The organism is Catellatospora sp. NPDC049609 (assembly GCF_040675365.1).
GTDB lineage: Bacteria > Actinomycetota > Actinomycetes > Mycobacteriales > Micromonosporaceae > Catellatospora.
On sequence record NZ_JBFAOU010000018.1, the window covers coordinates 1 to 53,152 of the forward strand.

Annotated in this window: 59 protein-coding genes and 4 pseudogenes (1 of these 63 cut by a window edge); 38 read left to right on the top strand and 25 right to left on the bottom strand. The window is 72.9% G+C overall.

The genetic code is table 11. The annotated features are described in order from the left end of the window. A partial coding sequence (locus AB0J67_RS07855) for a VCBS repeat-containing protein (protein WP_363477727.1) occupies nt 1-955 on the top strand: 955 nt, incomplete at its 5' end. Here AB0J67_RS07855 and AB0J67_RS07860 read toward each other — a convergent pair. Further along, nucleotides 956-1,318, bottom strand: a complete 363-nt coding sequence (locus AB0J67_RS07860) for a helix-turn-helix domain-containing protein (RefSeq protein ID WP_363477729.1) — start codon at nt 1,316-1,318, stop codon at nt 956-958. It lies immediately after the preceding gene. A gap of 95 nt (nt 1,319-1,413) precedes the next feature. Between AB0J67_RS07860 and AB0J67_RS07865 the strand changes: the two genes are divergently transcribed. From AB0J67_RS07865 to AB0J67_RS07875, 3 genes are all read left to right on the top strand, one after another. After that, nucleotides 1,414-2,094, top strand: coding sequence for an NAD(P)H-binding protein (locus tag AB0J67_RS07865; RefSeq protein WP_363477732.1), 681 nt, complete (start codon nt 1,414-1,416; stop codon nt 2,092-2,094). 204 nt (nt 2,095-2,298) lie between these two features. Beyond that, on the top strand, nt 2,299-2,640 hold the full coding sequence (locus AB0J67_RS07870) for a DUF952 domain-containing protein (RefSeq protein ID WP_363477735.1): 342 nt from the start codon (nt 2,299-2,301) through the stop codon (nt 2,638-2,640). Nucleotides 2,641-2,930: 290 nt separating this feature from the next. Next, nucleotides 2,931-3,377, top strand: coding sequence for a general stress protein (locus tag AB0J67_RS07875; protein WP_363477956.1), 447 nt, complete (start codon nt 2,931-2,933; stop codon nt 3,375-3,377). Between the two features lie 123 nt (nt 3,378-3,500). Here AB0J67_RS07875 and AB0J67_RS07880 read toward each other — a convergent pair whose 3' ends face one another. Next, nucleotides 3,501-4,787, bottom strand: a complete 1,287-nt coding sequence (locus AB0J67_RS07880) for a VWA domain-containing protein (RefSeq protein ID WP_363477738.1) — start codon at nt 4,785-4,787, stop codon at nt 3,501-3,503. 135 nt (nt 4,788-4,922) lie between these two features. Between AB0J67_RS07880 and AB0J67_RS07885 the strand changes: the two genes are divergently transcribed. From AB0J67_RS07885 to AB0J67_RS07900, 4 genes and pseudogenes are all read left to right on the top strand, one after another. Next, a complete protein-coding gene (locus AB0J67_RS07885) occupies nt 4,923-6,113 on the top strand; it encodes an MFS transporter (protein WP_363477741.1) in 1,191 nt (396 codons plus the stop codon). Between the two features lie 59 nt (nt 6,114-6,172). Next, nucleotides 6,173-6,388, top strand: coding sequence for a DUF2945 domain-containing protein (locus tag AB0J67_RS07890; RefSeq protein WP_363477743.1), 216 nt, complete (start codon nt 6,173-6,175; stop codon nt 6,386-6,388). Next, nucleotides 6,378-6,707, top strand: a pseudogene (locus AB0J67_RS07895) (DUF3140 domain-containing protein); the annotation flags it as partial. The gene AB0J67_RS07890 and the pseudogene AB0J67_RS07895, both read left to right, overlap by 11 nt. A 30-nt stretch (nt 6,708-6,737) precedes the next feature. Next, nucleotides 6,738-7,412, top strand: a complete 675-nt coding sequence (locus tag AB0J67_RS07900; protein WP_363477746.1) for a DUF998 domain-containing protein — start codon at nt 6,738-6,740, stop codon at nt 7,410-7,412. 20 nt (nt 7,413-7,432) lie between these two features. Here AB0J67_RS07900 and AB0J67_RS07905 read toward each other — a convergent pair whose 3' ends face one another. Both AB0J67_RS07905 and AB0J67_RS07910 read right to left on the bottom strand, forming a co-directional pair. Then, nucleotides 7,433-8,587, bottom strand: a complete 1,155-nt coding sequence (locus AB0J67_RS07905) for a lysylphosphatidylglycerol synthase transmembrane domain-containing protein (RefSeq protein ID WP_363477749.1) — start codon at nt 8,585-8,587, stop codon at nt 7,433-7,435. Between the two features lie 73 nt (nt 8,588-8,660). Beyond that, a complete protein-coding gene (locus AB0J67_RS07910; RefSeq protein WP_363477752.1) occupies nt 8,661-9,254 on the bottom strand; it encodes a TetR family transcriptional regulator in 594 nt (197 codons plus the stop codon). An 85-nt stretch (nt 9,255-9,339) separates the two neighbouring features. On the opposite strand from AB0J67_RS07910, the pseudogene AB0J67_RS07915 reads away from it, so the two are divergent. The 4 genes and pseudogenes from AB0J67_RS07915 to AB0J67_RS07930 form a co-directional block, all read left to right on the top strand. Next, nucleotides 9,340-10,872, top strand: a pseudogene (locus AB0J67_RS07915) (MDR family MFS transporter); the annotation flags it as partial. Between the two features lie 531 nt (nt 10,873-11,403). Then, the gene (locus AB0J67_RS07920; protein ID WP_363477755.1) at nt 11,404-11,904 is read left to right on the top strand and encodes a universal stress protein; all 501 of its coding nucleotides are present in this window, start codon (nt 11,404-11,406) and stop codon (nt 11,902-11,904) included. Nucleotides 11,905-11,982: 78 nt separating this feature from the next. Then, nucleotides 11,983-13,182 (top strand): cytochrome P450, encoded by a 1,200-nt coding sequence (locus tag AB0J67_RS07925; RefSeq protein WP_363477758.1) that lies wholly within the window; start codon nt 11,983-11,985, stop codon nt 13,180-13,182. Beyond that, a complete protein-coding gene (locus tag AB0J67_RS07930) occupies nt 13,179-13,394 on the top strand; it encodes a ferredoxin (protein WP_363477761.1) in 216 nt (71 codons plus the stop codon). The genes AB0J67_RS07925 and AB0J67_RS07930 overlap by 4 nt, the downstream gene beginning before the upstream one ends. Before the next feature lie 15 nt (nt 13,395-13,409). Here the strand turns inward: AB0J67_RS07930 and map are convergent, their stop codons facing one another. Then, entirely contained in the window at nt 13,410-14,228 is an 819-nt protein-coding gene (gene map / locus AB0J67_RS07935; protein ID WP_363477764.1) for a type I methionyl aminopeptidase, read from the bottom strand. A gap of 75 nt (nt 14,229-14,303) precedes the next feature. Between map and AB0J67_RS07940 the strand changes: the two genes are divergently transcribed. Together AB0J67_RS07940 and AB0J67_RS07945 are read left to right on the top strand one after the other, a co-directional pair. Further along, on the top strand, nt 14,304-14,594 hold the full coding sequence (locus tag AB0J67_RS07940) for a helix-turn-helix transcriptional regulator (protein ID WP_363477767.1): 291 nt from the start codon (nt 14,304-14,306) through the stop codon (nt 14,592-14,594). Nucleotides 14,595-14,610: 16 nt separating this feature from the next. Continuing rightward, nucleotides 14,611-14,710: pseudogene (locus AB0J67_RS07945) on the top strand (type I methionyl aminopeptidase); the annotation flags it as partial. A gap of 34 nt (nt 14,711-14,744) precedes the next feature. Here AB0J67_RS07945 and AB0J67_RS07950 read toward each other — a convergent pair. Then, entirely contained in the window at nt 14,745-15,512 is a 768-nt protein-coding gene (locus AB0J67_RS07950) for a hypothetical protein (RefSeq protein ID WP_363477770.1), read from the bottom strand. 115 nt (nt 15,513-15,627) lie between these two features. Here AB0J67_RS07950 and AB0J67_RS07955 point away from each other — a divergent pair, with 115 nt between their 5' ends. Further along, the gene (locus AB0J67_RS07955) at nt 15,628-15,768 is read left to right on the top strand and encodes a hypothetical protein (RefSeq protein WP_363477773.1); all 141 of its coding nucleotides are present in this window, start codon (nt 15,628-15,630) and stop codon (nt 15,766-15,768) included. Here the strand turns inward: AB0J67_RS07955 and AB0J67_RS07960 are convergent. Beyond that, on the bottom strand, nt 15,749-16,090 hold the full coding sequence (locus AB0J67_RS07960) for a hypothetical protein (protein WP_363477776.1): 342 nt from the start codon (nt 16,088-16,090) through the stop codon (nt 15,749-15,751). The two genes, AB0J67_RS07955 and AB0J67_RS07960, sit on opposite strands and share 20 nt — an antisense overlap. Nucleotides 16,091-16,093: 3 nt before the next feature. Here AB0J67_RS07960 and AB0J67_RS07965 point away from each other — a divergent pair, with 3 nt between their 5' ends. Together AB0J67_RS07965 and AB0J67_RS07970 are read left to right on the top strand one after the other, a co-directional pair. After that, a complete protein-coding gene (locus AB0J67_RS07965; RefSeq protein WP_363477779.1) occupies nt 16,094-17,050 on the top strand; it encodes a hypothetical protein in 957 nt (318 codons plus the stop codon). A gap of 14 nt (nt 17,051-17,064) precedes the next feature. Next, nucleotides 17,065-17,550: an SRPBCC family protein gene (locus tag AB0J67_RS07970; RefSeq protein ID WP_363477782.1), complete on the top strand. Its 486-nt coding sequence runs from the start codon at nt 17,065-17,067 to the stop codon at nt 17,548-17,550. Between the two features lie 106 nt (nt 17,551-17,656). On the opposite strand, the gene AB0J67_RS07975 is transcribed toward AB0J67_RS07970, so the two are convergent. The 3 genes from AB0J67_RS07975 to AB0J67_RS07985 all read right to left on the bottom strand — a co-directional run bounded on the left by AB0J67_RS07975 (nt 17,657) and on the right by AB0J67_RS07985 (nt 20,967). Continuing rightward, the gene (locus tag AB0J67_RS07975; RefSeq protein WP_363477785.1) at nt 17,657-19,669 is read right to left on the bottom strand and encodes a PQQ-dependent sugar dehydrogenase; all 2,013 of its coding nucleotides are present in this window, start codon (nt 19,667-19,669) and stop codon (nt 17,657-17,659) included. A 300-nt stretch (nt 19,670-19,969) separates the two neighbouring features. Next, complete coding sequence (locus tag AB0J67_RS07980) at nt 19,970-20,563, bottom strand: histidine phosphatase family protein (RefSeq protein ID WP_363477788.1); 594 nt, start codon at nt 20,561-20,563, stop codon at nt 19,970-19,972. Between the two features lie 2 nt (nt 20,564-20,565). Continuing rightward, nucleotides 20,566-20,967: an NUDIX domain-containing protein gene (locus AB0J67_RS07985; protein ID WP_363477959.1), complete on the bottom strand. Its 402-nt coding sequence runs from the start codon at nt 20,965-20,967 to the stop codon at nt 20,566-20,568. A 114-nt stretch (nt 20,968-21,081) separates the two neighbouring features. Between AB0J67_RS07985 and AB0J67_RS07990 the strand changes: the two genes are divergently transcribed. Further along, complete coding sequence (locus tag AB0J67_RS07990; protein ID WP_363477791.1) at nt 21,082-21,606, top strand: hypothetical protein; 525 nt, start codon at nt 21,082-21,084, stop codon at nt 21,604-21,606. Nucleotides 21,607-21,609: 3 nt separating this feature from the next. Further along, nucleotides 21,610-23,034: a glutathionylspermidine synthase family protein gene (locus AB0J67_RS07995; protein ID WP_363477794.1), complete on the top strand. Its 1,425-nt coding sequence runs from the start codon at nt 21,610-21,612 to the stop codon at nt 23,032-23,034. Between the two features lie 4 nt (nt 23,035-23,038). Here AB0J67_RS07995 and AB0J67_RS08000 read toward each other — a convergent pair whose 3' ends face one another. The 3 genes from AB0J67_RS08000 to AB0J67_RS08010 all read right to left on the bottom strand — a co-directional run bounded on the left by AB0J67_RS08000 (nt 23,039) and on the right by AB0J67_RS08010 (nt 24,521). Then, on the bottom strand, nt 23,039-23,383 hold the full coding sequence (locus AB0J67_RS08000; RefSeq protein WP_363477797.1) for a hypothetical protein: 345 nt from the start codon (nt 23,381-23,383) through the stop codon (nt 23,039-23,041). Between the two features lie 15 nt (nt 23,384-23,398). After that, on the bottom strand, nt 23,399-23,878 hold the full coding sequence (locus tag AB0J67_RS08005; protein WP_363477800.1) for a nucleoside deaminase: 480 nt from the start codon (nt 23,876-23,878) through the stop codon (nt 23,399-23,401). 106 nt (nt 23,879-23,984) lie between these two features. Continuing rightward, the gene (locus AB0J67_RS08010; protein WP_363477803.1) at nt 23,985-24,521 is read right to left on the bottom strand and encodes an AAA family ATPase; all 537 of its coding nucleotides are present in this window, start codon (nt 24,519-24,521) and stop codon (nt 23,985-23,987) included. Between the two features lie 213 nt (nt 24,522-24,734). On the opposite strand from AB0J67_RS08010, the gene AB0J67_RS08015 reads away from it, so the two are divergent. The 3 genes from AB0J67_RS08015 to AB0J67_RS08025 all read left to right on the top strand — a co-directional run bounded on the left by AB0J67_RS08015 (nt 24,735) and on the right by AB0J67_RS08025 (nt 27,279). Further along, on the top strand, nt 24,735-25,994 hold the full coding sequence (locus tag AB0J67_RS08015) for a sensor domain-containing protein (protein ID WP_363477806.1): 1,260 nt from the start codon (nt 24,735-24,737) through the stop codon (nt 25,992-25,994). A gap of 5 nt (nt 25,995-25,999) precedes the next feature. Continuing rightward, nucleotides 26,000-26,641 carry a response regulator transcription factor gene (locus tag AB0J67_RS08020; RefSeq protein WP_363477962.1) on the top strand — a complete coding sequence of 214 codons (642 nt, stop codon included), beginning with the start codon at nt 26,000-26,002 and terminating at the stop codon, nt 26,639-26,641. Between the two features lie 65 nt (nt 26,642-26,706). After that, nucleotides 26,707-27,279 carry a hypothetical protein gene (locus tag AB0J67_RS08025; protein ID WP_363477809.1) on the top strand — a complete coding sequence of 191 codons (573 nt, stop codon included), beginning with the start codon at nt 26,707-26,709 and terminating at the stop codon, nt 27,277-27,279. Nucleotides 27,280-27,324: 45 nt separating this feature from the next. Here AB0J67_RS08025 and AB0J67_RS08030 read toward each other — a convergent pair whose 3' ends face one another. Next, a complete protein-coding gene (locus AB0J67_RS08030; protein ID WP_363477812.1) occupies nt 27,325-27,876 on the bottom strand; it encodes a DUF4262 domain-containing protein in 552 nt (183 codons plus the stop codon). A 32-nt stretch (nt 27,877-27,908) separates the two neighbouring features. Further along, a complete protein-coding gene (locus AB0J67_RS08035) occupies nt 27,909-28,211 on the bottom strand; it encodes an antibiotic biosynthesis monooxygenase (protein ID WP_363477815.1) in 303 nt (100 codons plus the stop codon). Nucleotides 28,212-28,472: 261 nt separating this feature from the next. Here AB0J67_RS08035 and AB0J67_RS08040 point away from each other — a divergent pair, with 261 nt between their 5' ends. Beyond that, nucleotides 28,473-29,960, top strand: coding sequence for an SDR family oxidoreductase (locus AB0J67_RS08040; protein ID WP_363477818.1), 1,488 nt, complete (start codon nt 28,473-28,475; stop codon nt 29,958-29,960). Between the two features lie 3 nt (nt 29,961-29,963). On the opposite strand, the gene AB0J67_RS08045 is transcribed toward AB0J67_RS08040, so the two are convergent. Together AB0J67_RS08045 and AB0J67_RS08050 are read right to left on the bottom strand one after the other, a co-directional pair. Then, a complete protein-coding gene (locus AB0J67_RS08045; protein ID WP_363477821.1) occupies nt 29,964-30,854 on the bottom strand; it encodes an arginase family protein in 891 nt (296 codons plus the stop codon). 127 nt (nt 30,855-30,981) lie between these two features. Continuing rightward, the gene (locus AB0J67_RS08050) at nt 30,982-31,665 is read right to left on the bottom strand and encodes a YoaK family protein (RefSeq protein ID WP_363477824.1); all 684 of its coding nucleotides are present in this window, start codon (nt 31,663-31,665) and stop codon (nt 30,982-30,984) included. Nucleotides 31,666-31,869: 204 nt separating this feature from the next. Between AB0J67_RS08050 and AB0J67_RS08055 the strand changes: the two are divergent. Together AB0J67_RS08055 and AB0J67_RS08060 are read left to right on the top strand one after the other, a co-directional pair. Next, nucleotides 31,870-32,130, top strand: a pseudogene (locus tag AB0J67_RS08055) (TMEM175 family protein); the annotation flags it as partial. Between the two features lie 103 nt (nt 32,131-32,233). Next, nucleotides 32,234-32,464 (top strand): hypothetical protein, encoded by a 231-nt coding sequence (locus AB0J67_RS08060; RefSeq protein WP_363477968.1) that lies wholly within the window; start codon nt 32,234-32,236, stop codon nt 32,462-32,464. 7 nt (nt 32,465-32,471) lie between these two features. On the opposite strand, the gene AB0J67_RS08065 is transcribed toward AB0J67_RS08060, so the two are convergent. Next, nucleotides 32,472-32,810: a DUF3817 domain-containing protein gene (locus tag AB0J67_RS08065; protein WP_363477827.1), complete on the bottom strand. Its 339-nt coding sequence runs from the start codon at nt 32,808-32,810 to the stop codon at nt 32,472-32,474. A 330-nt stretch (nt 32,811-33,140) separates the two neighbouring features. Between AB0J67_RS08065 and AB0J67_RS08070 the strand changes: the two genes are divergently transcribed. The 3 genes from AB0J67_RS08070 to AB0J67_RS08080 are packed head-to-tail and all read left to right on the top strand — an operon-like array spanning nt 33,141 to nt 36,033. Continuing rightward, on the top strand, nt 33,141-34,631 hold the full coding sequence (locus AB0J67_RS08070; RefSeq protein ID WP_363477830.1) for an NAD(P)/FAD-dependent oxidoreductase: 1,491 nt from the start codon (nt 33,141-33,143) through the stop codon (nt 34,629-34,631). Beyond that, nucleotides 34,628-35,431: a fatty acid desaturase gene (locus tag AB0J67_RS08075; RefSeq protein ID WP_363477833.1), complete on the top strand. Its 804-nt coding sequence runs from the start codon at nt 34,628-34,630 to the stop codon at nt 35,429-35,431. Before AB0J67_RS08070 ends, AB0J67_RS08075 begins: the two co-directional genes overlap by 4 nt. Beyond that, nucleotides 35,431-36,033, top strand: coding sequence for a helix-turn-helix domain-containing protein (locus AB0J67_RS08080; RefSeq protein ID WP_363477837.1), 603 nt, complete (start codon nt 35,431-35,433; stop codon nt 36,031-36,033). Before AB0J67_RS08075 ends, AB0J67_RS08080 begins: the two co-directional genes overlap by 1 nt. 57 nt (nt 36,034-36,090) lie before the next feature. On the opposite strand, the gene AB0J67_RS08085 is transcribed toward AB0J67_RS08080, so the two are convergent. Next, nucleotides 36,091-36,597 (bottom strand): alpha/beta hydrolase, encoded by a 507-nt coding sequence (locus AB0J67_RS08085; RefSeq protein WP_363477840.1) that lies wholly within the window; start codon nt 36,595-36,597, stop codon nt 36,091-36,093. A 159-nt stretch (nt 36,598-36,756) separates the two neighbouring features. On the opposite strand from AB0J67_RS08085, the gene AB0J67_RS08090 reads away from it, so the two are divergent. The 4 genes from AB0J67_RS08090 to AB0J67_RS08105 all read left to right on the top strand — a co-directional run bounded on the left by AB0J67_RS08090 (nt 36,757) and on the right by AB0J67_RS08105 (nt 39,954). Beyond that, the gene (locus AB0J67_RS08090) at nt 36,757-37,971 is read left to right on the top strand and encodes an MFS transporter (protein WP_363477843.1); all 1,215 of its coding nucleotides are present in this window, start codon (nt 36,757-36,759) and stop codon (nt 37,969-37,971) included. A gap of 33 nt (nt 37,972-38,004) precedes the next feature. Then, nucleotides 38,005-38,196, top strand: coding sequence for a hypothetical protein (locus AB0J67_RS08095; RefSeq protein WP_363477846.1), 192 nt, complete (start codon nt 38,005-38,007; stop codon nt 38,194-38,196). 36 nt (nt 38,197-38,232) lie between these two features. Beyond that, the gene (locus AB0J67_RS08100) at nt 38,233-38,835 is read left to right on the top strand and encodes a hypothetical protein (protein WP_363477849.1); all 603 of its coding nucleotides are present in this window, start codon (nt 38,233-38,235) and stop codon (nt 38,833-38,835) included. 111 nt (nt 38,836-38,946) lie between these two features. After that, a complete protein-coding gene (locus AB0J67_RS08105; protein ID WP_363477852.1) occupies nt 38,947-39,954 on the top strand; it encodes a hypothetical protein in 1,008 nt (335 codons plus the stop codon). Between the two features lie 21 nt (nt 39,955-39,975). Here AB0J67_RS08105 and AB0J67_RS08110 read toward each other — a convergent pair whose 3' ends face one another. After that, nucleotides 39,976-40,779, bottom strand: coding sequence for a TetR/AcrR family transcriptional regulator (locus tag AB0J67_RS08110; RefSeq protein ID WP_363477855.1), 804 nt, complete (start codon nt 40,777-40,779; stop codon nt 39,976-39,978). Between the two features lie 40 nt (nt 40,780-40,819). Between AB0J67_RS08110 and AB0J67_RS08115 the strand changes: the two genes are divergently transcribed. After that, the gene (locus AB0J67_RS08115) at nt 40,820-41,833 is read left to right on the top strand and encodes an FAD-dependent monooxygenase (protein WP_363477858.1); all 1,014 of its coding nucleotides are present in this window, start codon (nt 40,820-40,822) and stop codon (nt 41,831-41,833) included. A gap of 111 nt (nt 41,834-41,944) precedes the next feature. Here the strand turns inward: AB0J67_RS08115 and AB0J67_RS08120 are convergent, their stop codons facing one another. From AB0J67_RS08120 to AB0J67_RS08140, 5 genes are all read right to left on the bottom strand, one after another. After that, nucleotides 41,945-42,175, bottom strand: coding sequence for a hypothetical protein (locus AB0J67_RS08120; protein WP_363477860.1), 231 nt, complete (start codon nt 42,173-42,175; stop codon nt 41,945-41,947). Between the two features lie 104 nt (nt 42,176-42,279). Further along, nucleotides 42,280-42,873: an antibiotic biosynthesis monooxygenase gene (locus AB0J67_RS08125; protein ID WP_363477863.1), complete on the bottom strand. Its 594-nt coding sequence runs from the start codon at nt 42,871-42,873 to the stop codon at nt 42,280-42,282. A gap of 13 nt (nt 42,874-42,886) precedes the next feature. Then, complete coding sequence (locus tag AB0J67_RS08130; RefSeq protein WP_363477867.1) at nt 42,887-45,121, bottom strand: xanthine dehydrogenase family protein molybdopterin-binding subunit; 2,235 nt, start codon at nt 45,119-45,121, stop codon at nt 42,887-42,889. Continuing rightward, nucleotides 45,118-46,113: a xanthine dehydrogenase family protein subunit M gene (locus AB0J67_RS08135; protein WP_363477870.1), complete on the bottom strand. Its 996-nt coding sequence runs from the start codon at nt 46,111-46,113 to the stop codon at nt 45,118-45,120. Before AB0J67_RS08135 ends, AB0J67_RS08130 begins: the two co-directional genes overlap by 4 nt. Beyond that, nucleotides 46,100-46,627, bottom strand: coding sequence for a (2Fe-2S)-binding protein (locus tag AB0J67_RS08140; protein WP_363477873.1), 528 nt, complete (start codon nt 46,625-46,627; stop codon nt 46,100-46,102). Before AB0J67_RS08140 ends, AB0J67_RS08135 begins: the two co-directional genes overlap by 14 nt. Before the next feature lie 161 nt (nt 46,628-46,788). On the opposite strand from AB0J67_RS08140, the gene AB0J67_RS08145 reads away from it, so the two are divergent. The 5 genes from AB0J67_RS08145 to AB0J67_RS08165 all read left to right on the top strand — a co-directional run. Further along, on the top strand, nt 46,789-49,188 hold the full coding sequence (locus AB0J67_RS08145; RefSeq protein ID WP_363477876.1) for a phosphoketolase family protein: 2,400 nt from the start codon (nt 46,789-46,791) through the stop codon (nt 49,186-49,188). Between the two features lie 29 nt (nt 49,189-49,217). Continuing rightward, the gene (locus AB0J67_RS08150; RefSeq protein ID WP_363477965.1) at nt 49,218-50,099 is read left to right on the top strand and encodes a universal stress protein; all 882 of its coding nucleotides are present in this window, start codon (nt 49,218-49,220) and stop codon (nt 50,097-50,099) included. A gap of 427 nt (nt 50,100-50,526) precedes the next feature. Further along, nucleotides 50,527-52,218, top strand: a complete 1,692-nt coding sequence (sulP, locus tag AB0J67_RS08155) for a sulfate permease (RefSeq protein ID WP_363477879.1) — start codon at nt 50,527-50,529, stop codon at nt 52,216-52,218. Nucleotides 52,219-52,281: 63 nt separating this feature from the next. Then, nucleotides 52,282-52,938 carry a phosphoribosyltransferase family protein gene (locus AB0J67_RS08160; protein ID WP_363477882.1) on the top strand — a complete coding sequence of 219 codons (657 nt, stop codon included), beginning with the start codon at nt 52,282-52,284 and terminating at the stop codon, nt 52,936-52,938. After that, on the top strand, nt 52,935-53,152 hold the 5' portion of the coding sequence (locus AB0J67_RS08165; RefSeq protein WP_363477885.1) for a DUF1876 domain-containing protein. It continues 55 nt past the right edge of the window; the window shows 218 of its 273 coding nt (coding positions 1-218); it begins with the start codon at nt 52,935-52,937; the stop codon falls past the right edge of the window. Before AB0J67_RS08160 ends, AB0J67_RS08165 begins: the two co-directional genes overlap by 4 nt.

Consider the following 53,152-nt stretch of genomic DNA (forward strand, 5'->3'; position numbering starts at 1 on the left):
GGCCGGGTCGCCGACGGATTTCACCGGTGACGGCAAGGACGACATCGTCACGTTCAACCTCGGCACCCTCAACGACGCCTACGTCGCCACCTCCACCGGAACGGCGTTCGCCGGCACCTCAGTGAAATGGAACGACTTCTTCGGCCTGCCCGGCGAGAAACTACTCACCGGCGACTTCAACGGCGACAGCCGCGACGACATCATCACCTTCACCGGCGGCACCACCGGCACCAACGCCGGAGACGTCTACGTCGGCCTGTCCACCGGCACCGGCTTCCTCGCCGGCGCCAAATGGCACGACTGGTTCGCCCCCGCCGCCGAAGTCCCCGCCGTCGGCGACGTCAACGGCGACGGCAAAGACGACATCATCACCTTCACCCACGACACCCAAGGCGACGTCTACGTCGCCCTGTCCACCGGCACCAGCTTCGCCACCGGCATCAAATGGCACGAATACTTCTCCATCCCCGGCGAACACCCCGCCATCGGCGACGTCAACGGCGACGGACGCGACGACATCATCACCTTCACCCAAGGACCCGCCACCGCAGCCGACGTCATCGTCGCCCTGTCCACCGGCACCACGTTCGGAGCCAGCCAGAAATGGCACGACCTGTTCGCCGTCGGCACCGAACAACCCCGCGTCGGCGACATCAACGGCGACGGCAAAGACGACATCGTCACCTTCACCTGCAACACCGACGCCGACGTCTACGCCGCCGTCTCCAACGGCACCACCTTCATCGGCACCACCGTCAAATGGAACGACTTCTTCTGCCTCGCCGGAGAATTCCCCTACCTCGGCGACTACAACGGCGACGGCAAAGACGACATCATCGTCTTCACCAAAAACACCACCAACGACGTCTTCGTCGGCCTGTCCACCGGCACCGCCTTCCTCGGCGGCGCCAAATGGCACGACTTCTTCGGCCTGAACGGCGAGGTCGTCTACTGATCAGTGACTGTGCTCGGCGCGGGCCTGGAGCAGGCAGCATCTGGCCGCACTGCTCCAGGCCCGCGCGGCGTCGATCAGGGTCAGCAGGCTGCGGCCGAGCGGGGTCAGCGCGTACTCGACCCGGGGCGGGTTCTCGTCGTACGCGGTGCGCGTGACCAGGCCGTCGCGTTGCATGGCCCGCAGGGTCTGGGTGAGCACCTTCGGGGTTACCGCGCGCAGCGGCACCTTCAGCTCGCTGAACCGGCGCGGGCCCGCCTCGAGGCAGAGCACGACCATCGCGGTCCACTTGTCGCCGATCTGCACCGGCAGCGCGCTCGACGGGCATACCGGGTCGAACATCTCGGGGTCCAGCGGCTCGGCCATGGGATCAGAGGGTACCGCCGGTATCGTTGAAGTAACCGGTTTCTCGTGGATACCGTCTCTGACCGGCAACGACTCACGAGCCGGAGGAGATCGGGATGAACGTCGTCGTGTTCGGAGCGGGCGGGCGAGCCGGGCAGGCCGTCACGGCGGAGGCGCGGGAGCGGGGGCACCGGGTCACGGCCGTCGTGCGCGACCCGGCTCGGCACGGCCACCTGGCCGCCGACGGGGTGGACGTGGTGCCGGGCGATGTCACCGACGCGGCCCGAGTGGCGGCAGTGGTACGCGGCCACGACGCGGCGGTCCATGCGGTGTCCCCGTTCCGCGGTCCGGAGCAGGGGTTCGCCGACCTCGATCCGGACTTCTTCGTCAAGGCCGCCGACGCGCTGACCGGCGCGCTGTCCACGGCTGCGCTGTCCACGGCCGCGGTGCCACGGCTGCTGGTGGTGGGCCTGTTCGCGAACCTCGTCGGTGCCGACGGGCGGCCGGTCATGGACGACCCCGCGGCCTTCCCGGCGCAGATCAGGCCGTTCGCCCTCGCGCACACCGCGGGGCTCGACCGGCTGCGGGAGCAGCGGACGGATGTCGACTGGCTGATGCTCACCCCGCCCGCGCGCCTGGCGTACGACGGCCCGCGGACCGGCCGCTACCTGGTCGGTGGCGAGACCGTGCCGCCGGAGTCGGCGCACCTGTCGTACGCGGACCTCGCGGTCGCGGTGGTCGACGAGATCGAGACCCCGCGCCACCACCGCACCCGGATCTCCGTCTTCAACCTCTGAACGCCGCCGGCCAGCCGGTCACCGCGTCACATCCTGCCCCGCCCCGCCCCGCCCCGCCCCGCGCAGGTCGGGTCGGGTCGGCGAAGATCGCTGATCCGTGTCAGAAGGCGCGGTCTGACTGCAGCTATCGACACGGAACAACGATCATCGCCGGGGTCACGGGGTCGCGGGGTGGGGTCGGGGTGGGTTTGGGATAGTGGGCCGGTGCTGATCTACAAGATCCTGTTGCCCTCGGAGTGGGAAGAGTTCCAGGCCAGGGGAGAGTTCGAGGGTTCGGCGCATGATCGCCGGGACGGGTTCATCCACCTGTCGGCCCGGGACCAGGTCGCCGAGACCGCCGGCCGGGTGTTCGCGGCCGAGCCGGAGCTGGTGGTCGCGGCGGTCGACACCGATGCGGTCGCCGCGTGGCTGCGCTGGGAGGAGTCGGCCAGCCGGGGCGCGGCGTTCCCGCACGTGTACGCCGCGCTGCCGCTCAGCGCGGTGGTGGAGGTGTACCGGGTCGGCGGCTCCGCCGAGGTCGACGCGGTGCTGCCCCCGGCGGAGTGACCCCGGGCCGACGACCATCCGCAGTCACCGCGGCAGTCGAAGCGCGGCGCCGCCACTGCGAGGGCTGGCACCGCTCGCGCTGCGACCAGCGGGTCCTCGACTGGCTCGACCAGACCCTGGCGCTGCGCCGTTGACCGGCGATTCCCACTCTTTCCGGCGAATCGGCATGTCGGCGGGACGATCGCGCGATGATCGGGACGGACAACCGTGACGAGCAAGGGGGCGGCATGACCACACCTGGGGACCGCGGGCAGGGGGTGCCCATCCAGCCGGTCGACCCGACGCGCGCGATGGTGACCGTCGCGAGTTATGCGGAGTATGCCGACGCGCAGCGCGCGATGGACTACCTGTCGGACAACAAGTTCCCGGTCGAGCACAGCGCGATCGTCGGCACCAACCTGCGCATGGTCGAGCAGGTGCTGGGCCGGATGACGACCGGCAAGGCGACGCTGTACGGCATCGGCGCGGGCGCGTGGTTCGGCCTGTTCATCGGCCTGCTGTTCGCCATCTTCGTGCCGCGCGCCTGGCTGACCATGATCCTGACCGCGCTGCTGATCGGCGCGATCTGGGGCGCCATCTTCGGCGCCATCGCGCACGCGATGACCCGCGGCAAGCGCGACTTCACCGCCGCCCGCTCACTGCAGGCCGGCGAGTACGGCATCAGCGTCACCGCCGAGTACGCCGACCAGGCCCGCCAACTCCTGGCCCGCCTCAACACCCAGCCCACCACCGCCTGACCCACCCGCAGCCCGTCACCGCCGCCCGGCCCGGCCCACAAGATCGTGTTGATCTTGCGTGAACTGTTGGGGATATGCCCGATCCGGGCGTGTCGTCCCCACAGTTCACGCAAGATCGTCGGGTCAGGGGGCGGGGTCGGGGGTGGGAGGGAGGGTGCGGCCGCGGTTGCGGGATTTGTAGGAGGCGTCGGCGGAGGAGTACTTGGCGGCGCGGGCGATGCTGCCGTGTTCCGTCTGTTCGGCTAGGTAGGCCAGGGAGGAGGCTTCCTCGGCGAGGTCGGCGCGGAGGAAGTCGGGGGCGTTGTCGAGGGCTTCGTCCACGGCGCGCTGGGCTTGGCGGATCTCGGCCAGGGCGGCCCTGGCGGAGCTGGCGCTGAGGTAGCCGGAGGCGCGGCGTTTGGTCTGCTGGACCTGCTGGTAGAGGAGCTCGGTGCGGACGATCGGGTCGGGGACGCGGCCTGCGGCCTGGTCGCCGGGCACGACGTTGACGTGCAGCGGCACGGTGACCGTGTGCTGGGTGAGGCCGGGTAGTTCGACCCAGGTGAACTCGCAGGTCGCGACCTCGGTCAGGCCCAGTGCGGGGATGGCGGGGATGTCGAAGGTGAGCAGGATCTTGCGCTTCTCGTCGGCGTAGAAGCTGCCCAGCTCGGCCAGCACGGCGTCACCGGTGGTGGTGACGGGCAGGTCGTTGACGACCTGGACCGCGCGCACGTGCGGAGCCACCTTGATCAGCAGTGACGCGGCCTGCGCGGTCTGCGACAGCAGCCCGCCGACCTCGCCGGCGATGAGCGCCCCGGCGGTGTCGGCCTCCTCGGCGAACAGCTCGTTGCCGCTGCCGCTGCGGGCGATCGCCGACAGCAGCCGCTCGTCGTAGCCGAGCCCGAAGCCCAGCGTCGAGGAGGTGATCCGCTCGGCGTACGCCTTGGCGGCGACCGCGCCGAGCTGGTCGGGGTCGGTGACCCCGGCGTTGGCGTGGCCGTCGGAGACGAGCAGCACCGTCGCGCCGCCCGCGCCCGCCACCCGCTTGGCCTCCTGCAGCCCGCGCAGGTAACCGGCGGACAGGTCGGTGCCGCCGCGCGCGTACACCTGCGCGATCGCCTGCTTGACGGCGGGCTTGTCGGTCAGCGGCCCGGCCGGGACGGTGACCTCGACCTGGTTGTTGAACGCGACCAGGCCGAAGTGGTCCGCCGGGTCGAGCCGGTCGATCAGGCCGATCAGCGCGGTCTTCGCGCCCTCGATGCGGTCGCCGTGCATCGAGCCGCTACGGTCCAGCACCACCTGGAGCGTGGACGGCGGCCGTGGACCGGCCGCAGCCGGGGCGGGCGGGGCGGTCAGCTCGATGAGCACCGACAGCCGGTCGTCGGTCTCGACGGCGATGACGTCGACGTCGAGGTGCGCGGACAGGTGCACGGCGGTCTCCTTCGGACAGGTTCAGGGGCGGTGCCCGACAGTAGGCAACGGTGTCCACCGCCATGAGGTCCCTGTGCGTGCCGGAGTCCGGAATCGGCTTTGCGCGACCATGATCACGAGGTCTAGGGTGCCTGCGTGCGCGACATCCCCCGGGTCGTCTGGATCCTCGCGATCGGCCGCTTCGTCAACGCCGCCGGCTCGTTCCTGTTCACCTTCCTGTTCCTGTACCTGACCGGGCCGCGCGGGCTGTCGCTCGGCCACGCGGGCCTGGTCAGCGGCGCGCTGGGCGTGGGGCTGCTGGCGGGCAACCTGACCGGCGGCTGGTTCGGCGACCGGTTCGGGCACCGCCGCGTGATGCTGCTCGCCTCGACCGTGTCCGGCCTGGTCACCCTCGCCGTGCCGTGGACGCCGGACGTGCTGCTGGTCGTCGCGACGGCGGCGCTCGGCTACGCCGGGGCCACCGCGGGGGTGTCGCAGGGCGCGCTGACCGCGCTCGCCGTCCCGGCCGGGGACCGGCGGCGCGCCATCGCGGTGGGCCGGGCCGCGTTCAACGCCGGCTGCGTCATCGGCCCGCCGCTGGGCGCGCTGCTCGCCGTCGACCACTTCACCGCGCTGTTCGTCATCGACGGCCTGGTCATCCTGCTGGTGCGTACGGTCACCGCCTTGCTGCTGCGCGACGAGCCCGCCGCGGCGCACCGGCCTGCCGGAGACCGCCCGGCCAGGCTCTGGCGCTCACTGCTGGCCGACCGTGCGCTGCTGACGCTGCTGCCCGCGATCGTCGTGGTCGACGTGGTGTACCGCCAGCTCTACTCGACGCTACCGGTTTACCTGCGCGACCACGGCCAGCCGATGACCCTCTACGCGACGGTCGTCGCCGTCGGCTCGGGCCTGATCCTGCTGCTGGAGATCCCGGCGACGGTGCTGCTGCGCAGGCTGCCCGCGGTCGGGATCATCGCGGTCGGGTACGCCCTGGTCGGCGTGGGCATGGGCCTGTTCGGGCTGGGCACGGGCGCGGCGCTGGTGATCGGGGCGATGGTGGTGCTCACCGCGGGCGAGATCCTCTACAAGACCACCGCGACCGCGCACGTGCTCGACCGGGCCCCGGCCGACCTGACCGGGCAGTACCAGGGCCTCTACACCGGAGCCGCGACCAGCGGCACCATGCTGGCGGCCCCGCTCGGCGCGCTGCTGTACGGCGCCGCGCCCGCGGCACTGTGGCCGGTCTGCTGCGTGCTCGCCGTCGGCGCCGGTGCCCTGGCCTGGCGCTCGGGCAGGTCCGAGCGGGCGCGCGGCCTGGCGCCGGTCGCGGCGACGCCCGGGGCCTGACCTGGCCCGACCCGGCCGGCGTGGTTTGCGCGGGCCGGTGCTGGGAACTCATCCGGGTCATGGGGAAGAAGCCGCTTCGCAAGGGCGAGAAGGTGACCTGGCGCAGCCACGGGCAGACCGTGCACGGCGAGGTCGTCGAGAAGATCACCGAACGGACCGAGGCAGCGGGACGCGAGGTCGCGGCGTCGGTCGAGGACCCGCAGTACCGCGTGGTCAGCGACAAGTCCGGTCGCGACGCGGTGCACAAGCCGGAGGCGCTGCGCCGTGACCGGTGAGGGGCGGGACCAGACGTTCCAGGACTTCGGTGACGCGGTGAACATGACCGCCGCGGAGCTGGAGAAGTGGCTGGACACCGACGACTCCCGAGCCGTCGGGCAGAAGACCGGCGGGGGCGAGTCCACCGGGCACGCGTCCGGGCGGCGGATAGTGGCGTTGCTGCGTACCCGCAAGGCGGACCTCAGCGACGCGGATCTCGCCCACATGCGCAAGGTCGTCGGGTACGTGCACCGCCACCTCGCGCAGCGACCGGACGGCGACGTCGGTGACACCCCGTGGCGGCATTCGCTGATGAACTGGGGCCACGACCCGCTCAAGTGAAGCACCGCCGGTGGGATGATCGGTGTCATGCCCTCCGCACTCGCCCGCCCGCTCGCCGCGGCCGGGATCGTCGCCGTCCTGCTCGGGATGGCGGCCGTCTCGGCTCTGCACGTGCTGCCGCCGACCGCCGACATCAGCCCGGTCCGGCGGACCATCAGCGAGTACGCCCTGCACGAGACCGCCTGGGTGTTCAACCTCGGGGTGCTGGTGCTGGCGGCCGGTTCGCTGGCGGTGTCGGCCGCGCTGGCGTACGCGGGCCAGGTCCGCCTGGCCTCGGTCGCGGGACTGGGCCTGCTGCTGTGGTCGGCGGGGCTGGCCGCGGTCGTCTACTTCCCGAAGCACGACTGGTCGGTCGGCCCGTCGCTGGACGGGCACATCCACCGGGTCGCCAGCCTGGTCGCGTTCCTGAGCCTGCCGGTCGGGGCGCTGCTGGTGGTGCTGGCGTGGCGCCGCGACGCGGGCCGCCGTGCCGACGTGTGGCTGACCGCGGTGCCGGCGCTGGGCGCGCTGGCCATGTTCGGCGTGATCATCGGGGCGGTGCTGCTGGAGCCGTACACCGGCGTCGACTGGTGGCAGGCCATCCCGCTGGGCGCGGTCGAGCGCGGCCTGGCCGCCTTCGAAGTGCTCACGGTGCTCGCCCTGGGCCGCTGGGCCTGGCGCGCCGCCGAAAGGAAGGGCACCTTGTTAACGGACGTCCGTTAACAAGGTGCCCTTCCTTTCCCTCAGGTCGCGGGTTGGGGCTCGGGGAGCGGGGCGGGGGCGGCGCGGCGCAGGAAGGCCCAGGTGGTGAGGCCCACCGGGATGATCAGCCAGCAGGACAGCAGCCGGTATCCGATCACGACGGCCGTCGCCGTGGCCTCGGCCGCCCCGGCGGCGGTCAGCGCGGTCAGCAGGCTCGCCTCGATCACGCCCAGCCCGCCGGGGGAGATCGGGATCTGCCGGACCAGCTGCACCACCACGTAGATCGTGCCGAGCTGCAACAGGCTGAGCGGCAGCCGGAACGCCTGCGCGACGGCGGCGAGGCAGACCAGGTCGGCGACCCAGTTCGCGGCGGCGTAGCCGAGCGCGCCGAGCCGGAACCGGGCCGGGATGGCGGCGCCGGCCGTGACCACACCGGCCAGCAGCTCGCCGAGCCGGGCGAGCTGCCTGCGGAGCCGCGCGGCAAGTCCGTCGGCGGCCTCGGCGGCGCGGGTGCGCTCGGCGGCGCGGGTGGCGCAGGCGGCGGCCGTACGCGTGGTGCCGGCGCGGTGCCGGATGCGCCGCCGCACGGCCAGCGCGGCGATCGACGTGGCGGTGGCCAGGGTCAGCGCCGAGGCGGCGGGGTGCGTCTGCGCGGCGGTGGCGGGGGAGGAGAGCAGGACGACCAGGAATCCGGTCAGGTAGAGCAGGGCCAGCGCGGCGAACGAGGACAGGTTGGACAGCAGCACCACCGCGGTGGCCGCGTCGCGGTCGGCGCCCCAGCGCCGGTAGGACTGGTAACCGAACGCGGCGGACAGCGCCGACCCGGCGGGCAGGCTGCTGGCGATGGCCGAGCGGCTGTACGTGACGGCGAGCGCGCTGCGCAGCGACACGCTCGTGCCGACGCCGCGCAGCAGCCAGACCTGCTGCCGGGCGAACATGGACAGCGACACCCACTCGGCGACCAGCGCGACGGCGAGCCAGGTGAGGTCGCCGCCGGTGAGCACCGGCCAGATCTCGTCCGGGCCGGGCATACGGTCGCGGATGGTCAGCAGCGCCAGCAGGATCACCACGACGGGCAGCAGCCGCCGGGCCCAGCGCAGCCAGCCCGGCCCGGGGCGGGCTGAGGCGGGTTCGTCGTCCGTGTCGGGCGGCGTGGGGGTGTCGAGGGTGTCCTCGGCCGGCGGGAGCAGGCTCACGTTCGGTGACCATACCGGTCGGGAGATCGTTGTCGAGGGGCTCGTAACGTTGGACACAGCGCGTCCGGCCCGGTCAGGCGAACCGCTCGGCGGCGCGGTCGAGCCCGGCGCGGACCGCCTCGCTGAGTGAGACGCCACGCGGCTGCTCGACCCACAGGCCGGTGGCGGTGCGCATCGTCGCCAGGAAGACCGCGGCCATGATCCGCGAGCGCATCGGCTCGTCGGGGTGGCCCGGATCGCGCGCGCCGATCTCGGCGGCGAGCTCCTGTTCGAGCGCGGTCTGCGCGGCGGCCTGCTGGGCGAGCACCGACGGGTGGCGGCGCAGCAGGCGCACCTGGGCCAGCCAGTTCGGGTCCACCGCGCCGACGGCGGCGTAGTGCCGGGCGGTCGCCTCGGTCAGCGCCCGCCACGGCGGCTCGTCGAGCGGGCGGGCGCGCACCTGCTCGAGCAGGCGGCTGACGCGTACGCGGTCGCCGTGCAGGAGGGCGTCCTCCTTGTTGGCGAAGTAGTTGGAGAACGTGCGCCGGGACACACCGGCCTCGTCGGCGACGGCGTCAACGGTGACCGCGTCCAGCCCGCGCTCCAGCGCGAGCCGCAGCGTGGCCTCGTGCAGCGCCTGCCGGGTGGCTTCCTTCTTGCGCTCGCGCAGCGTCGTCGTCGCCTCCACGAGCAGGAGACGATACCGGCGGTGTGACCGATTGCCTAATGGGCAACTTTGCACACTGTGCAAGTTTGATGTCATGCTGCTTGTCATGAGCGCCACCCCCCACGCACCCCGCCACGCCCGGATGGGCCACCGGGAGATCCTGGAGTCCCTCAGCGGGCTCCTGCTCGTCCTGTTCGTGGCCATGATCAGCTCGACCATCGTGTCGACCGCGCTGCCGCGCATCCTCGGCGAGCTGAACGGCACGCAGACGCAGTACACCTGGGTCGTCACCGCGACCCTGCTCGCGGCCACCGCCACCACCCCCGTCTGGGGCCGCCTGGCGGACATGTTCGACAAGAAACTGCTGGTCCTCGCCGCCATCACGATCTTCGTGGTGGGCTCGATGCTGAGCGGCTTCGCCCAGAACGCCGAGCAGATCATCGCCGCGCGGGCGGTGCAGGGCATCGGCGTGGGTGGCCTGCAGGCCCTGGTCCAGATCGTGATCGCGGCGATGATCCCGCCGCGCGAGCGCGGCCGTTACAACGGCTACCTGGGCGCCGTCATGGCCGTGGCCACGGTGGCCGGACCGCTGCTGGGCGGCCTCATCGTGGACACCTCGTGGCTCGGCTGGCGCTGGTGCTTCTTCATCGGCGTGCCCATCGCGGTGCTCGCCTTCGGCCTGCTCTGGTTCACCCTCGACCTGCCGCGCACCGCCCGGGTCAAGGGGAAGATCGACTACTTCGGCGCGCTGCTCATCGCCGTCGGCGTCAGCACCCTGCTGGTCTGGGTCTCGTTCGTCGGCAACTCGTTCGACTGGCTGTCCTGGCAGACCGCCGCGATGGTCGGCGGCGCGCTGGCCGTGCTCGCCCTGGCCGTGCTCGTCGAGCACCGCGCCGAGCACCCCGTGGTGCCGCTCAACGTGATCAAGCAGCGCATCCCGGCGCTGGCGATCCTGGCCAGCCTCGCCGTCGGCATGGCCATGTTCGGCGGCTCGGTCTTCCTCGGCCAGTACTTCCAGATCGGCCGTGGCTACAGCCCCACCGAGGCGGGCCTGCTCACCATGCCGATGATGATCGGCCTGCTGGTCTCCTCGACGGTCTGCGGCCGCCTGGTCAGCAAGTCCGGCCAGATCAAGCCGTACGTCGTCATCGGCGCGATCGTGCTGGTCGTCGGCTTCCTCGGGCTGTCGTTCATCGACCACACCACCCCGCTGACCGCGATCGGCGCGGGCATGCTGCTCGTCGGGGTCGGCGTCGGCATGACCATGCAGAACCTGGTGCTCGCCGTGCAGAACACCGCCGCCATGCGGGACCTGGGCGCGGCCACCGGCTCGGTCACCTTCTTCCGCTCGCTCGGCGGCACCGTCGGCGTGTCCGTACTCGGCGCGGTGCTGGCCAACCGGGTCCAGACCACCATCGTCGAGCACCTGGTCGCGGCCGGTCTGCCCGCCTCGGGCAGCGGCGGCGGCTCGCTCAACATCGCCGCCCTGCCGCCCGTGGCGCAGACCATCGTGCGCGAGGCGTACGGCGACGCCACCGGCCACATCTTCCTGATCTCCGCGGGCATCGGCGTGGTCGGCGTGATCGCCTCGCTGCTGCTGCCGAAGATCACCCTGCGCTCCAGCTTCGAGATGCCGGCTCCCGCGACCGCCGCGCCCGCGGACCAGGACGCCCCGGTGTCACCCGCTCCCGTGGGTGCGCCCGTGCTTGTCGGCGCGGCGGCGGCGCCCGCATTGGCGGCGCTCGCTCCGGCGGTGACCGCAGGGGCGACGCCCGCTCCGGCGGCGCTGGCTCCGGCGGCGACCGCCGCCACCCCGGCGGCCCGGCTGGGTGGTGCGAGTGGATCTAGTGCAGTTGATGCTGCTGGGGCGACATCAACTGCACAAGATTCACCGGAGCCCGTCCTCGCCGTGGCGAAGGCCGAGCAGGGCGCTCCCGCCCCGGTCGAGGTGCCCGTGATCGCGACCGCGCAGCAGTCGATGACCCTGGTCTCCGAGGCGCCGGTGACCGTGGTGGCCAAGGCGCCGGTCACGCTGGTGCTGCACGCGTCGGGTACGGTGCTGGCCCACGCGCCGACGGCCGCGTTCGTGTCCGCGAACCTGGAGCTCCCGGTCGTGGGCGGGCCCGCGCCGGTGGCCGGGAACTGACGGTCGCGGAAGGGAGGCCCATCCATGGACATCCCGCGGCAGCGCGCCGCGGCCGAGCATTACGGCCCCGCCGCGGCGCGCTGCGAGTTCGAGCGCGGCACGGACGGCCCTCGGCTGATCATGGTGGGCGTGGACGGCAGCCCGACGTCCGAACGCGCCGCCGCGTACGCCGCCGGCCTGGCCCGGCGCCAGCGCAGCCGCCTGGCCGTGGTGTTCGTGGGCGCGACGGCGAGCCTGGTCGGCGCGCTCTACGGCCAGGCCGCGGCGGCCGCCGCCGACACCAACGAGGAGCTGGCCGAGGTGCTGCGGGCCGCGGTGAAGGAGCACGCAGAAGAGATCGGGGTGCCGATCACGTTCATCGTGCGGCGCGGCGACCCGTACACGGAGCTGCGCGACACCGCCGACCAGCTCAAGGCCGACATGCTCGTGGTCGGCGCGTCGGCACAGGCCGGGCACCGGTTCGTGGGCTCGGTCGCCACGCGGCTGGTCAAGCAGGGCAGGTGGCCGGTCGTGGTGGTGCCGTAGCAGGCCACTCCCGCAGAACTCGGCGATAACCGACAAATCCTAGTAATTTGAGGAGAGGTCGCGCCAAGGGAGTCTCTGATGACCGACATGCTGGAAACGGACGTCCCGTCCTACCCGTTCGGCAACGACGGCCTCGACCCGCTCCTGCCGCACTTCGCCGAGCAGGGCGGGGGCGTCGGCTGGGTCCGGCTGCCCACCGGGAAGCGGGCGCTGATGTTCACCCGGCACGACCATCTCCGTGAGCTGCTGCGCAGCCCCGACTTCTCCAGCGACTTCACCCGGCCCGGGTTCCCGCTGATCCGGCCGCTGGCCGAGGACATGCCCCGCCCGGACGGCTCGCTGATCCGGATGGACCCGCCCGAGCACACCCGCTTCCGGCGCATGCTCACCGCCGAGTTCATGATCAAGAACATGCGCACCCTGGAGCCGCTGATCCGGCAGACCGTCATCGACGCGATCGAGCAGCTGCGCGCCGCCGGGCAGCCGGCCGACCTGGTCGAGCACTTCGCGCTGCCCGTCCCGTCGATGGTCATCTGCCACCTGCTCGGGGTGCCGTACGCCGACCACGACTACTTCCAGGAGCGCAGCCGCACCCTGCTGACCTGGAAGACACCGCCGGAGCAGGCCAAGGTCGCCATCGAGGACCTGCAGGCGTACCTGCGCGGGCTGGTCGACAAGCGGACGCGCGAGCCGGGCGACGACCTCATCAGCCGCCTCGCCACCGAGCGTGTCGCCGCCGGCGAGATGACCGTGGACGAGCTGGTCGGGCTGTCCGTGCTGCTGCTCATCGCGGGGCACGAGACCACGTCCAACATGCTCGGGCTGAGCACCATGGTGCTGCTGCAGCACCCCGACCAGCTCCGGCGGCTGCGGGAGCGGCCCGAACTGGTCGACGACACCGTCGAGGAGCTGCTGCGGTACCTGACCATCGTGCGTACGGGGCTGACCCGGGTCGCCGTGCGCGACACCGTCGTCGGCGGCCACGAGGTCAAGGCCGGCGACGGCATCATCGCGCTGCTGTCCGCCGCCAACCGGGACGAGGCGGTGTTCCCGGAGGCGGACGCGTTCGACCTGGCCCGCGGATCGCACCAGCACATGGCGTTCGGGTTCGGCATCCACCAGTGCATCGGGCAGCCGCTCGCCCGCGCCGAGCTGCGGATCGCGCTCGCGGAGCTGTTCACGCGGATGCCCGCGCTGGCGCTGGCGATCGACCCGGCCGACGTCGAGTACCGCGACGCGGTGGTGTTCGGCGTGCAGCGGCTGCCGGTGACGTGGTGACCGTCCACCTTCGGGTGATCGTGGACCGCGAGGCGTGCTGCGGGTCGGGCAACTGCGTGCGGATCGTGCCGCAGGTCTTCGACCAGGACGACGCCGAGGGACTGGTGGTGCTGCACGAGGCCGAACCGCCCGAGGAGCTGTACGAGGCGGTGCGCGAGGCGGCGTACAACTGCCCCGCCGGCGCGATAGCGGTCGAGGACACCGACGGCTAGGACGCCGTATCGGGGTCAGTGCGCTGTGGCGGGCTTCCTGGCAGGATCGGCCGAGTCGGCGTTTTGGCCGGGGCGGTGGGTCAGGACCCGGGGGCCGGCGGCGGTCACCGCGACCGTGTGCTCGGAGTGGGCGGTGCGGGACCCGTCGGCGGAGCGGATCGTCCAGCCGTCCTTGTCGTAGGTGATCCTGTCGGTGGAGCGGCAGAACCACGGCTCGATGGCGATGGTGAGGCCGGGGACGAGCTTCATGCCGCGGCCGGGGCGGCCGTTGTTGGCGACGTGCGGGGCCTCGTGCATGGTGCGGCCGATGCCGTGACCGCCGAACTCGCCGTTGACGGGATAGCCGTAGGCGCGGGCGACCTCGCCGATGGCGGCGGACACGTCGCCGAGGCGGCCGCCGGGCTGGGCGGCGGCGATGCCGGCCGCCAGGGCGACCTCGGTGGCCTCGATCAGTCTCAGGTCGGCCGGGTCGGGGGTGCCGACGACGACGGAGACCGCGGAGTCGGCGACCCAGCCGTCGATGCCGACCGCCATGTCGACGCTGAGCAGGTCGCCGTCGCGCAGCACGTAGTCGTGCGGCAGCCCGTGCAGCACCGCGTCGTTGACCGACAGGCACAGCACGTTGCGGAACGGGCCGCGCCCGAACGAGGGGGCGTAGTCCCAGTAGCAGGACGTCGCGCCGCGTTCGGCGATCCGGCGGCGGGCGTGGTGTTCGAGGTCCATCAGGTTGACGCCGACGGCGGCGATCCCGCTCAGCTCGGCGAGCAGCTCGCCGACGAACCGGCCGGTCACCGCCATCCGGTCGATCTCCTCGGCGGACTTGAGCTCGATCACGACTGCCTCCCTCTCCCCATGCGGTATTTTTATACCATGCCGGTCCGGGGCCGGTCGGGGGGATATCCTGCTGGCATGGTTCGCCAACCGCTCACCGCCGAACAGATCGCCGCGGGTCAGCGCCTCGGAGCCGCCCTCCGGGCCGCGCGGGCCGGCCGCAGTCTCGTGGAGGTGGCCCTGGCGGCCGGCATCTCCCCCGAGACCCTGCGCAAGATCGAGGGGGGCCGCCTTCCCGCACCGGCGTTCGGCACCGTGGTCTGCCTCAGCCAGGCCCTCGACGTCCCGCTCGGTGACCTGGCCGAGGTGTGGCTGGCCGACATGCCCGGCCGCCAGGCCTGGCGACCGGCCGCGCCCGTGCTCCAGTAGGCGACGCCGGGCGGCGGTGACCGCCCGGTTCGTCGGGGGAGCTGCTCGCCGAGCTGAGCAGGGTCGCCGCCGTCGGCGTCAACCTGATGGACCTCGAACACCACGCCCGCCGCCGGGGTCCGGCAGCGGTGCCGATCGCCGCGGCGCCGGTCAGCACCAGGGCAGGCGGATCGCCTCCAGCTCGGCATCGGCCAGCACCGACTCGACCAGGCCGGTCGGCCCGCTGACCTTGGTGCCCCACAGGTCCCAGTCGGACCAGGTCACCCAGGACCGGTCCGCGGGCCACAGGTTGGCGGGCGAGCCGCTGCCCAGCTCGTGGTCGTACAGCTCGGCGGCGTCGCCCAGCCGTCCCGCCAGCACGTGTCCCTGCTGGTCGACCGATGCCCCGGGCGCGACGTACGCCAGCACCGGCGTGTCCGCTCCCGCCCACGCCGTCAGCAGCTCCACCAGCCGCAGCCAGCCCTCCCGGTCCAGCGACCCCTCGCCGGGCGGCTCGATGCTGGCGGGCCAGCTTCCGGCCGGATGCGATCCGGGCAGGCTGCGAAAGCTCGGCCTGGTGCCGGGGGTGACGACCGGTTCGTCGGTGCGTTCGGCGAGCTCGGCCCAGCGCAGCCGGCGCCAGCCCGGCCCCGGGTGCTGCGAGCGGCCCAGCGCCCCGCCGGTGTCGACCACGCCCCACTCGTCGAGGTTGATCCCGCCGACGAGCTCCGGCTCGACCAGGTCCGCGTCCAGCAGGCTCTCCCGCACCTGCTGGTGGGTGGTCTCGGTGGGACCGGACTCCCATTCGTACATCGCGTGCAGGATCCACACCGCGTCCGGCCGGGGCCCCGGGTCGTAGCCGGTCCACTCGCCGTCGGGGCACAGCTCGGCCAGCCACCCGGCCTCGTCGAGCTGCGCTTCACGCCACCCGTCGCTCATGGCTCATCACATCACATGATCGGCCCGCGGGGTGGTCGCCGGGCGCGGAACGCGGCCGATGTGGACCCTCCATTCGGCCGAGGGACGGGCGGCCGGTGATCGGGATACTGGATCGATGCCGAGAATTCTCGCCGACGCCGCCCCGCCACCGGAGACGATGCTGGGCATCGGGGCCGCCGTGCTCTGTGCCGGCGCGGCCGCCGTGATCGCCGTCGTCATCGTGGTCGTCGTGCTGGTCAAGCGCTCGCGTAAATGAGCCCCGCCGTCACCGAGGCGGCGTTGGCGGCCACCGCGAGCACCGCGAGCAGCAGATCGCGGCGGCGCAGCCACCAGGCCAGCAGCGCCGCCTCCACGCCGCACACCGCCACCTCCGCGACAACCATGATCAGGGGGTACGCCGACAGCGCCGTCCACGGCCCCAGCAGCCACCACAGCAGCGGATGCGTCGCCAGGTTCACGCCCAGCGCGCACAGCAGCGCCCGCCGCCGTCCCACCCCCCAGCCCCGGCGCAGCGCGACGGCGTACACGGGGAGCTCGACGGCCAGCGTCAGCGCGAGCGCGGCCGGGTAGGGGAGCATCGCATGACGGTAGCGACCGTGCAGGCACCGCGCACCCCCGCGCCGCCGCGCGCGACCGCGCTCGCGCTGGGTTTCGCGGTCTGCGCGGCCCTCGCGCTGACCGCCGCGCTGCGGGCCCCGCTGGCCACCACCGTGCTCGGGCTCATCGCGTTTGGGGTCCTGCACAACGTCCTGGAGCTGCGCTACGTCGCCGGGCGGTTCGCGCACGTGCTCACCGGGCGGCTGCTGTGGACCGCGCTCGCCCTGGTCACCGCGATCGTGTTCTGCCGGCTGCTGGCGCTGCGGGTGCCCGAGATCGTGCTCTGCTACGGCGTGCTCGCCGCCGGGCTGTGGCACGCGCTGCCCCGGCGTTGGCTCGCCCCGGCGCTGGCCGGGCTGGCCGGTGCGGCGGCGGTGTCGCTGGCCTGGCCCGCGTACCACTTCGTGGTCCTGGCCCATCTGCACAACGTGGTGCCGCTGTTCTTCCTGTGGGAGTGGTCGCGGCGGCTGCCCGGCCGCGAGCGCGGCGTCTTCCGCGCCGCGCAGCTGGGCTGGGTGCTGGTGGTGCCCGCGCTGCTGCTGGCCGGGGTGTTCGATCCGCTGCCGGCCGACGGGTCGGCGGCGGTGGTCGCGTTCGCGGGCACACCCGAGTCGCTCGCGGCGCCGGTGACGCCGCCGGGGCTGACCGCGGGGCTGCGCTTCCTCGCCGTGTTCGCGTTCCTGCAGGCCATGCACTACGTGGTGTGGCTGGGGTTCCTGCCGCGCTACGCGCCCGACGCGGCGGCGGCGTTCGAGCAGCGGGTGCCGTGGCTGGCCGGGTGGCGGCCGTGGGCGCTGGGCGCGGCCGCCGCGCTGGTGCTCGGGGTGCTGTTCCTCGCCGACTACGGCCAGGGCCGCACCGTCTACCAGGCATTCGCCAGCTACCACGCGTATCTGGAGTTCCCCGTGCTGCTGGCGCTGCTGTTCGGCGTGCGCCGGTAGGGCAGGATGGGCCGATGCCAGTGGTGGAGGCCGTCGCCGTCGTGCCCGTGCCGCCGGAGGTCGCGTTCGCCGTGTCGCAGACCACCGGCGAGATCCGCTACCGCTGGGACCCGTTCGTACGCCGCCAGCAGCTGCTCGACGGCGCGGCCCGGCCGGGCAAGGGCGTGCGCACCTACACCCGCTCGCGGCACGGCCTGTCGATGGTCAGCGAGTACGTCTCCTACGCCCCGCCGACGAACGTGGGCATGAAGATGGTGCGTGGCCCGTGGTTCTTCGCGATGATGGCGGGCGGCTGGCGGTTCGCGCCCGCTTCGGAGCCCGGCCACACCGTCGCGACCTGGCGCTACCACTTCCGCACCCGGCCCGCGCTGCTCGCCCCGCTCGCCGACCGCATCGGCGTCTGGCTGCTGGGCCGCGACATCCGCCGCCGCATCCAGGGCTTCGCCCGCGGCTGCCAGGACCCCGTCGTCCTCGCCGCCGTCACCGACACCCGCCCCTGACGCCCACCCGCGCGGGTCGCGCGTCCGGTGGTGATCGCGGTTTCCGGTCAGAACCTGGAGTCCTACCAGAGGTTCTGACCGGAAACGGCGATCTTGCCCCGCGGGCTCAGCCCAGCGCGACGTGGAGGATGCGCTCGTTGCTGTTGTCGGGGACGCTGTCCTTGTCGCCGGTGTTGGAGGTGGTCAGCCAGAGGCCGCCGGTGGGGGACGGCTCGACGGTGCGCAGGCGGCCGTACGTGCCGACGAAGTACGACTGCACGTTCGTCAGGCTCGTGCCGCTGATCACCGCCCGGTAGAGGCGGGCGCCGCGCAGGCAGGCCACGTACAGCGCGTCACGCACGATGGCGATGCCGCTGCACGAGCCCTCCGACGTCGGATACGTGCGCTTGGGTGCGATGAAGCCGGCCGTGCCGCAGGTGCCGGTGGTGCCCTCGCAGGCGGGCCAGCCGTAGTTGCCGCCCCGCTCGATCAGGTTCGTCTCGTCCATGACCGAGTTGCCGAACTCCTGCTGCCACAGCCGTCCCTGCGCGTCGAAGGCCAGGCCCTGCGGGTTGCGGTGGCCGTAGCTCCACACCAGGTTGCCGAACGGGTTGTCCGCCGGCACGGTGCCGTCGGCGTTGAGCCGCAGGATCTTGCCTTCGAGCCGGTTGCGGTCCTGCGCCCAGTTGCCGTTCTGCGCGTCGCCGGTGGCGGCGTAGAGCTTGCCGTCCGGGCCGAAGCGCAGCCGCCCGCCGTCGTGGTACTTGTTGCGCCCGATGCCGCTGACCAGCACCGCGAGGCTCGCGGTGTCGAGCCGGTCGTCGACGACCCGCATCCGCACGATCCGGTTGTCGGTGGGGGAGGTGTGCATGACGTACAGCCACGGGTTGCTCGCGAAGTCGGGCGCGACGGCGATGCCGAGCAGGCCGCCCTCGCCGTCGGTGCTCTGCGCGTTGGGCACCGTGCCCAGCGTCGTCTTCGCGCCGGTGGTGGGGTTGAGGCGGATGACGTCGTGGGCGTCGCGGCGGGAGTAGAGGATCGACCCGTCGGCCAGGGTGGCCAGGCCCCACGGGATGTCGGTGTCGGTGGCGACCTGGGTGACCGTGCAGACGGTGCAGCCGCCGGTGGTGGTGACGGTGGCGGTGTTGCTGCGCGGCGAGGTGTTGCCCGCCGCGTCCCGCGCGGTCACGTGGTACTGGTACGCGGTGTTCGCGGCCAGGCCGCTGTCGATGAACGTGGTGGCGGGCGGGTTGCCGCTGACCGTGCCGACCAGCGCGCCGCCCCGGTACACGTCGTAGGCGCGTACCCCGACGTCGTCGGTCGCGGCGGTCCACCGCAGCGTGACGGTGGTGCCGGCGGCGGTCCCGGCCAGCTGCGACGGCGCCGTCGGCGCGGTGGTGTCGACCTGGCACTGCGGCGGGGTGATGGTCACCGTGGTGCTGGCCTGCGAGACGTTGCCCGCCGCGTCGCGGGCGTTGACGTACAGGCCCCAGGTCGCGCCGGCCACCACGGTCAGGTTCGCCGACAGGGTGCTGCCGCTGACCGAGGTCATCTGCTGGCCGTCGTGGTAGATGTCGTAGAACGCGACGCCGACGTTGTCGGTGGCGGCGTTCCAGGCGAAGGTGACCGAGTTGCAGGTCAGGTTGCTGATCCGCGGGTTGCCGGGGACCGTCGGCGGCTGCGTGTCGGCCGGTGGCGGCGACGACGGCGCGGCCGAGGACGGGGTGACCGCGCCGGTGCAGGTGACGCCGTTCATGGTGAACACGGTCGGGACCGGGTTGCTGCCGGTCCAGCTGCCGTTGAACCCGAACGCGGTGCTCGCGCCGGTGGCCAGCGACCCGTTGTAGGCGGCGTTGCGGACGGTGACCTGCGCGCCGGACTGGGTGTGGGTGCCGTTCCACAGCTGGGTGATGGTCTGCCCGGCGCCGAACGACCAGCCGACCTGCCAGCTGCTGACCGGGTCGCCGAGGTTGGTGAGGCTGACGGTGGCGCCGAAGCCGCCGGTCCACTGGCTGGACACGGTGTACGTGACGCGGCAGCCGGCGGCCGCCTGCGCGGCGGTGACGGCGGCGACGGCACCGGCGGTGGCCGCGAGGGTGGCGGCCAGCAGCACGGCCAGCCGCCTTCTTGTCGAGTGCATCGGAGTCTCCAGGACATTCGGGACGCCGTGCGGGCCTGACCCGCGGGGGCGGCGTCGTGGTCGGGAATGGACGTCCGAGGGGGAGGAGAGGGGGAGATGGGCGCGCACGCGGCGGGCCCGGTGGCGTGCGCCCTCGCACCGGGACTTTGCCGAGCCGCCTGGCGGCACGCCGCGACCGAGATGGTTTCGGCTCACGTTCTGCGCCACGTGGCAGAAGACTCCCGATAGGAGGCTAATCGGGCGAAAGCCGTCGCACAAGGCGACGGCACCGGTCGATGTGTCGAGCGGGAACCCGCGGGCTCAGACGCGGTGCGCGGGTGGGAAACCGGTCCAGCGCAGGTGCTCGGGCAGGTGGGCCAGGTCGTTGAAGGTCACCAGGGCCGGTGGCCGCCCGTCGCGGTAGAGCAGCACGGTCAGCCCGCAGTTGGCCTGGTTGACGCCGATCCAGCGGGCCGGCGGGGCGTCCAGCGCGTGCCGCACCAGCCACGCGACCAGGAAGTTGTGCGTGACCAGCAGCTCGCGGGTGTCGCGCTCGGCGGGCCGGGCGAACCGCGCCTCGGCGGCCGCCGCCAGCGCCGCACCCTCGGCGATCTCCTGCTCGCTGTACCCGTCCAGGAAGTGCGCGTACGCCGCGGGCAGCTCCTCGGGCGCGGGCCGGTGCGGCACGTAGTCACCGGCCAGGTCGCACTGCTCGACCGGCACACCCGGCAGGTGCGCGGTGATCAGTTCCGTGGTCTGCACCGCCCGGGTCACCGGGCTGTGCCACACCCCGTCGAACGGCATCCCGGCCAGGCGCCGGCCGGTCAGCTCGGCCTGCTCCCGCCCGGCCGCCGTGAGCGCGCCGAGCGGGTCGGCCTCGCCGTGCCGGACCACATAGAGCAGACGGTCGGCCATCGTCAGCCCCTCGCCACGAGCTGGGCGTACTCGGCAGAGTCGAGGAACTGCGCCAGCGCGACCGCGGTGCCCGGGGTGAACTCGCGGCCGTCGAGGATCCGGTCGGCGGGCACGAAGACGATCGCGGCGCCCTCGCCGACCACCACGTCGTCCTGCACCGCGCTGGTCGGGCCGTAGAAGTAGTGCTTGAGCCGGTTGGTCGCGGGCAGCGGCTGGGTCAGGAACAGCCGCAGCGGCTCCTCCGGGCGCAGCGCCGTCTCCTCCAGCAGCTCCCGGGGCGCGGCCTCGGCCGGGGTCTCGCCGGGCTCGACGTGCCCGCCGGGCAGGCCCCACACGTTCGGGTGGTGCGGGGCGTGCTCGTCGCGCAGCTGCAGCAGCAGCGCTCCCGTCCGGTCGACGAGCATGACGGCGGCTAGTTCCACGACCTGGTTTTCCACGCCGCCCAGCCTAGGGCAGGCGCGGTCGGCTTGCGGGCCCCTGTCACAGTGATGGCCCACCGGACACGGGGAGACAGACACATGGCCGACCGACGGCTGAGATCGCGCGACGTGGCGCTGGGCGCGGCGTTCCTGGGACTGGCGGCGACGTCGGTGGGCTGCGGCTTCGGCTCGGTCGGCCCGCCCGACGACCCGCACTACCAGCCCAACTACAGCTCCGGCAGCTACGGCGACCCGGGCACCGTCTACGATCCGCCGCCGGTGCAGCTCAACACGCCGATCCCGCCCGCGCCCGACCCGGTCTACACCCCCGACGAGGACACCTACGTCTTCTACTGCGTGGACGAGACCGAGCTGATCGTCGACCCCGGCAACTGCGACGCCAACGTCGCCCTGGACGACACCTGGCCGTACTTCCTCGCCTTCTCGACGCTGTACGCGCGCAACCTGCGGCCCGGCATGCGGCTGCCGTCGGGCGGCGACATGTTCAACGCCTCCGACACCTCCGCCCGGTCGGGCTGGGGCCTGCCGTCGCGGATCACCAACGGCAGCACCGTGCGCTTGGGCATCGTCGGCGGCAGCGGCAGCGGCACGGTGGGCAGCTGAGCGGTGCGCCGGATCCATCACGCCCCGCCCCGCCCCGGCTGGGCCGAGACGAACCGCTCGCTCGGGCTGGTCTTCAACGACACGGTGCGCGAGGACGGCGCCGTGCAGTCGTACTGGCGCGAGGGGCCGTTCTACGACTTCGACCTCGACGAGATCCTCGTGCTGGAGCAGGCCGCCGCGACGTTGCAGCGCATGTGCGTCGCGGCGGGCGACCATATCGTGGCCGGCTGCCCGCGCACCGACCCGGCGGTGCGCCGTGAGGCGTACCTGACCTCGGTATGCACCCCGGCGACGTGCCGGCTCAGCCGCGCCGGGGTGCCCGAGTTCGCGCACGAGCAGGTCATCCGCACCTGGTACGACGCCAGCCCGCAGACGTGGACGCACGGCGACAAGGACCTGTTCGGCGCGCACGCGCACACCCGGCACAGCCCCGACTTCTCACCGAGCGTCTACGGCCGCTTCGACATCCGGTACGGCGGCAAGGGCACCACCCCCAAGCTGCTGGAGTACAACGCGCAGACACCGACGTCGCTGCTGGAGGCGGCCGTGGTGCAGTGGCGGTGGCTGGAGGACACCGGCCGCACCCTGCACCCCGAGCGGCAGTGGACCAGCGTGCACGAGCGCCTGATCGAAGCCTGGCGGCGCAACCTCGGCGAGCTCGTCGCCGCCCGCCCCTGGCTGCCGCAGCGCCCCACCGTGTACTTCGCCTACGACGGCACCGAGGCCTCCGGCGAGGACCTGATGACCGCGGGCTACCTGGCCGAGACCGCCCGGCAGGCCGGCTACCCGGTCGAGCTGATCGAGGTGGACCGCATCGGCGTCGACATGGCCGACGGGCGCATCGTGTACGAGCCCAGCAAGGGCGCGCAGGCCACGCCGATCGACGTGATCTTCCTGCTCTACCCGTGGGAGTGGCTGTGGCACGAGGAGGGCGGCCGGCCGATCTTCGCGGACATGGCCGACCCGAACAAGCGCGGCACGGTCTGGATCGAGCCGCCGTGGACGGCCGCGCTGTGGTCCAACAAGGCGCTGCTGCCGGTGCTGTGGGAGCTGTACCGCGACGACCCGGTGCACCGCGAGCTGCTGCTGCCCGCGTACTTCGCCGACGCGCGGCCCGCGGGCATGACCAGCTACGCCCGCAAGCCGATCTGGTCGCGCGAGGGCGCCAACATCGAGCTGGTGCGCGACGGCGCGGTGCTGGCCAGCACCGGCGGCGACTACGGCGACGCGGGCATGATCTGCCAGGAGCTGTGCGAGCTGCCGTCGTTCGACGGGCCCGGCGGGCCGTACCATCCGGTCCTCGGAGTCTGGATGGTCGACGGCGAGCCGGCCGGGATGGGCATCCGCGAGGGCGTCGGCACCGACGGCCTGATCACCCGCAACGGCGCCTGCTTCATGCCGCACACCATCGGCTCGCACCAGTGCTGAGCCGTCACGGGGCCGGCGGCAGCTCCTCGGGCGGGGTGTAGCCGCCGGCCCGCTCGGCCAGCAGCTGGCCGAACACGCCGCTGAACGCGCCGCAGTCGCGGCACAGGAAGTTGTCGTCGAGCGGGCCGCCACAGAAGTCGCAGCGCCCCTTGTCCCGGGGGTCGTGGAACACGCGCAGCGCCTCCACCAGCGCCTGCACCACCGGCTCGGACAGCGCGAGCCGCTCCTCGCGCTCGCCCACGCGCACGACCAGCTCCTGCACCGCGGGCGCGGTGCGGTCCAGCGCGTGGATGCGCTGCGTGAAGTCACGCAGCGCGTTCAGGGCGTCCTCGGACGGGCGCAACGCCACCGCACACCTCCTCGGTCAGGCGACGCCGTTCAGCCTACGGTGCAGCTCGCGCAGCTCGCCCGCCAGCTCCGGGGCGGGCCCGTCGACCACGATCCCCGGCGCGACCTGCTGGATCGGCAGCGGCCGCACCGGCCCCGGCGCCAGCCCCATCTCCTCCCGCCACGCGGTGAGCTGCTCCGACGAGCTGGCGTACACGATCCGCCCCAGCCCGACCCAGGCGTGCGCCGCGGCGCACATCGGGCAGTGCTCGCCGGAGGTGTACACCGTCGCCAGCGCCCGATCGGCCGGGCTCAGATGCTCCGCCGCCCACCGCGCGATCTCGAACTCCGGATGCCGCGTCTCATCCCCCGACGCCACATGGTTGTGGTCCTCGAACAGCACCGTCCCGTCCGGGCCGACCAGCACCGACCCGAACGGCTCGTCCCCGACCTCCAGCGCCAGCGTCGCCAGCTCCACGCACCGCCGCAGATACATCAGATCCGTCTCGTCGACCACAGTCCACTCCGTCCCGCTAGATCATCCGACTTGCCTGGCACATGGGCGTATCCACGCGCAAGATTCGCACAGTTGCCAGGCAAGTCGGGCGATCTTGGCGGCAGATCTAGCGCGGCGTCCAGCCGGTCGCCGTGACGACCTCGGCGGCGATGTCGACGACGGTACGGCCGTCGGTCGCGACCCGCACCACGGACGCGGGCGCGTCGCGGTCCAGCCGGGCCGCCGCGCGGGCACTGCGCTCGACGTGCACGGCGTAGCCGCCGCCCTGCTCGCGTGCGGCGAGCCGCCCGTTGGCCACCTCGTCGGAGGCGGTCAGCAGCACGCGGGTGAGCCGCGTCGGCGCCGCCAGGGCCTCGGCGAGCTCGTCGGCGTACAGCACGCTGACCGTGTTGGTGTAGACCAGCCGGCGGTAGCCGCGCGCGGCGAAGTTGCGCCACAGCGCGGCCAGATTGTCGAGCGTGATCTGGGCGCGGTCCGGATCGCCCTCGGGCGGCGGGAACACCTGGCCCAGGAAGTCGCCCTCCAGGTAGCAGTGCGCCACCCCGGCCGCGTCGAGCTGTGCGCACACCTCCCAGCCGACGGTGGACTTGCCCACCCCCGACCGCCCGCCGATGAACAGCACCTCGACGTGTTCCTCCATCACCGCCCCATGATGTCGACCCGGCCTGTCCGTGTCGCCCGTATATCGCGGAGCGCGACAACTTCTGGGTTGTCGGGACAACCCACAAGTTGTCGCGCGTGGGCGACCGGTCGGCTCGCCGTCCGCTCCGTCGGCCGCGGGGTAGGGCTGTCCCTACCGTCACGTCGGCGGGTAGCGGGATGGGATCGGCGCGACCGGGCGCATAGCGTCTGCGGCATGACGATCCTGCAGCGGCTCGGCCGTGACGCCGCGTACAACCTCCTGGGCCTGCCCCTGGCCATCGCCTCGTTCTCGCTGGGCGTGACGCTGTTCGCGGCCGGGGTGGGCACGCTGGTGACGTTCTTCATCGGGATCGCCCTGCTCGCGGCCGCGGTGCTGACCGCCCGCGGGTTCGCCGACATCGAGCGGCTGCGCCAGCAGCACCTGTACGGCCGCCCGGTGCCGCGCCCCCACTACCGCCGGGCGGCGCAGGGCGCGGGCTGGATCCGGCGCCTGCTCGCACCGCTGCGCCAGGGTCAGAGCTGGCTCGACCTGCTGTGGGCGGTGCTCAACCTGCCGATCGCGATCATCGCGTTCGTGTTCACGGTGACCTGGTGGGCGGCGGCGCTCGGCGGCCTGACCTACTGGTACTGGGGCCGGTTCCTGCCGGAGGAGGACGGGCAGAACGTCGTGGTGGAGGTGCTGTTCGGCGCCGACACGGCCGCCAACCGGCTCACCTTCCACGTCCTGATCGGCGCGTTCGCCCTGGTCACGCTGTACGGCGTGCAGCGGGGCGCGGCGGCGCTGCAGTCCGGGTTCGCCTCGATGATGCTGACCCGGCTCGCGCAGCTGCAGGGCCGCATCGACGACCTGTCGCAGGGTCGGGCCGCGGCGGTGTCCGCCGAGGCGGTGGCGCTGCGCAAGCTGGAGCGCGACATCCACGACGGGCCGCAGCAGCGCCTGATCCGGCTGGCCATGGAGCTGTCCCGGGCCCGGCGGCAGCTCGCCGACGACCCGTCCGCTGCCGCGTCGACCATCGACGGCGCGCTCGGCCAGGCCAAGGAGACCCTGGACGAGCTGCGGGCGCTGTCGCGCGGCATCGCCCCGCCGATCCTCGCCGACCGCGGCCTGGCCGCCGCGCTGACCTCGCTGGCCGAACGCTCGACCGTGCCGGTGGAGCTGGACGTCGCGGTCGAGGGCAGGCTGCCCGCCGCGACCGAGAACGCGCTCTACTTCGCCGCGGCCGAGGCGCTGTCCAACATCGCCAAGCACAGCGGGGCCGCCTGCGCCCGGATCGAGCTGACCGAGCAGGATGGTCGCGTGTACCTGATGGTGACCGACGACGGCGCGGGCGGCGCGCACCTGGCCAAGGGCCACGGCCTGGCCGGTCTGGCCGACCGGCTGCGCGCGGTGGACGGCGAGTTCGCCGTGGACTCCCCGGCGGGCGGGCCGACGATTCTGGTCGCGCAGGCCCCGGCGACCGTGCCGGTGGCGTGAGCCGGATGCGCGTCGTCGTCGCCGAGGACAGCGTGCTGCTGCGCGAGGGCATCGTCCGGCTGCTGGCCGAGGCCGGGCACGAGGTCGTCGCCGCGGTCGGCGACGGCCCCGCGCTCGTCGCGGCCGTGGCCGAGCACACCCCGGACGCCGCGGTCGTCGACGTACGCATGCCGCCCACCCACACCGACGAGGGCCTGCGCGCCGCGGTGCGGGTCCGCCGGGACACGCCGGGCACCCGGGTGCTGGTGCTGTCGCAGTACGTCGAGCTCGCGTACGCCGACGAGCTGCTCGCCGACGGCCGGGGCGGGGTCGGCTACCTGCTCAAGGACACGGTGGTCGACGTCGACGGCTTCCTCGACGCGCTGGCCCGGGTCGGCGCCGGCGCGACCGTGCTCGACCCGCAGGTGATCTCGCAGCTGATGCTGCGTGGCAGGAGGGACCCGGTGCAGGAGCTGACGCCCCGCGAGCGGGAGGTGCTCGAGCTGATGGCGCAGGGCTGGTCCAACACCGCGATCGGGCGGAAGCTGGTGGTCAGCGACGGCGCGGTGGAGAAGCACATCGGCAACATCTTCACCAAGCTCGGCCTGGCCCCCGACGGTGACCAGCACCGGCGGGTGCTGGCCGTGCTGGCCTACCTGCGCTCCTGACGCCGAGCGGGAATCCGGCGGCCGGTGCCCGCAACCAGGTGCGGGCGCGGGGCGTCATCATGAGCATGAATCGGGTTGTCCGCGCCGCCGCCACGGTGATCCTCCTGGCGATCCTGGTGCCGCTGCTGGTGCTGTCGTCGGCGGCCGTCGGGCCGGCGCCACGGCACTGGTCGGGCGTCTCCCTGTCCGGGTGGGAGCTTCCGCTGGTCGACGCCCGCCCGCGGCAGGAGCCGGGAACCGTCCGGGCGCCGCACCTCGACGCCGTCACCGACCGGCTGATCGCGCGGGGGGACGGCGGATGGCAGGCCGTGGTGCCGCTGCACGACGGCTCGGTGTACGTCGAGACGACCCGGCTCGACCCGTCGTTGTTCGCGGAGCTGGGTCGGGACTTCGGCGGCGACCGGGTGAGCGTGGTCTACGCGCCGCTGGCTCCGCAGGTCAGCCCGGACGGGGGCGGCGGCGTCCCCGCGCAGACGCTCTGGCAGCGCACGGATCCGCTGGTCACCTGGGCGACCCTGATGTTCGGCTTCCCGTGGCAGCTCGGCGCCGCGCTGCTGCTGACCGCTGTCGCGTACGTGGTCGCCGCGCGGGCACGCCGTCGGCGCGCTGCCGGCACGGCCGCCGTCCCCGCCGGCTGACCGGCGCGGCGTCCGGTCGACCCGCACCGGTGGCCGCCGAGAGCGCTACCGGTCCTGCCACGGGGCGGCGGCCTGGTCCAGGGGCAGGAACAGCGACGGCTGGCGGTCCCGGTTGCCGTCGTGCACCTCGGGATCCCACAGGAAGCGGCCGGATCCGTCCGGCCAGACCAGCTGCACCATCGGGAACGGTGGTCGCTGGTAGTAGTCGATCGCCGCGCCGAACAGCCGGGGATACCAGCTGTCGTGCACGGGCGCGATGCCCAGCGTGTCGTGGTGGCCGCCCATGACTCCGGTGCGGACCCGGCCCGGCTCCAGCGGGTCGCCGTCCCTGATCTGCCCTGCGACCGTGTTGACGTACCGGGTCGCGTACTGGTGCGGCACGCCCACCAGGCACAGCTCGGGGCTGCCGAAGGTGTGCCAGAGCCCGATGCTGTACGCCCACTCGCCCGCCGGGTCGCCGAACACTCCGGTCACCGCCCAGCCATGGGTGCCGACCATGCGGACGTTGGCGGCGTCACGCGTGCCCGGTCGCCGCCACCAGCGAGGCGGTTCGCAGCGCAGGCAGTGGCATTCACGTTCGGGCGGCGGCACGGGCACCAGCGGATGCTACGCGGTGCGCGTGGTGTGGCTCAGCCCGGCAGCTTCGCGGCGAGCATCTGGACGTGCCGGATCTCCGGCGATTTGGCGAGCAGCTCACCGGCCCGGCCCATGAGCGAGCCGGCGATGTCGCCGTTCAGATGCGCCTGCAGCGCCGCCTCGTCGCCGAACGCGTCGAACAGGCCGAACGTGGTCTCGTCGATCCGGAAGCAGAACCACGCCACGGTGCCCGGCTCGCCCTCGGCCAGCGAAAGGGCGCCGGCCAGGAACGAGGCGACCTCCTCCTCCTTGCCGGGCGCGGCATGCAGCGTCGCCAGCAGACCGACCGTGACCATGTGCGCTCCCTGTGGCTGGTGGTGTCCGGCGGGTTCGGCCAGTGGTCACCGCGGCGCTCGTCGGCGACCCGATCGCGAAGACCTCGGCTCGTCACCAGAGACGTTAGCGACATTTGCCCGCCGACACCTGGATTGCACTCCTTTGCCCTGTGCGGTGATCACGGTCTGGGGGTGCTGACACGCCGTCGAACACGTCCACAAGTTCATGATCAACGCGGTGGATGGTGGGGTGTGGTGGGTGGTGGGGCCTAGGGTGGGGGTGTGGGGGAGCGGGCTGGCGGGGGTCGGCGGGTGCTGGTGACCGGGGCGACCGGGTACATCGGCGGGCGGCTCACGCCGCGCCTCATCGAGGCGGGGCACCGCGTGCGCTGCATGACGCGCTCGGCGAGCCGGCTGCGCGACGTGCCCTGGGCGGCGCGGGTGGAGGTCGCCGAGGCCGACGTGCTCGACCTGGCCGCCACCCGCCAGGCGCTGCGCGGCATCGACGTGGCCTACTACCTGGTGCACTCGCTCGGCTCGCGGGGCTTCGAGGCGATCGACCGCCGGGCGGCGCAGACCTTCGCCGCGGCGGCGCTGCAGGAGGGCGTCAAGCGCATCGTGTACCTGGGCGGCCCGGTGCCCGAGCCGTCCGCGGACGGCACCGCCGGCTCGGCGCACCTGCGCTCCCGCGACGAGGTCGCGGCGATCCTGACCGCGTCCGGCGTGCCCACCGTGACGCTGCGGGCCGCCGTGATCATCGGCTCGGGGTCGGCGTCGTTCGAGATGCTGCGCTACCTCACCGAGCGGCTGCCGGTCATGGTCACGCCGCGCTGGGTGAGCAACCGGATCCAGCCGATCTCCGTGCGCGACGTGCTGCACTACCTGGTGGGCTGGGCGAGCGTGCCGGGCGAGGTGAACCGGTCGTTCGACATCGGCGGACCCGACGTGCTGACGTACCGGGAGATGATGCAGCGCTACGCGCACATCGCCCACCTCAACCGCCGGGTGATCGTGCCCGTGCGGACGCTGTCGCCGTGGCTGTCCTCGCAGTGGGTCAACCTGATCACCCCGGTGCCCGGCGCGATAGCCAAACCGCTGGTCGAGAGCCTGATCCACGAGGCCGTGTGCCACGACCACGACATCAGCCGGTACGTCGCCGACCCGGCGGGCGGCCTGAAGCCGTTCGACGAGGCGGTCCGGCTCGCGCTGCTGAAGATCCGCGACGCGGAGGTGGAGACCCGCTGGTCGACCGCGACCTGGACCCGGGCGGCGGCCGAACCGCTGCCCACCGACCCCGACTGGTCCGGCGGCAGCGTCTACATCGACCACCGTACGCAGCAGGTGAAGGCCCCGCCGCGAGCGCTGTGGAACGTGGTCACCAGCATCGGCGGGGAGAAGGGCTGGTACTCGTTCCCGCTGGCCTGGTCCGCGCGGGGCTGGTTCGACCGGGTGATCGGCGGGGTCGGGCTGCGCCGCGGCCGCCGCGACCCGGTCGAGCTCTACACCGGGGAGGCGCTGGACTTCTGGCGCGTCGAGGAGATCGAGCCGGGGCGGCTGCTGCGGCTGCGGGCGGAGATGATGCTGCCCGGCCGGGCCTGGCTGGAGCTGCGCGTCTGCGACGACCCGGCGGGCAGCCGCTACGAGCAGCGCGCCGTGTTCATCCCGCGTGGCCTCGCCGGGCACCTCTACTGGCGCTCCATCTCGCCGTTCCACGCCATCGTCTTCGGCGGCATGGCCCGCAACATCGCCCGCGCCGCCGAACGCGGCTGACCCTCAGCGGGTGAGGACGTCGCCGAGCAGGTCGACGAGGGCGGCCGCGCAGGCGCCGTCGGGATCCTTGGCGGGGTTGTAGCAGCCGATCGAGACGCCGGCGAGCGCCGCCGACCCGGTCAGCGGGCGCATCAGGTCGCGCAGGTCGGCCAGGCGCAGGCCGCCGGACATCAGGTAGTCGGTGGCGGGGAAGGCATGCTCGTCGAGCACGTCCACGTCCAGGTGCACCCAGTACGGCCCGCCGGCCGCGAGCAGGTCACGAGCCTGCTGGCCCGCGTCGGTCATGCCCTGCTCGTGCAGGTCGTCGGGGGTGGACTCGGGCGGGTAGCCGAGCTGCTCGGGCAGCACCGAGCCGTACTCGACGGCCTCGTGCCGGTCGCGCGCCCCGAGCAGGCGCAACCGGTCCGGCGTGACCAGCGGGCCGCCGACGGCGTCCACCCAGTCGACCGGCCCGTGCCCGGTGATTACGGAGATCGGCATGTCGGCGGGCTCGCCGGTGGGGGAGGTGCGCCCGTCGTAGAGGTCCAGGTGCCCGTCCAGGTACGCCAGCCCGATGCCGCCGAGCGCGTCGCGGGCCCCGGCCAGCGCGGCCGGGAGCAGGGTGCAGCAGCCGCCCAGCACCAGCGGCCGGTCCCCGGCGGCGACGAGCTCGCTGACGCTGCGGCGTACCACGTCGGTCATGGCGCGCACGGAGGGCCAGGCGAGCACACCGGTGTGCGCGTCGCGGACCTTGCCGACCAGGCGCACCGGCAGGTCCCCTGCGTCGCGCCCGCCCACGGCGCCGACCAGGCCGGCGGCGCGCAGCGCGCCGGGTGCCAGCTCGGTGCGCAACGGCGGGTCGCCCGCCTCGGGCACCCCGACGCAGTCGATCGGCACCCCCACCACAGTGATCATGGTGACAAGTCTTGTGCGGCGACGCGGCGGCGGCAAGCAGGCTCGCGCGGCGCGTCTGCGGTCGCCGCCACCACTGACCGCAGGTCGGCAGTTCCTGTGGGCTCGGCAGGGCCAGGATCGGCACCGCTCAGCGGCGGTGGTCGTCGATCAGGAACAGGGCCAGGCCCATGGTCAGCAGCGCGGTCGCCACCCATACCGCGGCGTCACCGAGGCGGACCGTGGCCAGCCCGCCCAGCACCGCCCCGGCGGCGAACGACGCGATGGCGGGCCACAGGCTGCGCGCCCGGGCGGCCGCCTCCCGGTCGTGGCGCACGACGGCGCCGTACGCGGCCTGCGCGGCGTTGCGCAGGTTCGTCGTGGTGACCGTCGTGTTGAACGTCCACCGGCCGATGAGGCCGAAGCAGGTGATCTGCACCGAGGCCACGAACGCGATCAGCACGGCGACCAGGTCGTCCGGCGTGGCCGGCGGCAGCAGGCCGACCGCGACCAGCACCAGGATCTCCAGCAGCAGCGCGGCACGGGCGGGCCGTCGCAGCACCGCCGCGACGCGGGGCAGCTGGATGGTCTCGGCGACCCACACCCCGACGATGAACGCCGCGATCGGCGGCACGTGGCGCAGCGCGGCGGCCCAGTCCGACTGCGCCGCGGTCACGCCGAGCAGCACGACGTTGCCGGTCTGCGCGGTGGCGAACACCCCGCCCCGGCCCAGGAAGGTGTACGCGTCGAGGAAGCCCGCGGCCATGGTCAGCAACGCGATCAGCCGCAGCGACCGTGCGGTCAGCCGCGCTCCGCCCGCGTCGTCCGTCAACACGTCCCCCGATCACCCTGCCTGGCCATGATCCCCCGGGTCGGGGCGGCCGCCGGGCAACTCCGGCCGACTCGCGGACCGCCGCTCGCCCGGCCCGTTCTGTCCTGGATTCCGCCTGCTCGCGCCGGTCGTCCGCCGTAGGGTGGTGTGGTGGCCCGGAACAGCTCCAGGCGCGTCTGGGGACGCGACACCGTGGAGTTCGGCCGGGTGACCGCGTTCAGCGACGGCCTGTTCTCGATCGCGATGACGCTGCTCATCGTCGAGGTCACCGTGCCGCACCTGGTCGAGGAGACGAGCACGAAGGAGCTGGCGGCCCGGCTGGACGAGCTGGTGCCGAACTTCGTCGGCTTCTTCGTCTCGTTCACGCTGATCGGCCGCTACTGGGTGGCGCACCATCAGATGTTCAGCGTGCTGCGCGGGGTGGACTACCCGCTCATCATCCGCAACCTGGTGTACCTGGCCTTCATCGCGTTCCTGCCGTTCCCGACCGCGCTGCTCGGCCGACTACTTCGGCAACCCGCTGGCCCTGAGCGCGTACGCGGTCGCCGCGGGCATCGTCAGCGGCCTGGAGGTGGTGCTGCTGCGCTACGCCTGGAAGGCGAGGCTGCTGCGGGTGCACGTCACCCCGGAGGTGATGCGCTGGGGCTCGATCATGTCGCTGTCCCCGGTGGTGGCGTTCGCGGTGTCCATCCCGGTGGCGTTCGCCAGCAGCATCGTCGCGGTGCTGATCTGGCTCTTCCCGATCCCGTTCGGCATCTACATGCAGCGCCACGCCCCGGAGGGCGCGGAGGTGCTGGAGTGAGCGGGGCTCAGCGGGCCGCGGCGACGGCCGGCTCGGCTTCGGCGGGCGCGGCGGCGGGCGTGCGCTTGGCGACCCAGCGCTCGAACAGCAGGCCCAGGAACGGCGGGATCGACGCGGCGCCGCCCACGACCAGGCGGCCGAAGCTCCACCGGTGCACCTTCGCCGTCCACAGCATGGTGGCGAGGTAGAACACGAACATCGCGCCGTGCACCCGGCCGAAGACGAACACGCCGAGGTCGTTCTTCACCACGATGTACTTGAAGAACATGCCGATGAGCAGGCCGACCCACGAGATCGTCTCGGCGATGGCGGCGTAGCGGAACCAGCGGCCTGCGGTGCTCGACATGGATTCTCCCGGGCGGTCGGCGGTGACGGAGTGATCATAGGCCCCCGCGGGAGCCCGTTTCGGGCCTCGCCACGCGCCTGTGACCGCCGCAACCCTAGGCCATGATCCACGAAGTTGCCTGGCAGATGTGCGAAAGGAACCTGAAGATACGCCCATCTGCCTGGCAAGTCGGACGATCTTGGGCGATCGGGGCATGGGATTGACTCGATGTTGTCGCCGCTCTACTTTGAACATGTGTTCAGAACAGATGTTCAGAATCACGTTGCACCCGTAGGGTCTCCGCGCACGCCGGCGGTCTCCCGGACGCGGGAGCTGCCGGGACGCCGTGACGTGGCGGTGCTCGGCGGAGGCCTCGCAGGCCTCGCCACCGCGCTGCGGCTGCAGGCCGCAGGGCTGTCCACGATCGTGTTCGAGGCGCACGGGCACGCCGGCGGCTGCGCCGGCTACTTCCGGCACCGCGGCTTCTCCTTCGACGTCGGCGCCACCACCCTGGTCGACTTCGCCCCCGGCGGCGTCGGCGCCGAGCTGCTGACCACCGCCGGCATGCCCGATCTCGACGCCGAGCACCTGCCCGGCTACGTGGCCTGGCTGCCCGACCGGGTCGTCACCCTGCACCGCGAGCAGCACCGCTGGCACGCCGAGCGGCTGCGCGCCCTCGGCGACACCCGGGCACACCGGCGGTTCTGGGCCGAGCTGGACCGGATCGCCGAGGTGTTCTGGGCGGCCAGCCGGTCCGGCATCCGGCTGCCGGTGCGCACCCCCGCCGACGCCCTGCACGACCTGCGGGCGGTGGGGCTGCGGCACCTGCCGCTGGTGCGCCACCTCGGCCGCACCATGGGCGACGCGCTGCGCGCGCACGGCCTGCGCGACCAGGACCCGCTCGTCGCGCTGCTCGGCATGCTGGTCGAGGACACCGTGCACAGCACCGTCGACCGGGCACCGCTGATCAACGCCGCGCTCGGGGTGACCATCCGCGGCGCGGGCCTGTCCCGCCACCGCGGCGGCATGCACGGGTTCTGGCGCGCGGTCGTGGCCCGCTACCGCGAGCTCGGCGGCGACCTGCGCACCGGGTGCCGGGTGCGGCGGGTCACCGGGCACGACGGCGCGTTCACCGTGCACACCGCGCGCGGTTCGGTCGAGGCCGGGGTTGTGGTCAGCGCGCTGCCCGCGCCGGTCACCGCCGAGGTGGCCGCGGGCACGCCGGTCGCCCACCGGCTGCGCCCGTACCTGGAGCGTGACGAGCCCGACCTCGGCGGGGCGGTGGTGGTGTTCCTCGGCGTGCCCGAGGACGAGGTCGCCGGGCAGGAGTTCACCCACCACCAGCTGATGCAGGACTACGCCCGGCCGCTGGGCGAGGGCAACAACATGTTCGTGTCGGTCTCGGCACCGGGCGACACGGTCAGCGCCCCGCCCGGTCACCGCGCCGTCATGATCTCCACCCATACCGAGCTGGCGAGCTGGCGGGGGCTGTCCGAGGGGGAGTACGCCGAGCGCAAGCGCGAGATCGGCGAGCGCCTGCTCGGGTACGCCCGGCGGGTGTATCCGCGGCTCGGCGAGCGGGCCGTGGTCTGCCAGGTCGGCACGCCGCGCAGCTACGAGCGGTTCACGTGGCGGCCGGGCGGGGCGGTCGGCGGGGTGCGCCAGACGCTGCGCAACGCCAACCAGTCCGCCGTGCCGCACCGCTCGGGCCGGCGCGGGTTCTGGCTGGTCGGCGACTCGACCTGGCCGGGGCTGGGCACGGTCGCCTGCGTGCTGGGCAGCCGCCTCGTCGCCGACGACGTCCGCCGCCATGCCCGCACCCACGGGGGTGTGCGGTCATGAGAAGTGGGCTGCCCAGCCTCGGCGAGGTCGGGGCCGACCTGCTCGCCGTCTCGCCCTGGCGGACCCGGGTCGCGCTGCTGCGGCCGTACGCGGGAATCCTGGTCTTCGCCCTCGTCGCCTGGGCGGGGTGGTGGTGGCTGACGCCGCTGGTCGTCTTCGGGATCTTCGTGGCCGTGGTGACGGTGACCCACGACGTGGTGCACCGGGCGCTCGGGCTCACCGCCCGCCAGTCCGACTGGGCGCTGTTCCTGATGGGACTCGTGCTGCTGGAGAGCGGCCACGCCTACCGGTCCACCCACCTGCAGCACCACCGCCTGTTCCCCAGCGACGAGGACCCGGAGGGCTACCCGGCGGAGCTGTCGCTGCTCGGTGCGGTGGTCTACGGGCCGGTGTTCCTGGTCCGGCTGTGGTGGTGGTCGTGGCGGCGGGCGCGCGACGACCGGGCGCTACGGGCGTGGCTGCTGGCCGAGGCCGTGGCGCCGATCGCGGCGGTCACCGGGGGTGTGCTGCTGTGGCCGGTCACCCCGGCGCTGCTGGCGTACGCGGTGATGGCGATCGTGGGCAGTTGGGTCTACCCCTTGCTCACCGTGTACCTGCCGCACCACGATTACGGCGACGAGCCGCTCACGCAGACGCGTACGCTGCGCGGGCGGGTCATCCCCGCGATCTTCCTCGAGCTGACCTACCACCTGGAGCACCACCTGTACCCGCAGATCCCCAGCCACCGGCTGCCCGAGCTGGCCCGCCGCCTCGACCCGCACCTGGCCGCGGCCGGCGTACGCCCGATCCGGGTCATCTGATGCCCCGTGCCGACACCCGGGCGCGGGTGCTGCAGGCAGCCGTACGCACCCTCGCCCAGGAGGGGTACGGCCGCTGCACCGCCCGCGCCGTCGCCAAGACCGGCGGGTTCGCGCCGGGCGTCATCTACTACCACTTCGCCGACATGGACGACCTGTTCACGGCGACCGCGCAGTACACCAGCGAGGCCCGGCTGGCCCGCTACCGGGCCGAGCTCGCCGAGGTCGCCACGGCGGCCCAGACGCTGGCCGCGCTGCGCCGTCTCTACGACGAGGACGGCTCCGCCGGGTACATCGCCGCGGTGCAGGAGCTGGTCGCCGCCGCGAACGCGAACGCGCGGCTGGCCGAGCAGGTGAAGGTCCAGACCGCGCAGTGGCAGGACTTCGCCACCGGGATCATCGAACGCCTGCTCGCGGGCACGCCGCTGGCCGAGGTGATCCCGGTGCGCGAGGTCGCCACCGCCGCGGTCGCGCTCTACCTCGGCATGGAGATGCTGTCCCACCTGGAGGCGCACCGGCTCGGCCCGGACGCCCTGTTCGACGCGGCGGAGCGGTTCGCGCCGCTGGTCGACATGTGGCGGCTCGGCCTGCTGTCCGAGTCCTGACCCGGTCCACGGCCATCGGCTCGCGGCGACAGCCTGGGCAGTGGCACGGGTGAGTCATCACCGCGCGAGGAACGCACGCACCAGGGCGAGGCCTTCGGCCGGTGCCTGGCGCAGCACACCGTGGCCGACCCCGGGCAGCACATGCACCTCGACGCGGGCGTTGGGCAGCGCGTCCGGCAGCCGCCGGGCCGCCTCGGCGGGCGACACCGGGTCGTGCTCCCCGGACAGGACCAACACCGGGCAGGTGACCTCGGACCCGTACGGGCCCAGCTCGGCGGGACCGCACCCGCCTCGTCGGAAGTGGTCGCGCACGTCGTCGTTCATCCGGGCGCGGGCGACGCGTACCGCCAGGTCACCGGACGCCGCCTGCGTGCCGTAGAGCGGCAGGCAGTGTTCCCGCCAGGCGGCCGCCGCGCACTCCGGCTTGACCAGGCTGTGGTCCGCGCCCGGACCGCCGTGCAGCAGCACCAGCGTCGGCCGGACCGCCATCGCGTCGCCGTCGGGCCGCAGCGCGCTGCCGTCCACGTCGAAGAAGAGCCGGACGTCTCCGATGGAGATTCGCATGTGGCCATCCTGGCCCACTCCCGGAGGTCCCGCCGCCCCCCTCGATGCGTACGAGGCGGGTAGCGCGGGAGACGACCGGCTCAAATGGACACGGTGGTGGCGTGCGCGGGGTGATCCGTCGCATTGTGCCGGCCCCGCGGGGTGCGGCAGGGTGAGCGGATGGCGGTCTACGGGGCGGCGGCAGAGCCGCGGGTGCGGCGGCTCGGCCGGCTCTACGCGCTGCTGCGCGGCTGCGACGAGGGCGTGCTGTTCTTCCCGCTGGCCACGCTGCTGATGACCGATGCGGGCTTGTCCACGGCCGAGCTGACCACGCTGCTGATGATCTGGGGTGGGGTCGCGTTCGCGCTGGAGGTGCCCTCCGGCGCCTGGGCGGACACCTTCTCCCGCCGCAGGCTGCTGGCCTGCGGCGCGGTGCTGCGCGGCGTCGGGTTCGCGGTGTGGTTCCTGTGGCCGACCTATCCGGGCTTCGCGATCGGGTTCGTGCTGTGGGGCGTCCGCAGCGCCATCAGCTCCGGTACCAAGGAGGCGCTGCTCTACGACGAGCTGCGCGCGATCGGGGCGCAGGCCCGCTACACGGCGCTGGCCGGCCGGGCGGCGACCGTGGCGATGCTGTCCATGCTGGCGGCGAGCGCGCTGGCCGCGCCCGCCTACGCGGTCGGCGGGTACGGTCTGGTCGCGGCCGCGAGCGTGCTCGCCTGCCTGGGCAGCGCGGCGGCGGCGCTGGCGCTGCCCGAGCGGCCGCGTGCCGGCGAGGTGCACGAGCACGCCGGGTTGCGGGCGTACCTGCACACGCTGCGCAGCGGTGTCGCCGAGGTGCGCGCCGACCGCCGGGTGTGGCACGTGGTGCTGATCGCCGCCGCCGTGCCGAGCCTGAGCGCGCTGGACGAGTACGGCCCGCTGCTGGTCCGCGACCTCGGTGTGGCCACGGCAGGGGTGCCGCTGGTCATCGCGGCGATGATCGCGGCGATGGCGATCGGCAGCGCGCTCGCCGAACGCTGGCGGGCCACGCCCGCGGCGGTCGGCGCGACCATCGCCGCGGCCGGGGTGTGCCTGGCCGTCGGCGCGCTGGCCGGGGGGCTGTGGGGCCTGGTGCCGCTCGCGATCTGCTTCGGGCTGCTGCAGCTGACCCGGGTGCTGACCGAGGCGGCGCTGCAGGGCGCAATGAGCGGGCGCACCCGGGCGACGGTGCTGTCGGTGGCCGGGTTCGGCGCGGAGCTGGGCGCGCTGGCCGTCTACGGCGGGTTCGGTGTCGGCTCGCTGTGGCTGGGCATCGGCCCGCTGGCCGCGCTGTGCGCGGTGCCGATGCTGGTGGTCGGCCTGCTGGCGGCGCGCTGGCTGCCGGTGCCGGGCCCGGCTGTCGCCGAGCCCGCCTAGACTGTCCACTCCCGACCCGAGGAGATCGAGAACGTGGGCGACGCGCTCTGGTGCGTGGTGATTCCCGGCGGCTTCCTGGCCTGGGTCACCTTCATCGTCTGGGCGAACCTGCGGTCGGGTGACCGCTCGCCGGAGGGGTTCAGCGACGGCTCGTCCGGCTCGCACCACTCGGACACGTTCGGCGGCGGGTCCGGCGGTGACTCCGGGTCCGGATCGAGCTTCTGAACCCGGGAGGTTGACACGGCATAGAAACATGTCCACATGAATGTGGACGACGACCGTGAGCGCCTGCGCGAGAAGACACTGTCGGGACTCTGGCGCCGGATCGCGGGAGCGGTCGGGGCCGTGCTGCTCCTGATCGTGTGCTATCTCGGCATGCTGCGGTGGCCCGACGGCGAGCCCGGTCCCGTCAAGGTGGCGCAGGACCGGATCGTGGCGACCGCTGCCCTGTCCGCGTGCCTGTTGCTGCTCGGCTGGGCCGCTTTCGCGGCGGTGCGGGCGTACGTGCGCCACTGGTGGGCGGTCCTGGGGGCCGAGATCGTGCCGGCGAGGATCGTGGACAAGCACCACACCGCCGACGGCGAGGGCGGCGATCGGTGGGACGTCCGGGTCACCGGCCGGACGCTGGACGGGCAGACGTCGTTCCACCGGAAGGTCTACGCCGGCGTGCACGACCCGGGTCCGATCGGGACCTCGATCAGGGTGCGCTACCACGCCGGGCTGCGGCGGATCTCGACGGTCGAGCGCGGCCCCCTGGCCGTGGTCACCTCGGTCATCGGCCACCTGCTCGCCGTCGGCGGCATCGCGGTGCTGCTCTACTCGGCGTGGTCGGTCGCCCGTATCGCCGCCCGCCTCTGGTGGTGACCGGGCGCGGCGAACCCGTCGCGTGGCGGCCACGGATCATTCGCGTCGCGGCCATGTCCCGGAGTCATGTTACCGCTTAGTATCTCCATCCATCGATGGAAGGAGCGGTACATGCTCGACAGGTTCAGGGTCACCGGGCGATCCCTGGTGGTGGCCGTGCTGGCGGCGGGGCTCACCGTGGCGGGGCTCGCCGTGCCGTCACCGGCGGGGGCGGCCGTCACCCATGCCCAGCTCGCGCTGCGCTGGGCGCCGATCCACTACCAGGACGTCGACACGACCGGCAGCCACGCGCTGAGCGGCAGAGCCGACTACATCACGAGGGTGGACTTCGACGGCGACCTCAACGGGCGCAACAACTGGGATCGGGCGGGCCAGGCCGGGGTCTCGTTCGCGGCGCACGCCTACTACTCGGTGGTGGAGACGGGCACCCACTGGTACCTGACGTACTTGTTCTTCCACCCGCGGGACTGGACCGACCACCCGTTCTTCGAGACCGAGCACGAGAACGACGGCGAGGGCGTGCTGCTCGTCGTCGAGCGCGACGGCTCCGACCACGGCGTGCTGCGGGCGGCGATCACCGTGGCGCACGCCGACTTCTTCTCGTACACCCCGGCCGGCAGCACCTGGACCAGCGGCCGGGAGAGCGTCGACGGGACGCTGCGGCTGCAGGCCTCGCCGCACGACGGCTTCGCGCACCCGGTCACCGCGCAGGAGGCCAAGGGCCACGGCCTCAAGGCCCACCCGCAGTACGACATCAACGGCGACGGCATCATCTACTACCCGTCGACCACGGCCGAGACGCCGAGCAGCGGCAACGACCGCGACGTGCGCTACCAGCTGATCGACATCCACGCCGCGGGCGGGCTGTGGGCGCAGCGGGCCGACACCGGCCTGTTCGCGAGCCTGGGCACGTTCGCCGGGGACGACTCGGGCGACTGCGGCGCGGGCACCTACGACTGCACCACGAACTCGGCCAACGCGCCGTGGGGCTGGGACGACGGCAACGACCTGCCCGGCCGCGGCCAGCTCGCCACCGACCCGGCGAAGGTGGCGGTGGAGTATTTCACCGTCCCCGGCGCGCTGTCGCGGACGTACACGCACCACCCGTACACGTCCTGAGCTCGCGGAACGGCGTCCTCGTCAGGAGGGCGCCGTTCCGTGCAGCAGGCCCGCGAGCAGGCGGGGGAGGCCGTACTCGAAGACGGCGTCGAGGCTGAGGTCGAAGTCGTCGATCTCGGCGATGCGGGCGACCATCGGGAAGCGACCCGAGCCGATGACGCCGCCGAACAGCTCGCCCTGGCGCGCCATCCACTCGTCGCTGGTCAGGCCGGTGTGCTGGGCGGCCTGCGCCTCGGTCTCGAAGCCCATGGCCAGGCCGCGTACGAAGGCGAACAGGCTCAGGTTGACGTGCATCATCTCGGTCACCGACAGGCCGAGCGGGGCGAGCGCGGCGAGCACGAACTCGGTGTAGCGCATGCCGTGCGGGGCGATCTCCGGCCGGGTGATCGACATGGCCGGGGCGAGCCAGGGATGCCGGCCGAAGATCGCCCACAGCTGGCGGGCGGCCAGCTCCAGCTGCGCGCGGACCTCGCGCGGCGGCGTCGAGGGCAGCGGCGACTCCGCGAACGCCGCGTCGACCATCAACCGGACCAGGTCGTCCTTGCCGCGGACGTAGCGGTAGAGCGCCATCGTGGGCAGCCCGTGCTCGGCGGCCAGGCGGCGCATGGAGACCGCGTCGAGGCCCTCGGTGTCGGCGAGCGCGAGCGCGTGGCGTACCACCTGGTCACGGCTGGTGTCGGTGGGCTCGGCCCGGGGGCGGCGCTCCCGCCGGGTGGGCGGGGCCGGTGCGGCGGGCCGGGCCCGGTCCGCGACGACGGTGCCGACTCCGCGCACCGCGACGACCAGTCCCTCGGTACGCAGCGCGGCCAGCACCTTCGTCGACATCCGCGGCGTCGCCCGCGACGTCTGCGAGCAGATGGGCATCATGCCCGCCGTGGTCCGCGACCGGGTCCACGAGGAGGGCTTCGCCTGGGTCGACGCCGCCGGGCGGCGCACGTCGGAGATGCCCGCCACCCTGTTCGGCGGCGAGGGGATCGTCGCCGAGTACGAGATCCTGCGCGGCGACCTCGCGCACATTCTGGTCGAGGCCACCCGCGGCGACGTCGAGTACCGCTTCGGCGACCGGATCACGGCGCTGACCGACGGCGACGACGGCGTGCGGGTCGCGTTCCGCAGCGGGCACACCGCGCGCTACGACCTGGTCGTCGGTGCCGACGGCATCCACTCGGGCGTGCGCGCGCTCGCGTTCGGCCCCGAGGCGCGGTTCATCCGGCGGCTGGGCGCGTACACGGCGTACTTCACCATGCCCGCGCAGCCCGACCTGGACCCGCACTGGTTCCTGATGCACGGCATCCCGGGCGGGCGCTGCGCCGGGATCCGGCCCGAGGACGGCCGCACGGCCAAGGCGATGCTGTCCTTCCGCGCCCGGCCGGGCACGGCCGACCCGCGCGACGTCGACGGCCAGCAGCGGCTGCTCGCCGAGGTGTTCGCGGGTGCGGGCTGGCGGGTGCCGTTGATGCTCGACGCGATGCGCGACGCGCCCGACTTCTACTTCGACGTCGTCGGCCAGGTGCACATGCCGCGCTGGACCGCCGGTCGGGTCGCGCTGCTGGGCGACGCGGGCTACTGCGCGTCCCCGCTGTCCGGCCTGGGCACCAGCATGTCGCTGGTGGGCGCGTACCTGCTGGCGGGCGAGCTGGCCCGCGCCGGCGGCGACCACCCCGCCGCGTTCGCGGCCTACGAGCGGCTGATGCGCCCCTACGTCAAGCAGTGCCAGCAGCTGCCGCCCGGCGGCGTGCGCGGCATGCTGCCCGACTCCCGCTGGGCGATCGCCCTGCGCGACCTGAGCACCCGCATGATGACCCGCCGCCCGCTGGCCGGCCTGATGGCGAAGCAGGCCGCCAAAGCCGACGCGATCACCCTCCCGGCGTACGCCTGACGCAGGAAGGGCACCTGCCGGACGCTGTGCGTCGTAGCGGGTGCCCTTCCCCACGTGCCCACGGTCTCCGGCGGCGGCGACCACACCGATCACCCGTCCGCCGCATCGGTGCTACTCGGTCGCGGACGCACCGTCCCGGGACCTGCCGGCGTGCCCCGGCCGGGACCTGATCGTCTTCTGCAGGTCGGCCAGCTGGCGGGACAGCCGCACGATCTCGGCGATGAGATGCCGAGCCCGGTGGCGCAGGTCCGCGAAGTCGCTGTCGAAGTCGACGTGCCCCTGCTCAGCCGCACCGGCGTGCCGTGAGACGTCCTTCCGAGGCGACATGTCGGCCCAGCTCATATCGTGCTCCCTCCATCGGCTCGCACCTACCCCGTGCGGCCCGCCTGAAACGGGGCGAGCGCGGACCATGCCGGGACGCGTCCGGTGGTGCAGGTGCTTCTCCGTCACGAGCGGTGGTAGAGGAAGTCGCCGAGCAGGCGGCTGAGCAGGGGCATGACCAGGTAGGTCAGCAGGACCGACAGCAGCAGCGGGATGATCGCGGCGCGCAGCAGGTACGGCAGCGGCAGCTCGCCGAGGTGCTCGGCGCCGAGCAGGTTGAAGATCAGCACCAGCGGGTAGACGCCGCAGAACGACACCAGCGCCATCTTCCACCGCGGCGGCGGCAGGACCGGGCGGCCGGGCAGGCTGAACCAGGTCTCCATGCCGGTCGTGGTCTCGCGCGGCTCGGACTCCATGGCGATGCCGGCCAGGTGCCGGACGGTCACCTCCCGCTCGGGGGAGGTGAGCCAGCGGCTGAGGTTGCGCCCGTTGTCGAAGCGCAGCACGCAGTGGTAGCGCCGCTCCGGCTCGGGCGTGCCGGCGGCCGGGCGCAGCCAGGTGACGCCCCGGTGGCCCGGGAACCGCGACGAGACCTGGTTGATCTCCTCCAGCCACCGCTCGAAGTCGGCCTCGCGGCCCGGCATGACCCGCCAGGTGAACAGCACGGACACGGGTTCGTCGTCGGGCACCGGACCTTCGGTCGCCGCGACGTCGGTCACCGGCGGTCCGTCCTCACAGGATGTCCTCGATCGTGATCGGCAGCCGGTGGTGGCGGCGGCCGGTGGCGTGCCAGATCGCGTTGGCGATCGCGGCGGCGGTGCCGACCATGCTGACCTCGCCGATGCCCTTGACGCCCAGCGGGTTGACCACGGTGTCGGTGGTCTCGACCGTCTCGATGACCACGTCGGGCGCGTCGGCGTTGACGGGCACCAGGTACTCGCCGAGGCTGGCGTTGGACCAGCGGCCGGCCGGGTCCATCACGGTGCCCTCCAGCAGGGCGTGGCTCATGCCCCACAGCATGCCGCCCATCAGCTGGCTGTGCGCGGTCTTGCGGTTGAGCACCCGCCCGGGGTCGAACACGCCGATCAGCTGCCGCACCCGGCACAGGCCCAGCTCCGGATCGACCGCGACCTGCGCGAACTGGGCGCCGAAGGTCATCGTGCCGTAGCCGGTGCCCAGCATGCTGGGCGGGTTCCAGGTGCCCAGCGCCTCGGCGTCGGACATGAACGCGCGTTGCAGCAGCTCGGCGTACGTCTCGCCGGTGCCGGGCCGGTCGCGCAGCTGCATCCGGCCCTCGCTCACCACGACCTGGCGCGGGTCGGCGCCGTGCAGCGGCGAGCGCTCGTCGGCGACGGCCTGGGCGATGAGCTGGTCGCGCAGCGCGGTGGTGGCGATGTGCACCGCCGCGCTGACCATCCCGGCGCCGGCCGAGCCGACGGCGGCGGCGGTGTTGGGCAGGTCGCTGTCGCCGTACTGCACCCGCACCCGCTCCAGCGGCAGGCCCAGCCCGTCCGCGGCGACCTGGGTCATCGCGGTGGCCGAGCCGGTGCCGAAGTCGGCGAAGCTGGACTGCACCACGGCGCTGCCGTCGGCGAAGATGCGGGCGCGGGCGCGCTGCGGGCCGCCGGGCGGTGTCACCGGGTACGCCGAGCTGGCCATGCCCCAGCCGAGCAGCCACTGGCCGTCGCGGGTGCGGCCGGGCCGCGGGTCGCGCTCGCTCCAGCGGGCCAGCTCCGCACCGCGCCGGTAGCACTCGCGCAGCCCCTTGCTCGACCACGGGTTGCCGCTGCCCGGCTCGGTCTCGGCGTAGTTGCGCAGCCGGATCTCGAGCGGGTCCAGGTCGAGCCGCTCGGCCAGCTCGTCGAGCGCGGACTCCATGACGAACATGCCCGCCGCCTCCCCGGGGCACCGGGTGAACGTCGGCGTCATGGTGTTGGCCTTGATGAGGCGGTAGACGCCCTCGTAGTTCGGGCAGTCGTACATCTGCGACGCCACGCTCAGCGACGGTTCGGCCCAGTCGTCGAAGTGCGAGGTGGGGGAGAGCTTGTGGTGCCGGATCGCGGTCAGCCGACCGGTGCGGTCGGCCCCCAGCGTCATCCGCATCTCCTGCTCCTCGCGGTGGCCGCAGCCGCTGAACATCTGCTCGCGGCTCAGCGCCAGCCGCACCGGCCGGTGCACCGCCCGCGCGGCCAGCGCGGACAGCGCCGGGTGCGGCCAGATCATCGCCTTGCAGCCGAAGCTGCCGCCGACGTAGTCGGTCACCACCCGGATGTGCGACGGCATGATGTTGAGCAGCTCGGCGACGGTGTGCAGGGTCGCGTTCGGGCCCTGGGTGGAGTCGTAGAGGGTGAGCCGGTCGCCCTCCCAGACGGCCGTGGTGGCCGAGCACTCGATCGGGTTGTGGTGGTTGGCGGCGCAGTGGTAGGTCAGGTCGACGGTCTGGTGCGCCGCGGCGAGCCCGGCCGCCACGTCGCCGCGGGTGATCCGGCCGGGGATGATCCCGGCGAAGATCTTCTCCGGCTGGTACGCCCGGTCGCGCCCCTGCTCGATCGTGGTGATCGCGGGCGTGTGCTCGTAGGTGACGTGCACCAGCCGCGCCGCGTGCTCGGCGCGGTCCAGGGTGTCGGCCACGACGATGGCCAGCGGCTGCCCGGCGTAGTGGATCACCTCGTCCTGCATCGGGAAGAACGTCTGCCCGGAGGCGGCCGCGCCGAACAGCGACGGCAGCAGCGGCGGCACCGAGCCGCCCTTGGGCAGGTTCAGGTGGTGCAGCACGGCGAGCACGCCGGCGGCGTGCTCGGCCTCGTACGTGTCGAGGTGCCCGACCCGGCCGCTGGGGATGCGGGAGGTGACCAGCACCGCGTGGACCAGGCCCGGCAGCGCGATCTCGGCCGAGTAGCGGCCCGTGCCGGTGACCTTCGCGTGCCCGTCGACGCGGTCGACGGGGCGGCCGATCGCGGTGGTCATGAGGGCTCTCCTCTCGCGGCGAGGGTCTCCAGCGCGCGGATCATCGTCCGCTGGGCCAGCTCGACCTTGAAGGCGTTCATCGGCTGCGTGACGGCGTCGGACATCTCCTCGGCGGCCGCGCGGGCGAACGACTCGCGGGTGGCGGGCTGCCCGAGCAGCGCGCGCTCGGCGCGGCGGGCGCGCCACGGCTTGGTGGCCACGCCGCCGAGCGCCAGACGCACCTCGGCCACCTCGCCTCCGGCCACACGCAGCGCGCACGCGGCGGACGACAGCGCGAACTCGTACGACTCGCGGTCGCGCACCTTCAGGTAGAGCGAGTTGCGGGCCATGGGCAGCGGCGGGACCTCGATCGCGGTGATCAGGTCGCCGTGGTTGAGCGGGTGCTCGCGCTGCGGGGTGGCGCCGGGCAGCAGGAAGAAGTCGTCGACGGGGTAGGCGTGGTGCCCGTCGGTGTTCTGCACGTGGATGACGGCGTCCAGGGCGACCAGGGCCACCGCGACGTCGGACGGGTGGGTGGCGATGCAGTGCCGGCTGGTGCCGAGCACGGCGTGGCCGCGGTTGATCCCGGTCAGCGCGTCGCAGCCGCTGCCGGGCTCGCGCTTGTTGCAGGACGCCTCCGCGTCGCGGAAGTACGTGCAGCGGGTACGCTGCAGCATGTTGCCGCCCATCGAGGCCATGTTGCGCAGCTGCGCCGAGGCCCCCAGCACGAGCGCCTCGGAGATCACCGGGAAGCGGTCGAGGACCAGCGGCGCCATCGCCACGTCGTTCATCCGGGCCATCGCGCCGATGCGCAGCGCGCCGTCGGGCTGCACCTCGATGTGGTCGATGGGCAGGTCGTTGATGTCGACCAGGCGCTGCGACGCCTCGGCGTAGATGCGCAGCATGTCGACCTTGGTGGTGCCGCCCGCCAGGTACGCGGCGCCCGCGTCGGCGGTCACCGTGGCGATGGCGGTGGCCACGTCCGCGACACGGGAGTAGCTAACGGGCCGCACTGCCCACACCTCCCACGCCGTCGCGGACGTCGCGGATCGCGGTGCGGATGTTCGGGTACGCCGCGCAGCGGCAGATGTTGCCGCTCATCCACTCGCGGATCTCGTCGTCGGACCCGGCGTGCCCCTCGGCCAGCAGCGCGACGGCCGACATGATCTGCCCCGGGGTGCAGTAGCCGCACTGGAACGCGTCCTCGGACAGGAACGCCTTCTGCATCGGGTGCAGGATGCCGTTCTCGGCGAGCCCCTCGATGGTGGTGATCTCGCGGCCCTCGCAGGCGATGGCCAGGGTCAGGCAGGCCACGACGCGCCGCTTGTCGACCCATACCGTGCACGCGCCGCAGGCACCCTGGTTGCAGCCCTTCTTGGCCCCGGTGAGGTTCATGTGGTCACGCAGGCAGTCCAGCAGGCTGACCCGCGGCTCGATCCGCACCACGTACGTGGCGCCGTTGACGTTGAGAACCACGTCGACCGGACCCGGCCCCTGGACCGCGTCCGGCAGATGGGAAGCCACCATCGCTCCTCCTCTTCCGCGCCTCACGCCACGCTATAGCAGTAAACCCTCTATATCCGGGCGAATGCCGATTGTCTGATCATCGGGAGAAAAGGGGCTGGTCCGAGCCTGGAAAACGGGACATTCTGCCTGCACAGACGGCCCGTCCGGGCGAGGATCGGCACATGACGGTGACAGAGCGACCGGGCGCCGGGCACACCGCCGGTGTGACGCACCTGCGTGACGACGATCTGAGCAGGCTCGACGCCTGGTGGCGGGCGGCCAACTACCTGACCGTGGGTCAGATCTACCTGATGGGCAACGCGCTGCTGCGCGAGCCGCTGACCCCGGAGCACATCAAACCGCGGCTGCTCGGCCACTGGGGGACCAGCCCCGGCCTGAACATGCTGTGGGCGCACCTCAACCGCACCATCACCAACCGGGACCTCAACGCCATGTTCGTCTGCGGGCCCGGCCACGGCGGCCCGGCGATCGTGGCGAACACCTGGCTGGAGGGCACCTACAGCGAGCTGTACCCGAGCGTGGACCGCAGCGAGGCCGGCATGACCCGGCTGTTCCGGCAGTTCTCGTTCCCCGGCGGCATCCCCAGCCACGTCGCGGCGGAGGTGCCCGGCTCCATCCACGAGGGCGGCGAGCTCGGCTACTCGCTGATGCACGCGTACGGCGCGGCGCTGGACAACCCCGGGCTGCTGGTGGCCTGCGTGATCGGCGACGGCGAGGCGGAGACCGGGCCGCTGGCGTGCAGCTGGCTGGCGAACACCTTCCTCAGCCCGGTCACCGACGGGGTGGTGCTGCCGATCCTGCACCTCAACGGCTACAAGATCGCCAACCCGACGGTGCTGGCCCGCATCCCCGAGCACGACCTGATGGCGATGATGCACGGCTTCGGCTACCGGCCGATCCTGGTGTCCGGGCACGACCCGGTGCGGGTGCACCACGAGCTGGCGTACGCGCTGGACAGCGCGCTGGACGACATCGCCGCCATCCAGACCCGCGCCCGGCAGGGCGCCGACGGCGAGCGCCCCCGCTGGCCGATGATCATCCTGCGTACGCCGAAGGGCTGGACCGGCCCCCGGATCGTCGACGGCGTCCCGGTCGAGGGCACCTTCCGCGCGCACCAGGTGCCGCTGGCCAACGTGCGCGACAACCCGGAGCACCTGGCCGAGCTGGAGGCGTGGATGCGCTCCTACCGGCCGGAGGAGCTGTTCGACGCGACCGGCGCGCCCATGGCCTACCTCGCGCCGCTGGCCCCGCGCGCGGCCCGGCGGATGAGCGCCAACCCGCACACCAACGGCGGCCTGCTGCTGCGCGACCTCGTCCTGCCCGACATCCGGGCGTACGCCGTCGACGTCCCGACTCCCGGCACCCCGGCGGCCGAGGCGACCCGCGTGCTGGGGGTGTGGCTGCGCGACGTGATCCGCGCCAACCCCGACCGGTTCCGGCTGTTCGGCCCGGACGAGGTCAACTCCAACCGGCTCAACGCCGTGTTCGAGGTGACCGACCGCGAGTTCGACGCGATGATCTACGAGGGCGACGACCACCTCGCGCCCAGCGGCCGGGTGATCGAGGTGCTGTCCGAGCACCTGTGCGAGGGCCTGCTGGAGGGATACCTGCTCACCGGCCGGCACGGGCTGCTCACCAGCTACGAGGCGTTCATCCACGTGGTCGACTCGATGGTCAACCAGCACGCGAAGTGGCTGAAGGTGACCCGGGGCATCGAGTGGCGCCGCCCCATCGCCTCGCTGACGTACCTGCTGTCCAGCCACGTCTGGCGGCAGGACCACAACGGCTTTTCGCACCAGGACCCCGGCTTCATCGACCACGTGGTCAACAAGAAGGCCGAGGTGTGCCGGATCTACCTACCGCCGGACGCCAACACCCTGCTGTCCACCATGGACCACTGCCTGCGCAGCCGCGACTACGTCAACGTCGTGGTGGCGGGCAAGCAGCCCCAGCCGTCCTGGCTGAACATGACCGAGGCCGCCCTGCACTGCCGCCGCGGCCTGGGCATCTGGAACTGGGCCAGCAACGACGCCGGCGGCGTGCCGGACGTGGTGATGGCCTGCGCCGGCGACGTGCCGACGCTGGAGACGCTGGCCGCGGTCGACCTGCTGCAGCGCTACCTGCCCGAGCTGCGGGTGCGGGTGGTCAACGTGGTGGACCTGATGCGGCTGCAGCCCGACACCGAGCACCCGCACGGCCTGCCCGACGCCCAGTTCGACGCGATCTTCACGGTGGACCGGCCGGTCGTGTTCGCGTACCACGGCTATCCGAGCCTGATCCACCGGCTCACCTACCGCCGCACCAACCACGGCAACATGCACGTGCGCGGCTACCGCGAGGAGGGCACCACGACCACGCCGTTCGACATGGTAATGCTCAACGACCTGGACCGCTACCGGCTGGTCATCGACGTCATCGACCGGGTGCCGGGGCTGGGCGTGAGCGCGGCCGGGCTGCGCCAGTACATGACCGACGCGCGCCAGCGGGCCCGCGACCACACCAGGGCGTACGGCCAGGACGCGCCCGACATCACCGACTGGACCTGGCCGGGACGCGCATGAACAGCCTCGACGCCGGTGCCGGGCCGGCGATGAACACCGAGGAGGGCGGCGCGCACCCGGTCGTCGTCGGGGCCGACGGGTCGGAGTCGTCGCTGGCCGCCGTCCGGCTCGCCACCCGCGAAGCGGCCTGGCGGCACCTGCCGCTGCGCATCGTGCACGCGTTCATCTGGCCGCTGATGCACGTCGGCATGGGACCGTCCGAGGCCGGACCCGGCGGGGGCGGGCTGCGCCACGACGCCGAGCAGGCCCTGGCCGAGGCCGCCGCCGCCGCGAAGAAGACCGACCCGGCCGTGTCCGTGCTCACCGACCTCATCACCGGTGCGCCCTCGCCGGTGCTGCTGCGCGCCGCGCGCGACGCCGAGCTGCTGGTCATCGGCGACCGCGGGCTGGGCGGGTTCACTGGGCTGCTGGTCGGCTCGGTCGCGGTGCAGTGCACCGCGCACGGGCACACCCCCGTGCTGGTCGTCCGCGGCGAGCAGCACGCCGAGGGGCCGGTCGTGGTCGGCGTGGACGGCTCGCCGGACTCGGTGCGCACCGTCGAGGCCGCGTTCGAGGAGGCCGCGATGCGCGGCGCGGAACTGCTCGCGGTGCACACCTGGACCCGCTCGACCGGGCACGCGCACGGCGAGCACCACGACCACAAACACGATTCGGCCACCGTCGCGCGGGAGGAGGGCCACCTGCTGGAGGAGGCGATGGCGGCGGTCCGCAAGGACTACCCGGACGTGCCGGTCCGCGAGCACCTGGCCCGCGGCCGCCCCGCGAAAGTCCTGGTCGAGCTCAGCAAGCGGGCCCAGCTCGTGGTCACCGGCGCCCACGGCCGCGGCGGCTTCGCCGGCCTGCTCCTGGGCTCGGTCAGCCACCAGGTCCTGCACCACGCCGCCTGCCCCGTCCTCGTCGTCCCCCGCTGATAGGTAAGGAAGGGCACCTTCTTAACGCCATACGTAGAAGAAGGTGCCCTTATTAACCCGACGCGTGGCCGCCGGCAGCGGTCGGCGGGCCGGAGCGTGCCGATGTCGATGGACGTTGGCCTATCTCATCGACTTTTGAGAGATCATCTTCGATGAGATAGGCCAACGTCTACGGAGCCACGATCGCGGGGTCGGGTAGTCCCTCAGGCCGCCGCAGAGCAGGTCTGTCAGGCGGTGAAGCGGCGGCGCACGCGCCACGCCGCCCTCGCTTCGGACGGACGCGGACCGGTCTGTCGACCCGCCCGCGAGATCGCTGCGGTTGCTTCGGGCGGACGTTAAGAAGGTGCCCTTCCTCTACGTAACGCGTTAAGAAGGTGCCCTTCCTTTCGGGGGTTTCGCGGCGGCGCGGGGTGCGGTAGAAGTGACCATGGCCGACAGACCACGATGGATTCCGCAGGCGCCCGGTGTGGTGACGCTGCGGGCGTACGACCGCGGCTGGCTGCGGGGGGACGTGCTCGCCGGGGCGACCGTCGCGGCGTACCTGATCCCGCAGGTGATGGCGTACGCGGGCCTGGCCGGGCTGCCGCCGGTGGCGGGCCTGTGGGCGGCGCTGCCCGCGCTGGCGCTCTACGCCCTGCTCGGCTCGTCGCGGCAGCTGTCGGTCGGTCCGGAGTCGACCACCGCGCTGATGACCGCGACCGTCATCGCCCCGCTGGCCGCGGGCGACCCCGGCCGGTACGCGGCGCTCGCCGCCGGGCTGGCCGTCATCGTCGGCCTGCTGTGCCTGGTCTGCTGGGCGATCCGGCTCGGCTTCGTGGCCGACCTGCTGTCCAAGCCGATCCTCGTCGGCTACATGGCCGGGGTCGCCATCATCATGATCATCGGTCAGCTGGAGCGGCTGTCCGGCGTGCCCGTCGACGGCGGCACCCTGCTCGGCGAGGTGTGGTCGTTCATCAGGGGCATCGGCCAGGCGCACCTGGGCACCGTGATCGTCGGCGCGCTGGTGCTGGCCTTCCTCTACCTGGTGCAGCGCCAGTGGCCGCGGCTGCCCGGCCCGCTGCTGGCGGTGCTGCTGGCGACCGCCGCGACCGCGCTGTTCGACCTGCAGGCCTACGGCATCGACACCGTCGGGACCATCCCGTCCGGGCTGCCGCCGTTCGCGCTGCCCGACCTGTCCGATTTCCAGGACCTGCTGCTGCCCGCGGTCGGGGTGATGCTGGTCGGGTACACCGACAACATGCTCACCGCCCGCGCCTTCGCCGCCCGCCACCGCCAGGAGGTCGACGCCGACCAGGAGCTGCTCGCGCTCGGCGTGGCGAACCTGGGCTCGGGCCTGCTGCGCGGCTATCCGGTGAGCAGCAGCGGCAGCCGCACCGCGCTGGCCGACGCCGCGGGCGCGCGCACCCAGGTCTACTCGCTGACCGCGCTGGTGCTGATCGTCTGCACGCTGCTGTTCGCCAGCCCGGTGCTGTCGGCGTTCCCGACCGCGGCCCTGGGCGCCATCATCGTGTACGCCGCCCTGCGCCTCATCGACCTGCCCGGCTTCCGCAGGCTGGCCTCGTTCCGGCGCAGCGAGCTGCTGCTGGCGCTGGCCGCGTTCGCGGGCGTGCTGGTGTTCGACATCCTCTACGGCGTGCTGGCGGCGGTGGCGCTGTCGGTGGCCGAGATGCTGGCCCGGGTGGCCCGCCCGCACGACGCGGTGCTGGGCATCGTGCCGGGGGTGGCGGGCATGCACGACGTGGAGGACTACCCGCAGGCGCGCACCGTGCCGGGGCTGATGATCTACCGGTACGACTCGCCGCTGTTCTTCGCCAACGCCCAGGACCTGCGGCGGCGGGCGCTGGCGGCGGCCGCCGAGGCGCCGGACGTGAAGTGGTTCGTGCTCAACGCCGAGGCGATCGTCGAGGTCGACTACACCGCGATGGAGGCGGTCGACGAGCTGCGCACCGAGCTGACCCAGCGGGGCATCGTGTTCGGCATGGCCCACGTCAAACAGGAACTCATGGACGAAATGGTGTCATTCGGCCTGGCCGAGAAGGTCGGCCCCGATCACGTGTTCCACACCCTGCCCACCGCTGTCGCCGCGTACCGCCAGGCGTTTGGCGACCCACCGGCCTGAGTCGCCGAAGTCCTGGTCACGGAGGGTGTCACAGGACGACGATGGTGGTGAGGGAGTGGTGCCATGTTCCACAACCGCACCGACGCCGGCCACCGGCTGGCCCAGATGCTGACCTTCCTCCACGACGCCGACGTGGTGGTCCTCGGGCTGCCCCGCGGCGGGGTCGTGGTCGCCGTCGAGGTCGCCCGCACGCTGCGCGCCCCGCTGGACGTGCTGGTGGTACGCAAGCTCGGCGTGCCGTACCAGCCCGAGGTCGCGATGGGCGCGGTGGGGGAGGACGGGGTGCGCGTGCTCAACCCCTCCGTGATCGACGCCGCGGGCATCACCGCCGAGGCGCTGGAGCGGGTCGAGCGGGCCGAGCGGGCCGAGCTGGAGCGGCGCGTGCAGCGCTACCGCCACGGCCGCGACGCCGAGCCGCTGGCCGAGCGCACGGTGGTCGTCGTCGACGACGGCATCGCCACCGGCGCCACGGCCCGCGCCGCGTGCCAGGTCGCCCGGGCCCGGGGCGCGGCACACGTGGTGCTGGCCGTCCCGGTGGCGGCGGCCGACACCGCCGAGGACATGCGCGCCGTCGCCGACGAGGTGGTCTGCGTCGACACGCCCCGGTCCTTCATGGCCGTGGGCGAGCACTACGAGGACTTCCGGCAGACCTCCGACGAGGAGGTCGTGGCGCTGCTGGAGGGTTCGGCGCACATCCTGGAAGGGGGGCACCCGCAATGACCGCGATGAAGCGCTGGAACGTGGAGATCTTCGTCGGTGAGGACGAGGGACGCACCTACGCCGAGGCCCGGATGCTCGACGACGCGATCGGCGACCGCCTGATCGGGGTCGGCCGGGCCAAGCTCAACCCCGAGGACCGTGACGTCCCGGAGATCGGCGACGAGCTCGCCGTGGCCCGGGCGCTGTCCGACCTCGGCCATCGGCTGCTGGTCAC

What these genes read in the sequence shown, in the direction of transcription:
- AB0J67_RS08140 (WP_363477873.1), bottom strand. Translation starts at nt 46,627, where the DNA reads ATGGTGGCTTCCCATCTGCCGGACGCGGTCCAGGGGCCGGGTCCGGTC.
- AB0J67_RS07865 (WP_363477732.1), top strand. Translation starts at nt 1,414, where the DNA reads ATGAACGTCGTCGTGTTCGGAGCGGGCGGGCGAGCCGGGCAGGCCGTC.
- AB0J67_RS07940 (WP_363477767.1), top strand. Translation starts at nt 14,304, where the DNA reads ATGGTTCGCCAACCGCTCACCGCCGAACAGATCGCCGCGGGTCAGCGC.
- AB0J67_RS08020 (WP_363477962.1), top strand. Translation starts at nt 26,000, where the DNA reads ATGCGCGTCGTCGTCGCCGAGGACAGCGTGCTGCTGCGCGAGGGCATC.
- AB0J67_RS08160 (WP_363477882.1), top strand. Translation starts at nt 52,282, where the DNA reads ATGTTCCACAACCGCACCGACGCCGGCCACCGGCTGGCCCAGATGCTG.
- AB0J67_RS08105 (WP_363477852.1), top strand. Translation starts at nt 38,947, where the DNA reads ATGCTCGACAGGTTCAGGGTCACCGGGCGATCCCTGGTGGTGGCCGTG.
- AB0J67_RS07965 (WP_363477779.1), top strand. Translation starts at nt 16,094, where the DNA reads ATGACGGTAGCGACCGTGCAGGCACCGCGCACCCCCGCGCCGCCGCGC.
- AB0J67_RS07890 (WP_363477743.1), top strand. Translation starts at nt 6,173, where the DNA reads ATGGGGAAGAAGCCGCTTCGCAAGGGCGAGAAGGTGACCTGGCGCAGC.
- AB0J67_RS08035 (WP_363477815.1), bottom strand. Translation starts at nt 28,211, where the DNA reads ATGGTCACGGTCGGTCTGCTGGCGACGCTGCATGCCGCGCCCGGCAAG.
- AB0J67_RS08115 (WP_363477858.1), top strand. Translation starts at nt 40,820, where the DNA reads ATGCCCGCCGTGGTCCGCGACCGGGTCCACGAGGAGGGCTTCGCCTGG.
- AB0J67_RS08150 (WP_363477965.1), top strand. Translation starts at nt 49,218, where the DNA reads ATGAACACCGAGGAGGGCGGCGCGCACCCGGTCGTCGTCGGGGCCGAC.
- AB0J67_RS08045 (WP_363477821.1), bottom strand. Translation starts at nt 30,854, where the DNA reads ATGATCACTGTGGTGGGGGTGCCGATCGACTGCGTCGGGGTGCCCGAG.
- AB0J67_RS08130 (WP_363477867.1), bottom strand. Translation starts at nt 45,121, where the DNA reads ATGACCACCGCGATCGGCCGCCCCGTCGACCGCGTCGACGGGCACGCG.
- AB0J67_RS08145 (WP_363477876.1), top strand. Translation starts at nt 46,789, where the DNA reads ATGACGGTGACAGAGCGACCGGGCGCCGGGCACACCGCCGGTGTGACG.
- AB0J67_RS08090 (WP_363477843.1), top strand. Translation starts at nt 36,757, where the DNA reads ATGGCGGTCTACGGGGCGGCGGCAGAGCCGCGGGTGCGGCGGCTCGGC.
- AB0J67_RS08100 (WP_363477849.1), top strand. Translation starts at nt 38,233, where the DNA reads ATGAATGTGGACGACGACCGTGAGCGCCTGCGCGAGAAGACACTGTCG.
- AB0J67_RS07970 (WP_363477782.1), top strand. Translation starts at nt 17,065, where the DNA reads ATGCCAGTGGTGGAGGCCGTCGCCGTCGTGCCCGTGCCGCCGGAGGTC.
- AB0J67_RS08120 (WP_363477860.1), bottom strand. Translation starts at nt 42,175, where the DNA reads ATGAGCTGGGCCGACATGTCGCCTCGGAAGGACGTCTCACGGCACGCC.
- AB0J67_RS07960 (WP_363477776.1), bottom strand. Translation starts at nt 16,090, where the DNA reads ATGCTCCCCTACCCGGCCGCGCTCGCGCTGACGCTGGCCGTCGAGCTC.
- AB0J67_RS07875 (WP_363477956.1), top strand. Translation starts at nt 2,931, where the DNA reads ATGGTGACCGTCGCGAGTTATGCGGAGTATGCCGACGCGCAGCGCGCG.
- AB0J67_RS08015 (WP_363477806.1), top strand. Translation starts at nt 24,735, where the DNA reads ATGACGATCCTGCAGCGGCTCGGCCGTGACGCCGCGTACAACCTCCTG.
- sulP (WP_363477879.1), top strand. Translation starts at nt 50,527, where the DNA reads ATGGCCGACAGACCACGATGGATTCCGCAGGCGCCCGGTGTGGTGACG.
- AB0J67_RS08065 (WP_363477827.1), bottom strand. Translation starts at nt 32,810, where the DNA reads ATGTCGAGCACCGCAGGCCGCTGGTTCCGCTACGCCGCCATCGCCGAG.
- AB0J67_RS08025 (WP_363477809.1), top strand. Translation starts at nt 26,707, where the DNA reads ATGAATCGGGTTGTCCGCGCCGCCGCCACGGTGATCCTCCTGGCGATC.
- AB0J67_RS07990 (WP_363477791.1), top strand. Translation starts at nt 21,082, where the DNA reads ATGGCCGACCGACGGCTGAGATCGCGCGACGTGGCGCTGGGCGCGGCG.
- AB0J67_RS07900 (WP_363477746.1), top strand. Translation starts at nt 6,738, where the DNA reads ATGCCCTCCGCACTCGCCCGCCCGCTCGCCGCGGCCGGGATCGTCGCC.
- AB0J67_RS08110 (WP_363477855.1), bottom strand. Translation starts at nt 40,779, where the DNA reads ATGTCGACGAAGGTGCTGGCCGCGCTGCGTACCGAGGGACTGGTCGTC.
- AB0J67_RS07975 (WP_363477785.1), bottom strand. Translation starts at nt 19,669, where the DNA reads ATGCACTCGACAAGAAGGCGGCTGGCCGTGCTGCTGGCCGCCACCCTC.
- AB0J67_RS08080 (WP_363477837.1), top strand. Translation starts at nt 35,431, where the DNA reads ATGCCCCGTGCCGACACCCGGGCGCGGGTGCTGCAGGCAGCCGTACGC.
- AB0J67_RS07925 (WP_363477758.1), top strand. Translation starts at nt 11,983, where the DNA reads ATGACCGACATGCTGGAAACGGACGTCCCGTCCTACCCGTTCGGCAAC.
- AB0J67_RS07920 (WP_363477755.1), top strand. Translation starts at nt 11,404, where the DNA reads ATGGACATCCCGCGGCAGCGCGCCGCGGCCGAGCATTACGGCCCCGCC.
- AB0J67_RS07985 (WP_363477959.1), bottom strand. Translation starts at nt 20,967, where the DNA reads ATGCTCGTCGACCGGACGGGAGCGCTGCTGCTGCAGCTGCGCGACGAG.
- AB0J67_RS07980 (WP_363477788.1), bottom strand. Translation starts at nt 20,563, where the DNA reads ATGGCCGACCGTCTGCTCTATGTGGTCCGGCACGGCGAGGCCGACCCG.
- AB0J67_RS07860 (WP_363477729.1), bottom strand. Translation starts at nt 1,318, where the DNA reads ATGGCCGAGCCGCTGGACCCCGAGATGTTCGACCCGGTATGCCCGTCG.
- AB0J67_RS08085 (WP_363477840.1), bottom strand. Translation starts at nt 36,597, where the DNA reads ATGCGAATCTCCATCGGAGACGTCCGGCTCTTCTTCGACGTGGACGGC.
- AB0J67_RS07950 (WP_363477770.1), bottom strand. Translation starts at nt 15,512, where the DNA reads ATGAGCGACGGGTGGCGTGAAGCGCAGCTCGACGAGGCCGGGTGGCTG.
- AB0J67_RS07955 (WP_363477773.1), top strand. Translation starts at nt 15,628, where the DNA reads ATGCCGAGAATTCTCGCCGACGCCGCCCCGCCACCGGAGACGATGCTG.
- AB0J67_RS08075 (WP_363477833.1), top strand. Translation starts at nt 34,628, where the DNA reads ATGAGAAGTGGGCTGCCCAGCCTCGGCGAGGTCGGGGCCGACCTGCTC.